Genomic DNA, 57671 nt, shown 5'->3' on the forward strand with positions numbered 1-57671 from the left:
TGTTTATGGATTGAATTCAAAGAATTATGATATCTGTTTGATTTTTACCCGTATAAAATTTATATCTTTAATTGTTAAAAAATTAACCGAAAAGAAATAAAATAGTATTTCGTTAGTAGTACATTTGATGTTAAATTGTAATAGTATAAAAACATGAAAAAGAAATTTATTGTATTGGGAGTTTTGTTTGCCACTTTTGGTTTTACTAGAATGAATGCGCAAATTAGTTTTGGAGATAAAGCCATTGGAGCTGTTCAAAAAGGAATCACAAGTTTTACTTTGAGTAATGCTGACGCTGCAAAATTGTCTAAAGAAGCGGTAGTTAAATTAGATGCAGAACACGAAATTGCAGGTCCAACGGATGGTTATACTTTGAGGTTGAATCGTGTTTTTGGAAAATATACTACCGGTGAAGGGTATACCTTAAATTATAAAGTATATAAAGTTAAAGAAGTAAATGCTTTTGCAACGGCAGACGGAAGTGTTCGTGTGTATTCCGGTTTAATGGATATTATGGATGATAATGAATTGCTTGCAGTAATTGGTCATGAAATTGGTCATGTTGCCAATAATGATTCAAGAGATGCAATGAGAGCAGCGTATCAAAAAGAAGCTTTGATTGATGGAGCTGCATCGCAATCAGCGACTATTACGTCAGTTACAGACAGTCAGCTGGGTAAAATCGGAAGCGCTATGATTGATAGTAAACATAGCAGAAAACAAGAAGCAGAAGCAGATTTGTTTTCGTACAATTTCATGAAGAAAAATGGATATAACGTGAATGCCGAAGAATCTGCATTCCGAATTCTGGCCAAAATGAGCGAAGGAGCTGAAGCTTCTTTTATCGATCAGATGATGAGTTCACATCCGGATTCTAAAAAGAGAGCGGATGATGCGAAAGCCAGAGCAGAAAAAGATGGTTTGTATAAAGCTTATGTACAACAGAAAATTGTAAACACAGCACCGTCTAAAAAAGCAACAACAACCAAAAAAACAACTAAAAAGAAGAAATAATTCTTGATTGTCGTAAAATAAAACCCGACAGGTTTCAAAAACCTGTCGGGTTTATTTTTTTATTAGATTAACCTAAAACGTGATGCGCTAATACTTTTTGAACTTCATATACGTTTACCGATTTGTTAAATTGTTTTACGATACTTGGTTGTAATTCGCTCGCCACCCAGATTTTTAATTCAGCGTCTAGGTCAAAAGTACCTGCTGTCTCGATACTGAATCTTGAAATGCTTTTGTAAGCAATTGATCTGTATTCGGTTTTGCTTCCTGTTATTCCTTGTTTGTCTACCAGAATTAATCTTTTGTTTGTAAAAATAAAAGTGTCTCTGATTAGTTTAAAACCCATTTCGATTTCCTCACGATCTGTTAGAAGCTGACCGTAATTTTTAACTAAATCCTCTTGACTAACGGTGCCTGCGTTACCAAGTAAAGCCGAAAATATTCCCATTTTTATTGTTTTTAATTTTTAATACAATTCTTTTATAAGCTGTAAATGTAGTTGATTTTGCTGATTTTATGAATTGGATTTTGACTTTGTGGAAATAGTTGTTATTGTGGAAGGAGGGGGGAGGTTTTTTTGTTTCAAGTTTCATGTTTCAAGTTTCATGTTTCAACTGAGACTGAGACTAGGACTGAGACTGAAACTGAGACTGAGACTCTGCATGAGAGTTTAACCGCGAAGTTCGCAAGGTTTTACGCAAGGGGCGCTTTTTTGCTTGTTAAATGTTGGGGCTGTTAAGTTTTTGAGCCGTAAGTAGGATGAAAAATGTGAACTGTAGAATGTGAACTGAGACTGAGACTGAAAACTGAGACTAAAAACTGAGACAGCACTTTAGGAGAAGGAACAAAAAAAACGGCTGCCTTTTTAAGACAGCCGTTTTTCTCGTTTGGTTATTCAGCTTCCGTTTTGATTGTTATTGGAAGGTTATATGCGGTGCGGACTGCTTTTCCGTTTAGGATTCCGGGAGTCCATTTTGTTTTTAGTGATTTTAGAACGCGAACAGCTTCTCTTCCCATTCCGTAACCAGGATCATTTTTTACCATGATATCTGTTAAAGAACCGTCTTTTTCAACTACAAAAGATACATAAACTCTTAACGTTCTTTCGGCGTCTAATTCCGGTCTTTGGAAATTGTTTCCAACGAACGTATAGAACTTAGCCATTCCTCCTGGGAATTCCGGCATTTTGTCTAATGCAGTTGCAAGCACTGGTTCATTAGTGTTGGGAACTGATGGAGTAACTCCTGTACCATTACCGGTTGACGGTAAAACGTTTGTAGTCGCAATTCCATTTCCTGTTGTATTTGTTACCACGGGAGCATTAACTGTATTTGGAGCTATTTCTTCAACAGCAGCCTGTGATGCCGCAACTACGACCGGATTTGTCAATTGAACTGCCTCTGTTACCTGTGTCGCGGCAGTTTGTTGTGTCGGAGGTGGTGGTGGAGGTGTTACTTCATGAGTCAGATCTACCTGTGTAACAACGAGCGGGTCGCTTATTGGTATATCAGTTGGTGTCGGGATTACATCTACTGTTTTAAATTTACTAATCAGCATAGAGGCAGTTCCTAACGAGGCTATAACCAATAATCCTCCGAATAAGGCTGTTATGGAGTTTTTAGCACTTTCTTGGCGCAATTGATACGCTCCGTATTCTTTGTTTTTGTTTTCGAAAACAAGATCGGTCCACTTGGTTTCATAGATGCTTAGTTTTGACATGTTTAATTGGATTTTAAGGTTAAGTAAAAATTACATCATAAGCAACGAAAATTTAATTTGGTTGTCATTAAAAACAAAAGAACTTTAGAGGGTTGATAATTCACTTTTTTAAGAAAAAATACATGGATATTTCATTCTTTACCGAAAGATAGTGAATTATCTTTTGCGTTCAATGATTTCTGCTAATAATTTTTTAGCGCGTAGTAATTTTACTTTTACGTTGCTTAAAGGCTCATCAATTTTGAGTGCAATCTCCTGATAACTCATTTCCTGAAAATAACGAAGCTGAATTACTTCCTGATAATGGGGTTTTAATTCTTTGATGCATTGTAGTAAGCGGGACAGGTTTTGCTCTTTAATTAAAGCATCTTCGGCAGACGGAGTGGTGTCAGCGATATTGTAAGCCTGTTGGTCCTCAGCATCAGTGATTTCTATAAAAAGATTGGTTTTCTTTTTGCGTAAAAGATCGATATAAACATTTTTTGCAATTGCAATTAACCAGGTGTTGAATTGAAATTCCGGATTGTAAGAAGCAATCTTGTCAAAAGCTTTTGAGAAGGTTTCAATAGTAATATCTTCGGCAGTGGTTTCGTTTTCTGTACGTTTTAGCATAAATCCGTACACTTCATTCCAATAAAAATCTAACAAAAAAGTAAAGGCGATCTGATCGCCTTTTTTTGCTTTTTCTATTTTAGAATTTATTTCCAATGTACGGGTTTTGAAAAGATATTAGTTATAAAGATATTAATTTGCGTGAATATAAGCATGATTTCTACAACAGGAAACCAGGCTCTAAGATCTTTTTCTTTCAATTTTGATGCCGAAAATCCAATTACAATCCACGCAATAGTGTAACGTGTCGCCAGCAAAGCCAATACAGCAATCCATTGAAATTGGAAAGCCAATAAAAGGATAACTAAGATAAAGAAAAATAATTGTGAGGTATAAAAAAGACCTAATTGAATTTTATCAAAAACTTTGTAATAATTTGCTGTAGCAACATGCCTTCTTTTTTGAGCAAACCATTCTCTATAAGTTTCTTTTGGTTTTGAGTAAGTGAAACTGTCAGGTGTGTAAGCGATGGCTGTGTTGTTTTTGTTTGCTGCCTGATTGACAAACAAATCATCATCACCGGAGCGAATTTGAATGTGTTCAATAAAACCATTTACATTAAAAAACTCTTCTTTTTTATAGGCAAGATTTCGCCCGACTCCCATATACGGAGCTCCGACTTTTGCCCACGATAAATACTGCATGGCAGTAAGAACAGTTTCGAAACGAATTACTTTATTTAACAGAGAACGTTCTATTTTATCATAACCTCCATATCCTAAAACAATAGTTCTGTTCATGGTAAATTGCGAGGTCATTGCTGTAATCCAGTCTTTAGATGCCGGATAACAATCAGCATCGGTAAACAGTAAGTATTCTTTTTTTGATGCTTTGATTCCTAAGGTCAGCGCATATTTTTTATTGCCCCAAAAGGCTTCATTGTTTTCTACTTTTACCAAACGAACGTTTGCGTATTGTTTCTCAAATTCTTCAAAAGCTTCGAGTGTTTCATCACTTGAGGCATCATCAATTAAAACAATTTCAAAATCCGGATAGTTTTGTTCCGCTAATAACGGAATGTATTTTTTTACATTTTCTTCTTCGTTTTTAGCACAAACAATTACGGAAACGGGAATATTTTTTGGCGTGATACTTTGTGGTTTACCAAAAGCGAATTTTCCAAAAATACCCAGATAATAAGAAAGTTGGATGACAACAATAGCAATAAAAAAGTAAAAAATGAATGTAAGCATCTGATTTTAATGTCTTTTGATTTTTGAATCTTGCGAGTGCAAATGTACTTATGAATTCCTAATTTTCAATGGTTAAAACCAATTTACTTTCGGCATTTTGACATTTCATTTGCAACAGCAATAGCCTGAGGGTTTTCGGTTTTTTTTAATTCCGAAATTATGTTTTTGTAATTGTGATCATCCCTGTTTTGAGATAGTTTTTTTGTCGCCTGAATTTCATCAATTTCTATTTCAAAACCAAAGATTCCTCTGGCTTCACGCATTGTTTTCGCAGATAAATCTTCCAGACGAATCGGATTCTCTGAGTTGGCTTCGTATTTATCTACTAATTTTTTAAGTCCTTCGAGTGTTACAGTTTCATCCGTGATTTTAATACGGCCATAAACATGTACGGCTATATAATTCCATGTGGGTACATTTTCATGATCGTACCAGGAAGGCGAAATATAACTGTGAGGTCCTGAAAATACAGCCAAAACCTGGTCGTTTTCTGCAAAACCTTCTGCCTGTGGATTTAATTTAGAAATATGCCCCTGTAAAACCTCTTTTCCGTCAGCGTTAATTTCGAGTTCTATCGGAATATGCGTGGCACATAATTTTCCGTTGGTCTGATTGATCAGAATACCAAAACTATTCTCTTTCAAAAAAGTTTTGATTGCTTCCGGATCTTCGTTTTTATAGAGCTGAGGTGTGTACATTTTAGTTGGTATTATTGAGTTAAAAAAACTACCGAAGTAAATAGTTTCAGGTTAGTTTATGTATTTCGTGTAATTTACGATAATTCATTTAATACAGTTTTAGAAAAACAAGCCCTTTTTTTGTTCTTGACGACCGTCCTTAAGTTGCCGTTATGCCGTCACCTTCTTTGGCTTTGTTCTCTAATATAAACGGTAAAACGTCGGTCTGACTTCCTTCTGTCATCAAAACAAATATAAGTGTTTTCTTATTGTTTATTCTTCGGTATTACTGTTTTTATTATTTTGGACTTAAGAACGTATTGAGCGAATCACTATCGTTGTTTTTAATTTTGAATTAGGGTTTCCTCAGAATTAAATAAACTTGGACTGATACTTATATATAAAATAAGGACTCCAATTAAAGTAAAAGCAGCTCCTTCAATTAAACATTGTATGGCAAAGTCATTAGAAAACAAGGTTCTGAAGGGATTGAAAAAATGAGAGATTACTTCTCTTCTGAAAAATTTCAATCTCAAAAGAACGTACATTACGATTGCAACCAAAATGGTGTTTAGTGCAGAAAGTTTGTTTTTCCAGTTCAGATAAGAAATGATTAAGATTCCAAATGACAAACCATAAAAGATCCATATGTAAACGTTGGGCCAGAAATTAAAACTCTCTTCTTTTGTTGGGAAAAATCGAGTCCAGTGTTCTAGTTTTTGATAGTGAAAATGATTCTTTGCGAAGAAAATCTCATCGGCTACCGTATAAAATCGGAGTTGCATAATACCATTAACGAAGAAAATCATTCCTATTAATTGAATTAAAACAATTCGTATGTTAAGTTTTTTCATGTAGAAATTAAATTCTTAGACTATTTTTTAAATTACATTTACTTCAGCTTCGATATGAATACCGAATGTTTTGAAAACGGTATCCTGTACCGCTTTGGAAACTGCTAAAATTTCCTGTCCTGTTGCATTTCCGTAATTCACCAAAACCAAGGCCTGATTTTTATGTACTCCCGCATCTCCAAAACGTTTTCCTTTAAAACCCGCTTGCTCAATCAACCAGCCCGCCGGAACTTTTACTTCTGTGTCCGAAACTTCATAAAATTTCATTTCAGGGAATTTTTGATGGATCTTTTCGAAGTCCGATTTTAATAGAATCGGATTTTTAAAGAAACTTCCGCTGTTACCTAATTCTTTAGGGTCCGGCAATTTACTTTGTCGGATCGCAATTACAGCATTGCTCACATCCTTCAGGGTAGGTGTAGTAATGTTGTTTTTAGCTAGTTCGGCCTGAATATCTCCGTACGAAGTATTGATTTTATGATTGCGTTTGGTTAGTTTATAAATCACAGCTGTGATGATATACTGATCTTTAATTTCATTTTTGAAAACACTTTCTCTGTAACCAAAATTACAATCAGCATTAGTGAAAGTTTTGATTTCCTGAGACTCAATGTTTATCGCCTCACAAGAAACAAAAGTATCTTTGATCTCCGTTCCGTAAGCGCCAATATTCTGAACAGGCGTAGTGCCAACATTTCCCGGAATCAGGGACATGTTTTCTAACCCGCCAAAATTATTTTCAATCGTCCAAAGAACAAAATCATGCCATGTTTCACCTGCCTGACTTTCAACCCAGACAAAATCATCATTTTCTTCAATGATTTTTTTTCCTTTTAAATCAATATGAATTACCAAAGCGTCAATATCCTGAGTCAGAAGCATATTACTGCCACCGCCCAAAATGAATTTCTTCTGGTTTTTATTTTCTTGTAAAACAGTTTTCAGTTCGGCAATAGAGTGAACGGCAACAAATTGTTTTGCTTTAGCTTCAATACCAAATGTATTGTGTTTTTTTAAAGAAAAATTGGATTGAATTTCCATAAATAAAAAAGGCTTTTTTAGAGAATTAATTCTGAGGCCAAAAGTAAGGATTATAATTTATTTGAACTGCCTTTTTATTTGTTATCGAATTCTGATTTTTTCTTTACTATTGGAGATAAAACAAGGCCAATTATAAAACCGCTCAAAAGACCTCCAATATGGGCTGCATTGTCAATACCGCCGGTTAATCCCATTAATAGATTATAAGCGATAAATATTAAAGTACTGGTCATAAAAACAGTACTAAATTCTTTTGGAAATACCTCTTTTAATAGTAAAGCAAGAAATACCCCATAAAGTCCGAAAATAGCACCGGAAGCACCCACACTAACAGTTGCGTCGAACCACCATATACTTGCTAAACTTGCAAGAAGACCAGTTAACAAATAGAGAAGTAAAAATTTGGTTTTCCCTAAAACAGGTTCTAATAAAGCGCCAATAAATAAAAGTCCAAACATGTTTGATGCTAGATGGATTATTCCACCATGAAGAAATGTAGCAGTTAGGAGTCTCCACCATTGCCCATTGATTGTAGAGGGTTTAAAGTTGGCTCCCCATAGCAATAAATCTTTTCCTTCGAACTGCATAAAACCAAGACCTGAAATAACCATCATAAGAAAAACTATAATATTAATGTTTACCAAGATTGGTGTTATATAATAGTCTTCTTTTGGAAGGAGAATATCAAAGGCTTCTTTTAGGCTTTTGTTTCTGGCTTTTCCTCTGTTTTTAAAATCGTAAACCGCTCCCGTTTTTAGTTTTGCAAATAGAAGGAAAATTAACGAGATGAAAAGTCCGCCGCTTAATAGGATAAAAAACCACTCTAATTTGTCGCCATTTCTTTTCTCAAAACGTTCCTTATGGGCTTTAAAAATAATTGGTTTTTTAAAATCGTATTGCGTGTTTTTGGTAACAGCATCGTCAAAATTGTCATGATCCTTAGTTTCGCCGATCGCCTCCAGATAAGTGAAATTACTAAAATCGGTATATTTAAATTCTTGGCTTACCGTTTGTGCAAATTCGTTGTGATAATATTTTTTATCATCAGATGAAAGACTGTTGCTTATACTGTGTGTATATTTCTGTCCCAGCCAATATTCACATTCCGTTTTTGAGGTGTCTTTGGCTGTTCTGAAAATGGGTAATGTAACATAAATTTCGATATTGAAAGTTGTATTGCCTTTTCCGCTAAGAGAGGTCGTGTTTAGAACGCCAATATTTCTTTTGTCTATGTAACATCTTTTTAAAGTATAATATTTCGTTTTTTCTAATTTCTGTATTTGGTAAATATCTTTAAGGTCGGTTACTTTTCCTGTGGCGGTTGTTAAATACTCTTGGGCTGTAATGGTAGGTATGATAATTATAAGTGCTGCTAAAAAACAAATAAAAGAAGGTATGTCGTCTTTTTTAAAACGGAGTAATTTTACTCTCGGGTATAAAAAAAAGTAAATCGAAAGGCAGACTAATCCGATCGGAAGCCAGAATTTTAAAATATCTTCCTTAATAGAAAATAATTCTAGTTGGATAAAAAGGAGCCAGTGTAAAAAAGTATAACCTAGTATAGAACTTATTGTAATTAGTAAAAATGGAAGGTAGATTAATTTAAATTTTTTTGTAAAATCTGTCATTTGGTGTTTCTGAATGGGCAATTTTTGTAATGGTTTTGGGGTAACAGTAAGTTTTTTTAACTGCAGTATTTGTAAAGGCGGTGAGGCTTAGTTTTAAACCTTGAGGCCTTTGCGAAAAAATCCTTGCGAGCCTTGCGGTTAAGTAACGCTACATATCTCGTAAGCCAAGTAATTCATGGTATTTATCTGCAATCATTTTCATGTTGCTATTGTAATTCGCATTTTCCTCAACAAATTTTCTGTTCTGCAGTACAGCCTGATTTCGGGATTCCGGATTTTCAAAAGACCAAATAAGTTCTTTTGCCAGTTTTTCAACATCGTCAATTGTTATTAGCTGTCCGTTTTTTCGATGTGTGATCCAACTCTGATTTCCGGGAATATCAGAAACTACAGGATAACAATGGCAGGCCATGGCTTCAAATAAAGAAGCAGAAACCCCTTCGGTTATTGGCATGCTGATGTAGATATTCGATTGTTGTAGTAATTTTGGAAGTTCCGTATTCGGGATCCTTCCTGTAAAAACCACCTTGTTTTCTATCTGTAAGATTGAAGCTAAATCTTTCAAATAAGTCAAACGCGTACCGTCACCAACGATAGTTAGTGTGAAATCAAACCCTTTTTGGTGTACAATCGAAAAAGCTTTTAAGATGGAATCGTGTCGGTATTCCGGTTGCAAAGAACGGGTTACAATGGCTTCAATTTTGGTGGAATTTGAAGTTGAAGGAGTAAAAAGAGACAAATCAATACCTTTTGGCAGCACCAAAACTTTGCTCATGTCAACACCAATTTCCTTCATTGAAATGGTCATGACGGGTCCCCAGGCATGAATTAGATGTGCTTTTTTGAAAGCATATTTCTGAATGATTTTTTTTAAAGGCAATAAAACAGAACCCTCAGGCCATAAATCGGTTCTTCCTTGTTGTGCAATGGCGATGGTTTTGGCGCCTGATAAAGCGGCTAAAAAACCGTAACTGGTCGTTCTTTCAGCAATAACCATATCCGGTTTTTCCTGACGAATGATTTTGCGAATGGAAAGAGGAGCAAACAGGTATTCTGCAATACGTTTGAAACGGTTCAGTTTCGTATTGTTTGGAGTTTTAAGCTCCCAGGTGCAAATCTCAAAATCACCAAATTCCTTCAGGCCTTTCATCCAGGTGATAGCGTCGGCACGATAAGATTCGCCAAGAAAAAGTATTTTTCTTTTCATTCAATGCGTTTTAGCCGCGAATTTCACGAATTTTCACGAATTAATTGGTGTTAATTCGTGGAATTCGTGGTAAAAAAAATATATAGGTTTAAAACTCATTGACATTTTTTGCCACAGATTAGAAAGATTAAAAGGATTTAAATCCGTTTCAAAAAATAATCTGTGTGAATCTGTGAAATCTGTGGCAAATAAAATTAAAATTCATCCGTATCTAAAGCACGGTTGATGAATTCGTTTAAAGGTTTTAACGCAATTAGTTTTTGACTCATTTTAGCAACGAAATCTTTTTGAGCCACTTCCTTTATGTCGTATTTTTGAGAAGCTGTAAAACTTTTCAATTTTAAGAATTCAATTGCAGGGTGGTCTTTCTCATAACCACGTGGCGGGTTTTTAAGCGAATTGCTTTCGTTGATATCAAAACTGCCAAACTCTTTTTTGAAGTTTTTGTCGGATAGAATTCCTTCTAAATCATCGTGAAAAAAGGCAATCTCTTTTCGTACTTTTTTCAGATCATCCGATTCAGGGGAATAAAATCCTCCGGCAATAAAACTGGCACCTTTTTCAATGTGAACGTAATATCCGGCACGGTTTAAGCCTTTGGTTCCGCCCGATATCCAAACACCCAAATGGGCTTTGTAAGGAGATTTGTCTTTAGAAAACCGAATGTCACGATTGATCCTGAAAGTGCAATTTTTGACTTCAAGTAACTCTAATGAAGGGTCAAGTGGTTTCATTACATCCAGAAAATCACTTACCAATTGGTGGTAATCTTTTTTGAAAACTTCGTATCTCTTTTTGTTGTCCTGAAACCAATCTCTGTTGTTGTTGGCTTTTAGATCGTCTAAAAATTGCAATGATTCTTTCGTTAGCATAGTCGGGAGTTTATTGCAGTTGTTTTTTTAAGTCCTGTTCGCTGATGAAACCTACGTTTCTCCATTTGACTTCTTTTTTCTCGTATAAAAACATAGTTGGAAGTTGGTCTATTTTCATTTCTGTAGTCAATGTTTTGTTTTTGTCCACATCAATTCGAATAATGGTTACCTGATCTCCCATTTCCTTTTGCATTTTCAATAAGTACGGTTCCATTTGTTTGCAGGGACCACACCATTCAGCATAAAAGTCTACTAAAACTTTTTTATCTGTATTCAGTAATTTATTAAAATCATCCTGAGTCATTCCGATTTGAGCGGTTGATGGTTTAGATAACCCTTCTGCGTTCCAGCTCATGATTCCGCCTTCTAATTCGTATACTGTCGTAAAACCTAATTCGTTTAGTTTTGCAGCCGCTTTTTTACTTCTTCCACCACTTAAACAATAAACAAAAACAGGTTTTGATTTGTCGTAAGTTGCCGCTTTTGTAGCGAAATCTTCGTCATTCCAGTTAACATTTATAGCATTGTCTATGTGTTCAGATGCAAATTCATCAGGGGTTCTAACGTCTAAGATTTGAGGGTTTTCGGTCGTTTTTATTTTTTCTGCAAATACTTTCGGGCTGATTTCCTCAAAAGAGTTTGTCTGTTTTTGGTTGCAAGATGTAATGGTAAATACGGTTAGTAGCAGTAATGTTGAAAAGAATTTCATGGGACTTGATTTTTAAAATAGTACCGCTAAAGTAATGATTTTTCATTTTTGTATTCTGAATGAAATCATAAATTAAAGATCTTGTAACTCTGATGTGTCGATTTTACGATTGTTTCAGTGCGTTCCGGATGCGTATCAGAAATAAAAAGTTGACCAAACGTTTCACTGTTGACCATCTCGATGATTTTTGCAACACGACTTTCATCTAGTTTGTCAAAAATATCATCAAAAAGCAAAAGCGGTTTTACACCACTCTGTTTTTTCAGAAATTCAAACTGAGCTAATTTTAAAGCAATCAAAAAGGACTTTTGCTGTCCCTGTGAACCGAATTTTTTGATCGGATAGGAGTCAATTTCAAATGACAAATCATCTTTATGCACACCGGCACTTGTGTAATGTAAAGCACGATCCTTATTGATGGTTTCCTGTAAAAGAGTCAATAAGTCTTTTTCAAACAAATGACTTTCATAAACCAGCTGTACCGTTTCTTCAGAGCCGGTTATCGATTGATGGTGTTTGTTGAATATAGGGATGAATTGTTCCAGGAAGTCTTTTCGTTTTTCAAAAATAGATTTTCCAAAAACATTTAATTGCTCATTATATATAGATAAGGTATCGTTGTCAAAAACGTGATTGAGCGCAAAATACTTTAACAGTGCATTCCGCTGTACAATTATTTTTTGATATTGTATAAGTTGCTGCAGGTAAGTGCTGTCTAATTGCGAGATCACACTGTCCATAAATTTACGACGTGTTTCACTTCCTTCCACAATTAAATCGCGATCGGCAGGTGAAATGATTACCAAAGGAATAAATCCGATGTGGTCGGAGAATTTATCGTAAGCCTTGCCGTTTCTTTTTAAGATTTTTTTCTGCCCTTTTTTTAAGCTACAAACAATTTGTTCCGTTCTGTCGTTTTTCTCTAATTCCGCATCAATTACAAAAAACTCTTCACCATGTTTGATGTTTTGCACGGCCAAGGGATTGAAATAACTTTTTCCGTACGCCAAATGATAAATAGCGTCGAGTACATTCGTTTTTCCAATTCCGTTTTTTCCAACAAAACAATTAATCTTAGTGTCGAAGTCAAAACTGACTTCGGAGAAATTTTTATAATTGAATAAAGAGATTTTGTTTAAATGCATTTTTAAGCTCTAAGGATAAAATTGGTTGTTCTGTAGCAGTACTTTTTCTTTCAGATTCGTTTTTTCTGCCTCCGATTTAAAAGAACGGGTTTGTTAAAACTTCTTTTTGGTCTTTTTAAATCAGTGTTAATTGGTAAAATCTGTAGCAAAAACAATAGTTTGAGCTGAGATAAGCCAGGTTTGGAAACCATAAAATTTGAGGGTGCAAATTATCGAAAAATATCGATATAAAAGACTTTTAGTACTTTTGAGGATGAATTATTTTGTTGCTGAAGTGGAAGGACTTAGGAGAATTGAAATTATTTTTTCTAAAATAGTGATAAAATTGATTTTTTTTACGTCGGTTTCAATAAAAATTTTATTTTTGCCGTTCACTAAATTAATTTTAAATGGCTACTTACAATAAAAGAGGATATAAAGCACCAAAAGAAAAGGAAGTTAAAGAAGTAAATGAGGAACAACAAGTAATCATTGACGAGAAAGACAGTACAACAGCTGGTGTTTTTTCTAAGTTAGATGAAACTGCTTCTAAAACTGAGGATTGGGTTGCTAAAAATCAAAAAATCATTATTGGTTTAGTTGCCGGTATTGCGGTTGCGACAATTGGATATTTGGCTTACCAAAAATTTATTGAAGCACCTAAGCAAGATGAGGCCGCAAACGAAATGTTTGTTGCTCAACAAAATTTTCAAAAAGCAACAGACGGCGTAGCTAGTGATTCTTTATACAAATTGGCATTAAACGGTTCTGAAGGGAAATTCGGATTTGTGAAAATTGCTGACGAATATTCTGGAACTGATGCTGGAAACCTAGCAAACTACTATGCAGGTATGGCTTATTTGAATACAGGTAAATTTGACGATGCTATTAAATATTTAGGGGACTTTAAATCAGAAGATTTGATTTTAAGTGCTTTGGCTAAAGGAGCAATCGGAGATGCGTACTCTCAAAAAAATCAACAAAAAGAAGCTTTAAGCTATTATGTAAAAGCGGCTGAATCTAATAAAAACGATTTTACAACACCTCGTTTCTTGCTAAAAGCCGGTAAAACTGCTTTGGCTTTAGGTCAAAAAGAAGATGCTTTAAAGTATTTTACAGACATCAAAGAAAACTTCGATGCAACTCCGGAAGCTGCTTCTGTTGATGTATTGATTGGATTAGCGCAATAAAAATATTAGAATGTAGATTTTAGATTGTAGATTTGTATTTCAGAATCTGAAATCTAAAGTAAAATCTAAAATCTTAAATATAAAGATGGCTACCGAAAATAAAAATTTATCAGAATACGATAAAAACACAATCCCAAATGCGAAAGACTTTCGATTTGGGATTGTTGTTTCTGAGTGGAATGAAACGATAACAGAAGGACTTTACAATGGTGCATTTGATGCCCTGGTGGATTGTGATGTTCCGGCTCGACAAATTATCCGTTGGAATGTTCCGGGAAGTTTTGAACTGATTTATGGCGCAAAAAAAATGCTTCAGACCCAAAATGTTGATGCCGTTATCGTAATTGGATGTGTAATCCAGGGAGAGACGAAACATTTTGATTTTGTGTGTGAAGGCGTAACACAAGGAATTAAAGACTTGAATGTTCAAACAGATATTCCGGTTATTTTTTGTGTTTTGACTGATAATACCATGCAACAATCTATTGACAGAAGTGGCGGAATTCACGGAAACAAAGGAACAGAAGCGGCAATTGCAGCTATAAAAATGGCCTATATCCGTCAACAAGCCTCTATGTCACATCCGTTCAATCAGCCTTTGTTATCTTCAGGTGCACTTCAAATTGAAGAAACACAAAAAAAGATAGAGAAAAAATAAAACACAATCGTTTTAAAAATACTAAAACCTATACTGTGTAAAAATAGTATAGGTTTTTTGTTTTTTTTATGAGTTTAGATGCTCTGAATCACCATCAAAATTCATTAAATTTGTACACCTTGGTTTTTAAAACCAGATAAAATTAACAATATCAATCTGAGATTTTGCAGTTGGCTGAAATCGAGGACAGAACCTTAAACCCAAATTTCTTAATGTCGAGTATTATTCAATTACTTCCTGATCACGTTGCTAATCAAATTGCTGCTGGAGAGGTGGTTCAAAGACCCGCTTCTGTTGTAAAAGAGCTATTAGAAAATGCTGTTGATGCAAAAGCAACCGACATTAAGCTAATTATTAAAGAGGCCGGAAAGGCGCTGGTTCAGGTTATTGATAATGGTATGGGAATGAGTGTAACCGATGCACGTTTGTGTTTTGAACGTCATGCAACTTCTAAAATCCGTCAGGCCGAAGATTTATTTTCGCTGCATACCAAAGGTTTTCGTGGAGAAGCATTGGCTTCTATTGCGGCAATTGCGCACATGGAAATGAAAACCAAACAAGATCAGGAAGAACTGGGAACGCATATTGTTATTGAAGGCAGTAAGTTTGTTTCTCAGGAAGTGGCTGTTCTGCCAAAAGGGACTTCATTTGCTGTTAAGAATTTATTTTTTAATATTCCTGCCCGACGTAATTTCTTGAAATCAGATACGGTTGAATTTCGCCATGTTATGGATGAGTTTCAGCGTGTAGCCTTGGCGCATCCTAATATTCATTTTACTTTTTATCATAACGGCAGCGAATTGTATAATTTGCCGGCTGCGGGATACCGTCAGCGAATTGTAGGGATGATGTCCGGTAAAACCAATGAAAAATTAGTTCCGGTAAACGAAGATACAGAGATTATAAATGTTCAGGGATTTGTTTGTAAACCTGAATTTGCTAAGAAAAACAGGGGAGAGCAGTTCTTTTTTGTAAACGATCGTTTTATAAAAAGTGGTTATTTGCACCACGCTGTAATGGCGGCTTACGACGGACTTTTGAAAGACGGCTCGCAACCCAGTTATTTCTTGTACCTGCAAGTTCCACCAAATACAATCGATATCAACATTCATCCGACCAAAACAGAAATCAAGTTTGACGATGAACAAGCGTTGTATGCTATTTTAAGAGCGTCAATCAAACATAGTTTAGGGCAATTTAATGTGGCTCCTGTGCTTGATTTTGATCGGGATTCTAATTTAGATACGCCTTATCATTATAAAGATTTGGAAGGAGAAACGCCAACCATTCAGGTAGATGGCACTTTTAATCCGTTTACAGACGACAAAACCAATCAGCATTACTCTAAATCCAGTTCAGGATCTGGTTCTTCCGGTAGTTCAGGTTCAGGATCGGGTTCGTACTCCTCTGGTTCAAGTTCTTATTCCGGATATTCTAAAAGAGTAGAGCCTACCGCAAGTTGGGAAAGTTTGTACGTTGGTTTAGAGACGGAAAGTATAGAAAGCTCTCCTTTTACTTTCGAAAATGAGGAAGTTACTTCGTCTTTGTTTAATGACGAAGATGTAGAGCAAGCCATTCAGAAGACTTATCAAATTCATAAAAAGTATATCGTTTCTCCTATAAAATCGGGAATGGTTATTGTCGATCAGCAACGCGCACATCAGCGTATTTTGTACGAGCAATTTTTGTTGAATATGACGGTAAATCAAGCTTCCAGTCAGCAATTGTTGTTTCCGCTGGATTTGTTTTATTCGTCAGCAGAAATGGAATTGATCGAAGAATTGAAACCTTCCTTAGAAACAACCGGTTTTGTTTTTGACGCAGCAAAGGCGGATCATATTGTGATTTCCGGTATTCCCGTGAATATTACAGAAAGTGAAGTTTCGCTTGTAATCGAACAATTGTTAAGTGATTTGCAAGACGGAATTCCGGCAAGTAGTTACAGTCAGAATGATACTATTGCCAAATCAATGGCTAAGAGTTTAGCGGTTAAAACCGGGTCTTATTTAACCGAAAAAGAACAGGATAATCTAGTTAACGGATTGTTTGCCTGTAAAGACCCCAATATTTCACCTTTTCAGAAACCTACCTTCATCACCATGCGTGTTGAGGATATAGATAAAAAGTTTGCCTTATGATGAACATGACTCCCGTAGTAAAACAGTTATTGATAATAAATATTATCTTTTTTATAGGATCGCAACTTGTCCCGATTTCTTATGACTATCTCGCGATGTTTTTTCCTGAAAATCCGGATTTTAGAGTTTGGCAGCCGATAACACATATGTTCATGCACGGAAACATTATGCACATTGCTTTTAATATGATTGCAATGGTGTCTTTTGGTTCGGCTTTGGAGCATTTTTGGGGTGCTAAGAAGTTTTTGTTCTTTTATATTTCCTGTGGTCTGGGATCTGCTTTATTGCATACAGCCGTAAATTATTATTCTTTTCAGGATACAATGAATGTTTTAATAGCAAATGGTTATCACAAAGAAGATATTATTAAGATTTTAAGTGAAGGGAAAATAGATACAAGATGGCAGGATTTAGTCTCCGTTTCACAATTTAATGGCTTTACCAGTGCTTATATTGGAACCGTTGTTGGAGCGTCAGGAGCTATTTATGGTTTATTAACGGCTTTTGCTTTTATGTTTCCTAATGCAGAACTGGCATTGATGTTTATTCCAATTCCGATTAAAGCAAAGTATTTTGTTCCGGGAATTTTGGCTGTCGACTTGTTTTTAGGATTTAAAGGAAGCTCATTGTTTGGAAGCGGAGGTACCGGAATAGCGCACTTTGCTCACATTGGTGGTGCAATAACCGGTTTTTTAATGATGTTGTATTGGAAAAAGAATCAATTTAATAAGAATCGTTGGAATTAATTTTTAATTTTAATATCAAAAAAATAGAAACTTAAAAAGGCTTTTATGAATATTCTGGATGATTTAAAATTACAGTATAAATTAGGAGGTATCGCCATGCGTGTTATTTATTGGAACATTGCTTGTTTTATGATCTCCTTGGTGTTCTTTTATCAATTTTCAGTCGGACAATTTGCCTTTCCGGGTTGGTTGGCTTTGTCATCAGACCCTCAGGTTTTTTTATTTAAGCCCTGGACCTTTTTAACGTATGCCTTTTTTCATGATGGATTTTTCCATTTGCTGTTTAATATGATGGTGCTTAATTTTGCCAGTAATTTGTTTTTGACCTTTTTTACGCAAAAGCAATACTTGGGATTGTACCTTTTAAGTGCTGTTTTTGCCGGAGTTGTTTTTGCCTTAAGTTATTATTTCTTAAATAGTGCCGCATCTATTGTCGGGGCTTCGGCAGCAATTATGGCGATTTTAGTGGCTACAACAACCTATCAGCCTTTAATGAATATCCGTTTGTTATTGATTGGAAATGTGAAACTTTGGCACATTACGGCAGTCATTTTAATTTTAGATTTAATGCAATTCCGCCTTGGGAATATGGGTGGACATATTTCGCACTTAGCAGGTGCTGTTTTTGGTTTTATTTTTATTAAATTGCTTCAAAATGGTACTGACTTGAGTATCGTGGTTTCCAAAACAATAGATTTTTTCTCTAATTTGTTCCGAAAATCGCCTACAACCCCTTTCAAGACGGTGCATAAGAATTATAAAAAACCTACAGAAAAACCGATTTCGAAAATTGTTACGAAAGACAAAACGCAACAACAAATTGACGAAATTTTGGATAAAATCAGCCAATCCGGCTACGATTGTCTGACCAAAGAAGAAAAAGAATTTTTATTTAAAGCAGGAAAATAATCCTTGTAATAAAGAAAGCATGCAAAACCTGTCGTGGTTTAATAAATTGATGTTCTTTTTGAATATAGTACTTACTGTAGTGACATTCAGCATCTATATTTTACCTTTTTTGGCGCCCAAGAGTTTTCCGCTTTTATCGGTTTTAACGCTCTTTATGCCGGCCTTTTTTGTGTTGAATGGGTTCTTCTTTGTCTACTGGGCAATTCAGTTTAAAAAACGTCTTATTTTATCCGGCTTGGTATTGCTGACGGGAATTACCTTTATCAGTAAATTTTATAAATTCTCTGCTAAAGACTATGTGAAAACAGAAAAGGATTTCTCTGTAATGAGTTATAATGTTCGTCTGTTTAATGTTTTTAAGTGGCTGGATCGTGATGATGTTCCTTCGAATATTAAAGCTTTTATTGATGAGAAAGATCCTGATATTCTCTGCATTCAGGAGTATTCTAATTCGGCTCACATTGACTTAAAGGTCTATCCGCACCGTTATATTTTTATTGACGGCAATCAGATCAAAACAGGGCAGGCTATATTTTCTAAATTTCCGATTCTGTATCAGGGGAATATTATATTTCCTAAATCGGACAATAATGTAATCTATGCCGATATAAAACGTGGTAAAGATGTGATTCGTGTCTACAATATGCACTTGCAGTCGATTAAGATTTCACCCGATGTTAATGATATTTCAAATAATATAGATAATGTAAACCAGGAGAAGTCTCAGTTGATTTATACCCGAATCAGCAAAGGATTCAGACAGCAACAAGAGCAGGCTGAGATTTTTAAGGAAAATATTAAACAATGTAAAAACCCGATTATTATTTGTGGCGACATGAATAACAGTCCTTTTTCGTATGTATACAGAAGTATAAGAGGAAAATTAAAAGATACTTTTGAGGAAGCAGGCGAGGGGTTTGGTGCGACCTATAAATTCCGCTATTATCCGGCGCGAATCGATTATATTTTTACTGACAGTAAAATAAAAGTAAAACAATTCGAAAGCTTCTCTGATTTCGAAAACTCCGATCATTATCCTATTATGACGAGGCTTTCAATGGAATAAGACTACTGTATCTTCTGAGTCTTCAAATAATCCACAGCAAATTTCCCTTCATTAAAAAGCAAATCCAATACACTTAAGTTGTTGATGAAACCATGTTTGTCGTCAAACACCTGAGGGTATTTTTCGAAGGTATTAGCGTCTTTTTTTCCGTTTGCTAAGTATCTGAAACTTTATTTTTTTTAGGAATTTTCTTAGTTTTTATTTTGCAAACTTACTTTAAATTCGTATATTTAAAAAATTAATAGTATTATTAGTATGTTTTTATAAGAGAATTAATTTCAATTTTTTTTCTTCCATGTATTATTGAACAATATTTAAAGTGATGCTTTGGTCAAATCTGAGGAATTGAATTGTAGTACATTAATTGTAAATGTTTCCTAGGTTCATTTTTAGGAAACATTTTTATTAAACCTATATAATGACTTTCAATGAATTTAAATTTTTCTATTGTGTTTTTCTTTGTACTGATAAATTGCTTCTCTCAGAATAGTAGTGCAGATATCGGCGGGAAAATTTTTTCTGATAAATCAGCTTTAATAGACGTTATAATTGAATTAAAAAGTAGTAAGCTTTCGAAATTTGCAATAAGTGATAAAAAGGGTTTATATAAATTTTCTAATATAACTGCTAAAGAGAATGATACTTTGTTTCTAATAGTAAGTAAACCGGGTTATAAAACCTATTATCATAAAATTGAGAATCTAAAAGGAGATAATAATATTTATCTTGATAGCGATGAACCAAAGGAACTGAATGAAGTAATAATTAAATCTGAATCACGAATAGTACACACTGCCCGAAAATCGATTTATAAGATTGATTCAAAAGATTTTTTAAAAAATGCGAAAGCTGGAGAGGTTTTAAGTACCGTCCCAAATGTCTATTTTAATAAAATTGAAGAGAAGGGAATTGTGGATGGAGTGCTAAGCGCTAAAATTTTTATTGATGGGATAGAAGCAATGTCAAACGAACTGCAAAATATTGCTGCAATTGATATTGATAAAGTTGAAGTGATATCAAATCCATCATCAACACTATATGGTTCGGAGTTTTTAGGGGCTATAATAAATGTTATCACTAAAAAAAGAACAGAAGAATTTATAAAAGGAAGCCTTGGAGGTACTGTCGGTGCAGTTAATGATTATTGGTCTGTGAACCCCGCTTTTACTTATAAAAAAGGAAGGTTTGCCTTGAGATCTAATTTTAGATTTTTGAATAACGATAATAACATCGATTTTAAAACTATTAGAAATGACGAAGAAGGTGTTTTTTTTCAGGATAATAGAAATAAATCAAAAGGAAATCAGGCGAATTTTAATACGCGAGCAGGTATTAAATTGTCAGAGAAATCAAATATTACTTTTACGAATGCATTTTCCGGATATAAGTTTAAAAGCATCGCGAACGGATTATCAGTGGCGAATGATGAAAAGGTTGAACTTTTTACGAAAAAAGGAAAAGAAATAAATAGTCAATGGAATTTGGCCTCAGTTTTCAGTCATTCTCTTAAAGAAAACACGACTTTTTTCGTAAAAGGGGCTTATTCAATCTATAAAAAAGTGGATGATAATATATTTGATTATGAGCATCAAGGCTTAAAATACTATGATGTTCGATCTAAGAATAAGGAGCTATCAATTGCATTGGATCTGGAAGCAGAGAATATGACTTTTTTTAAAAAAAATATGAGTTTTTATTCTGATCTGAAATTTATTAATAGAGACTATACTTTTTTTGACAGTACTTATTTTCTAAATCAAAAAGTTGTCGATGCTTCAGTAGAATTAGATACGGATTGGTCTGGTAAGATTTCGACAGAAATAGCTTTGACTTTTGAAAACACTAATAATAGTAATAATGTTTTAAACCAGAACTATAACTTAGTACTGCCAACATTTAATGGAATTTATCATTTTCAGAATACACTGGATGCTAAATTTAGTTATTCCAGAAAAGTTTTACGGCCGGATGCCAGTGACTTGAATAATAGTATTATAGTGATATATCCGGGATTAGCAAAACAGGGTAATGAGAATTTAGACCCGGAATTAAGAGATTATTATTCATTGACTTTTAGTAAATCAATAAAGTCAGATAGTTTTTCAATAAAATTTTATCACGAATCTATCAATAATGCAATAGCAGAGGTGTACAGAAAAGAGGGTGAATTATTGATTCAAACACTTGACAATGCTGCAAAGTATAATTCATCAGGCTTTAATGTGGGAGTGAAAACAAAATTGTTTAAAAAAATAATGACTAATATTAATTCAGGCTTTGATTATAATGTTTACGAAGACAATAGCGAAATGGCGGTAATCGAAAAAAATAGCGGCTTTACTTTTAGAGGAAATATAAATTTAAGTACGAAGTTTTTACAAGATAAAATTTCGGTTTCCTTTTCAGGGAGGCAAGATGGCCCTAATTATTCCTTATTGTCAAAGAGAATAACAGAACCCTATCTTGATTTTAATATTAGCACAAATCTATTAAAAGACAAGATAAACATTAGTTTATATGGTAGAAACTTGCTGGGTAAATCAGCTAGTGGATTTACCGATATAAGTAATAATGGTAATTTTTATCAAAAAGTAGAAACTACAAATAATTCAAGAAATTTGTTGCTGATTTTAACTTATAATTTTGGCAAGAAATTCAGCGACAAAATAGATTCTCAGGATATAAATAATAATGATGTGAGAAGGTAGCTTTTAGATCTTCTGAGTCTTCAAATAATCCACAGCAAATTTCCCTTCATTAAAAAGCAAATCCAATACACTTAGGTTGTTGATGAAACCATGTTTGTCGTCAAACACCTGAGGGTATTTTTCGAAGGTATTAGCGTCTTTTTTTCCGTTTGCTAAGTATCTGAAGTCGGTTATGTTTTCTGCTTCGTGAAAGTACTCTGTTGTTTTGCCGAATTCAATTTTCATTCGAAGACATTTGGTAACAATCTCGAATACTTCAAGGTTTAAATCCATTAAAAAAGTATGCTTTTTTTCAAAAACAGGAAGAATGTCATCTTCAAAAAATTCAAAAAAGGGAGAGCTTCTGTACGCTGCTTCCAGAGATTTAAAATGTTGTTTCTGCCAGTCAAATTCATTCTCTATCAAAACCTCTTTGGTTTTTTGATGTGCTGCTTTTGAATGTTTAACAGGGATGTTTAGTAACTGTATCCCGTTTGGACTGTAGATATAAGTACGGTTACGGTTGGTTTGTTTCTGGAAATTATCTTCCATCTCAAAAGTAATATTTTCAGATTGAGCCATAACTGCAAAGTGGCTGATGGACGGAAAATAGGTAGGAAGTAATAAGGAATTCATTGTTTTGTGTTTTTGTTTAAAAGTTTCAGGTTTCAAGTTTCAGGTTTCATGTTCTTAAACAAAACCTGAAACTTGAAACCTGAAACTAAAAAAACTTCTATTTATGCTTTGTTTTCTTTTCTTTTTCTCCAGAAAAAATCTCCAACAAAATAAGCTGCCAGTAGAATTAAGAAGTATTTAAAGTAAGATTGTGGTTGTCCTTCGCCATCTACGGTTGTGAAAACGCGATCCCAACGAACTTTATTAATCCCTTTTCCGTTGGTATCCCAGCTCATCCAGATGAAAACGGGTTTACCTACAATGTGATTTTCGGGAACGTAACCCCAATAACGGCTATCTTCAGAGTTGTGACGGTTGTCCCCCATCATCCAATAATAGTTTTGTTTGAAGGTATAAGTTGTAGCCGGTTTTCCATTAATTAAGAACTGGGAACCTTTTATTTCTAAGGTGTTTCCTTCGTAATTAGTGATGATTTCTTTATAAAAAGGCAACGATACATTGTTTAAAGCAACTGTTTTTCCTGCTTCCGGAATATAGATTGGACCAAAATTGTCTTGACTCCATTTGTCGATATGTGGAAAAATAGCATTGTCGTTTCCTCTGTCGATTTCTCTTTTTACTGCGGTAACTCCAGGTGTGTTTTTTATTCTTTCAGCGCTGGCTTCGGTCAAAGCGGCAAAATAAAGCGTATCTCTTTTCTCGCTTTTAAAACCGGCACGGTCTGTAATATCTAATTCTCTTAGTAATGATTCAAAGTCTATTGACGTTTTTCCATCCAACGCAACAGCATAAGAATATTGAGGTTTAGCTCTTTCCGGTAAAACTAATTTTTTTCCGTTGATGAAAACCAAACCGTCTTTTATTGACAGACTGTCTCCCGGAATACCAACACATCTTTTTACGTAATTCGATTTTTTGTCGATTGGTTTGATGACTCCTGGTCTTCCTTTCGGTTCGTAGAAATAATGTACGGTATCAGCAGGCCAGTTAAAAACGACAATGTCACATCGTTTGATTTTTTCTAAAGCCGGTAGTCTGAAATACGGCAATTGTGGCCATTTCAGATATGATTTTTGCTTTGTTAAAGGGATAGAATCATGAACCATTGGTAAAGCTACCGTTGTCATTGGGACTCTTGGACCATAATTTACTTTGCTTACAAATAGAAAGTCACCAATTAATAATGATTTTTCTAACGAAGAAGTTGGAATCGTGTAAGGTTGTACAATATAAGTATGAACCAGTGTCGCTACTATGATCGCAAAAAGCAAAGAGCTTACCGTGTCAGCTGCTTTATTTTCGGGAGTTAATTTTCTGTCTTTTGTGTATACTAACTTCTGAGTGTGGCTTACATAATAGATATAGAATCCTAAAGTAAATATTCCCAAAACCGTATCTAAAGTGGTTTTTTTACCAAATGTTCTTAAGGTTTCCACCCAAACAACCGGAAACATAATCAGGTTGATGATAGGAATAAAAAGCAATAAAGTCCACCAAGTTGGTCGGCCAATTATTTTCATTAAAACAATAGCATTGTATACCGGAATTGCAGCTTCCCAACTTTTTCTTCCGGCTGCCTGATACATTTTCCATGTTCCTAAAAAATGAATAACTTGTACGGCCAGGAAAAAAATAAACCAAAGATATAGTGTCATAATATTTTGTTTTAAGTTTAAGGTTTAAGAAAAATTAGGCCTTAAACGGTAAGTAGTTTATTTTAAATTTAATACGTCTTTCATACTGTAAATACCTTTTTTACCGGCTAGCCATTCCGCAGCTATAACGGCTCCAAGAGCAAAACCTTCACGGTTGTGGGCAGTATGTTTTAATTCGATGCTGTCAATAACTGAGTCATAAGTTACGGTGTGTGTGCCCGGAACCTCTCCAATTCTTTTTGCTTCAATAAAAATTTCATTTGCTTTTGCTTCCTCCATAGTCCAATTGGTATAGGTGCTGTTTTCAATAACCCCTTTGGCTAATGAAATGGCAGTTCCGCTTGGAGCATCCAGTTTATGAGTATGGTGAATTTCTTCCATCGTAACTTTATAAGAATCAAATTGAGCCATTATTTTGGCTAAGTATTCATTCAGTTCGAAAAAGACATTTACACCTAAACTAAAGTTAGAACTGGAGATAAAACCACCTTGTTTTTCGTTGCAAAGAGCTTCCATTTTATCGTAATGTTCTAACCATCCTGTTGTTCCTGATACTACCGGAACATTAGAGTGAAAACAATTTGTAATATTGTCAACGGCGGCAGCGGGAACGCTAAAATCGATCGCAACATCTGCTGTTGAAAGTCCGTCATAGGTATTGTTTTCATCTTTCTTTAAAACAATCTCATGACCTCTTTCTAAAGCAATTCGTTCGATTACTTTACCCATTTTTCCGTATCCTAAAAGAGCAATTTTCATTTGTGTATTTTTTGAATTTTAAATAGAGGTGAAGTCTATTAAAAGGTGTAATTAAAAGTTAGTCCTACATTTGGTCTGAACGTTACATCGTTGGGATAAATTTCGGGACGCATCGATAGTCTTTCATTCACATTAAATTGAATCAGAGCCGCATCGACATTAGCATCGATGATATTCAAAACATAAAAACCTACAATAAATAAGGCAGATAAGTCTCTGTTACGCTGATAGAATTTCTGTCCGGCGATAAGCCTGCTGTCATCCAGATATCTATAGTCGTCATCGGTTTTACCTTCCAGACGACTTTTGTAAGCGTCACGGTAATCGTGGTATTTTTTATTGTTGTCTATATAGAAATATAAACTGGTACCAATTGCTCCGTAAACCAATGGTATTTTCCAGTATTTTTTATTGTAAGCCTGACCCAGACCCGGTACTATTGCAGAATAGAATGCTGCTTTTGCAGGGGTTAGCGGATCAATTTCTTGTAACTTGGTTGTGTCTTTAACGACCAAAACCGTGTCTTCTTTTGCCTGAGCAAAAAGAGATACGGTTCCTGTGAGAAAGAACAATAATCCTATGGGGACAATTTTATTCACTATCCGTTTATTAATTTTATAATTCTGTTAAAGTCGGCCTCGGAACTAAAAGGAATTGTGATTTTTCCTTTTCCGTTATTGGCAACTTTTATGTCAACTTTCGCGCCAAAATAATCATTGAAAGTGCTTTTTTTAGTTTCTTCGACTTCAAAAGAAGATTCCGGTTTCGGTTTTCCTTCTGCCTGTGGCTTTAAACTTTCGTGGTAGTTTTTTACCAAACTCTCTGTTTCACGAACAGATAAATTTTGACTTACTATTTTTTGATAGATATCGGTCTGAATGTCTAAATCTTCAATGTTGATGATTGCTCTACCGTGTCCCATACTGATAAAACCATCACGAATACCGGTCTGGATAATCGGATCTAATTTTAAAAGACGTAAATAGTTGGCAATTGTAGAACGTTTTTTTCCCACACGTTCACTCATTTGTTCCTGAGTCAATTGAATTTCATCAATTAAACGCTGGTAAGAAAGAGCGATCTCAATAGGATCTAAGTCATGACGTTGAATGTTTTCAACCAAAGCCATAACCAATGATTCGTTGTCATTCGCAATACGAATATAAGCAGGAACCGTATTTAAACCCACTAAAGTCGAAGCGCGCAAACGACGCTCTCCGGAAATTAACTGGTATTTGTTGAAATCTAATTTTCGAACAGTAATAGGTTGAATTACGCCTAGTTCTTTAATAGAAGTGGCTAATTCGCGTAATGATTCTTCGTTAAAATTACTTCTTGGTTGAAATGGATTTATTTCGATAGCACTTATTTCAAGCTCTATTATATTTCCAACAACTTTGTCAGCATTTTTGTCTTCTACTGAGGTAATGTCGTTTTCCGGATCTTTTAATAAGGCTGATAATCCTCTTCCTAAGGCTTGTTTTTTAATTGCTTTTGTCATAAAAACTATTTACTGTTTTTCTTTATAATTTCTTGAGCCAGATTGATGTAATTAACTGCTCCTTTACTGGTAGCGTCATAATTAATGATGCTTTCTCCAAAACTTGGTGCTTCACTTAATTTTACATTACGCTGAATAACGGTATCAAAAACCATATCGTTAAAGTGTTTTTGCACCTCTTCTACAACCTGATTGGATAAACGCAATCTCGAGTCGTACATGGTTAATAATAATCCTTCAATGTCAAGATCCGGGTTGTGTATTTTTTGAATACTTTTTATAGTGTTCAGTAATTTTCCTAATCCTTCAAGTGCGAAATACTCACATTGAATCGGAATAACTACAGAATCAGCCGCTGTTAATGCATTTAAGGTTAGTAAACCTAATGAAGGTGCACAGTCGATAATGATATAATCGTATTCGTCTTTAACACTTTCTAATGCTTTTTTAAGCATATATTCTCTGTTTTCTTTATCAACCAATTCGATTTCGATGGCAACAAGGTCAATATGAGCAGGTATCACATCAACATTTGGAGCGGTACATTGAACTATAGTTTCTTTTGGGGTGTGACTATGTTCAAGTATTTGATAAGTACCAATTTCTACAGATTCTACATCAATCCCAAGGCCAGATGTAGCATTTGCCTGAGGATCAGCATCTATCAGTAATACTTTTTTTTCTAAAACACCTAATGAGGCTGCAAGATTTACAGATGTAGTAGTCTTTCCAACGCCTCCTTTTTGATTAGCAATCGCAATGATTTTGCCCATTTATTTTCTGAATTTTGAACCGTAAAAATACAATTATTTATGGTTTTTGAAAATCTATTTTGTTAACATTTAAGAAACTTCGATTAAGCGTTGTTTTGTGCGTGTTTGATTTGGGATTTTTTTTATTTTTAAGGGAAAAAAGCTGTAAAATTTAATTTTTTCAAATTCTTTAAAAAAAAGTTGAACAGGGTATAAATGAGATTTGATTTTCATTCCCAGTAGTTTATAAGATCGTTTTTAGTTTTTGCAGGCAGGACTTCAAAATAAATTGCTCTTATTTTTAAAATTGTTTTGGATAAGCCGAAAATAGTTCTATCTTTGCAGCCGCTTACGGGGTGTAGCGTAGCCCGGTTATCGCGCCTGCTTTGGGAGCAGGAGGCCGCAGGTTCGAATCCTGCCACCCCGACAAAAAAGCCGAACAGAAATGTTCGGCTTTTTTTTGTTCTATGCAAATTATAGTATTTTCTATTTATCCTTTTTTGTTTTGATCCTGATCTCCATCCTGAGGTACTGTGTTTTCTGAATTACTGGTGAACACATTAATACCAATAGAGATACCATAAAACAATTTTTTATTGTAAACCCATGCTGCGGCTTCCGGTGTTCCATCGCGATTGATCCAGTCAAAACCAGCGCCCAATCCAAAGGAGAAGTTTTTGTATGAAATCATAGCATTAATATTAGGTGTAATGGCAGGTTTTTCTATTGGAGTAGTGATTTCAAGATTTCGAACAGAATTTTTATCAATCGATATGCGGGTTATGGCTACACCGCCAAGTCCTGTGATCGCCCAGTTTTCTGTAAGGTCATACCGCAGTCCTGCAGCAAGTCCAAGGCTAAGGTCAGTGGACCATTTACTCGGGATGTCGTGTGTGCGAGGTCGAATTCTTGCCAGATAGCTTATAGTCCCATATGCAAAATGATATTTTGATTGTGGAACATATACCGCTGCAAATTTTTCAAGATCTGAAACGGGTACTTTAAAATAGGCATCCGGAAGATCATCTAATTTTTCTTTGTTTAAGGTTTTGGCTGCTTTTTCGGTAAGTTTGTACTCTTTTGCAGTGGTAGCTTTTGCAGGTTTAAGTTGCTCTTCTTTTATGCTTTTTCGGGATTCTTTTTCATTTGTAGTTTCTGTAACATTATAGGTCAGATAAGAATTTGCTCTATTTGTGTTATTATAGTATAAAAACTTTATTATAAAATGGGTGATAACATTTCTGGAGTTTTTAATTTCATTGTAAACTTGAAATCTTGCCCCTATAGGTGCTCGAAGTGGGATATTTTCATCGTCAGTAATTTCGGTTCCGGCACCATCTACTTTTATTATTTTGGGAGCATCAGTAAAAATATAAGTTGTTTTCATATAGCCAGGACTATCAGAGGTAAATCGCTTTACCTGAGTGTAGCCATTTAAAAAGAATAATAAAAAAATAGAAAGAAAAAGTAGTTTTGTTTTCATAGTACTTATTTTAAGTTGTTATCGATAAAAATACACAAAAGCGAAATGTACTCCTGCGAGCGATTCTAAAAACAGGTATAAATACTTGGTTATAAAGTATAGAAAAGTTAAAATGTTTAACACTCTTACAGCTTGCTATGTATGGGTTTGATTAGTATTTGATACTTTTATTCTTAAGTAATAAAGAAAAGACTACAGCAGTGTTGTCAGAATGTTTTTCTGTAGCCGTAGAACAGACTTTTTATTTTGGTTCTATTTGTAATGCTCTATTTCAGAATAACAAAAACTGATTATGTGGATTCCCATATCCCACAATAAAAACTTACTTTTGCACCATCAATTATTAATACAATCATAATTATGTCAAATCTTATTGAAAAAATTAAATGCCTTATTATAGGTTCTGGTCCTGCAGGTTATACCGCTGCTATTTACGCTGCCAGAGCTAACATGAATCCAGTTTTATATCAGGGAATGCAGCCGGGAGGCCAGTTGACTACAACAAATGAAGTAGAGAATTTTCCGGGTTATGTTGACGGTGTTACCGGTCCAGAAATGATGATTCAATTACAAGAACAAGCAAAACGTTTTGGTGCTGATATTCGCGATGGTTGGGCAACTAAAGTTGATTTTTCAGGAGACATTCATAAAGTTTGGATAAACGATACTATCGAATTACACTGTGAAACGGTAATTATTTCTACTGGTGCTTCGGCTAAATATTTAGGTTTACCATCAGAGCAACATTACTTGCAAATGGGTGGTGGTGTTTCTGCTTGCGCGGTTTGTGACGGATTTTTCTACCGCAATCAGGAAGTAGTTATTGTTGGAGCAGGAGATTCTGCTTGTGAAGAAGCACACTATTTGTCTAAACTTTGTAAAAAAGTAACCATGTTGGTGAGAAGCGAAAAATTCAGAGCTTCAAAAATCATGGAAGATCGTGTTCGTAAAACAGAGAATATTGAGATTTTAATGAATCACGATACGGTTGAAGTTATTGGAGACGAACAGGTAGTTTCTGCTATTAGAGCTAAAAACAAAACAACAGGAGAGATTTTTGATATTCCTGCAACAGGATTTTTCGTTGCAATTGGTCATAAACCAAACACCGATATTTTTAAAGACTATCTTACTTTAGACGAAACGGGATATATTATTAATACTCCGGGTACTTCTAATACCAATATAGCTGGTGTTTTTGTAGCCGGTGATGCTGCAGATCACGTGTACCGCCAGGCAATTACGGCTGCAGGTACCGGATGTATGGCTGCTTTGGATGCTGAAAGATATTTGGCTGGTAAAGAATAATCTTAGTTTACAGTCTCAGTTTGCAGTCTCAGTTTACAGTCTCAGAGGGCTGTTTACAATAAAGTAAAAAACCGTTTCATATTTTTGAAACGGTTTTTTTGTTTTTACTGTTACTATTTGAATAGCCCCTGCTTTAGCTGGGGATAAATAATTAAGAGGCGCACAGTTGGCTTTAGCCGAAAGAAGCACGATATATTTTGGCTGTAGCAATATTCCTCCAGCTAAAGCAGAATGTCATTAAGTTAAGGATTATCAAAAAAAGTCTCACGCAGATTTTAGCGGATTAAAATAAAAAAATCCGCAGAATCCGCAGAATCTGCGTGAAAAAAGCTCCTAACTTAATAACATTGAGCTAAAGCAGGAGGCTATTCAAAATGGTCCTTTTATAAATTTTTTAATTTACAGTATAACAATTCAGAAAATGAGATACAACTTGCTTCGTTTTAGGGATAAGAAAACTAGGAACTTGAATTAAATAGTAGCAGTCCCGAAAAGAGTAAACCGTAACTGAGACCGAAAACCGAAAACTGAGACCGCGACTGAGACTGAAAACTAAACACCCCCTACTTAATCTTCTTAATAAGCTTAGCTTCTTCAGAAAAACGAGTTAGTTGTATCGTTGGGTTTCCAAGAAGAGAAAGTTCTGCATGGTCACCAACGGCTATTGCAATGGTAGTTTCTGCCAGAATACTTGCTGTCGCATAGTTCTCAACTGTAACATTAGAATCTTTTAAAGTAAATTTTGTTCCCGTGAAAATAGAATTATTGTCTAAACGAATGGTTGCTTTTTCGGCAATACCTTCAATAGCAGCAACAGCTTTCTGATATAAATCACATTTGAATTTTATGGCAGATACCAGTGTTTTAATCGAAGCGCTTTTACTTAATTGTAAACTGGCGTCTTCTGATTTTAAGTTGAGTTCAGTTTTTGATTTGTCGTCGGCAATCAAAGTGAATTTTTTTGAATTGACATTCAGGAACAGTTTAGAATAATCTAGGCTATTAAACGTAATGTCGTCTAACTGAACTTCCTGAAGGGCGTAAATAGCGGCTTCATTTTTTGCAATTACATTTTTAAAAGAGTTTGTATAGGTAACGCGAACAATCAGTTTTTTAAAAATTGTAGTTTCTTTAGAAGTATACAAACGAAGTGTTCGGTCTCTAAGGTCCATTCCAATGATGTCGTGAAGATTGTCATCGGCTTCGATTTTGATCTCGTTTTTCTCTCCTTTTTCCAGGTAAACTTCCAAATTATCATCGGCTTCAATACCATCAAATTCTCCTACTTCTTTTACCGAAGTGGTTACGATTTTAGACCCTTTTATTTTCTCTCTCTTTTGTGCGAAAGTTACCGTTGTAAGTAATAATAATAGGAGTAAGGCGGTGTTCTTTTTCATTAATTCTATAATTTGATTTTAGACAAATATAAAAAAATCATCCACTTTTGGTGAATGATTTCTTCTATATTTAACACATTAGTAAGGTTTAACTCTTGCTAATGTTCCCTCCCGAACTCGCTGTTTTTTCAATAATTTTAGGAGTAGTGTCATAATTTATGTTTCCTCCGCTTGAAGCTTCCGCTTTTAGACTTACTATAGGATGTACATTTATGGTTCCTCCGCTCGAAACATCAGCATGAACTTCGTTTGCTAATAATTTCTGTGCATCAATAGTGGCTCCGCTGGATGCTGAAGTGGTGATTTTTAATGCTTTCCCTTTGATATTAATATTACTTCCGCTTCCTGAATTGCAATTAATATTGTCAGATTCTACATCAACCATCATGTTAGCAGCACTAGAGCTTTCCAGACTTATATCTACTGCACGAATGGTGTTTTTGCTTTGTACATTAGAAGCGCTTGAAGCTTCCAATTTATCAATAACCGGCATTTTTACCGTCACTGTTTTCATTGTAACATTTCGGAAAGAACTAAATTTACAGCTAATTCTCAATGTTCCGTTTTCTACTTTAGTAATGATGTTGTCCTGTAAATTGTCATCGGCTTCAACAACAACTTCCGTAGAGTCAGATTGTACGATAACCAGATCAATGGCATTGCTTACGGATACGTTTTTGAAATCTCCGTTAACGATTCTTTTTTCCTTAGTAACTTTTCCGCTTCCTTCAATACTGTTGATGTTACCGCAAGAGGCAAACAACAATGCAGTGATAGTAGCAACTACAAATTTCGTAATATGAATGATTATTTTTATCATGGCTTAGTTAATTTTGATTATTACTCCGTTTTTGTCTGTGGTTAATTTTCCGGTAGTTTTTTTACCGTTTAAAACTTCTTTTCCATTAATTTTAATCGATACTTCTTTTACAGTATCTGTAACAATATTGTTTTCTTCGTCTGCATCCTCATCAAAGTCATTTTCATCCGCTGGACAATTAAGACATTTAACTTTTGAACCTTCTACTTTATAGCTATAGTCACCGCTAAAGTGTAAATTGAAGAAATCATTTTCAGAATCATCGTAATCTTGTACAGAAGTGTCCGGTTTAAACAGCTGTCCTTCCGGCAAGTACAAATATACATCAACTTCTTGTCCTCTGAATTTATTTTTAACCCCTGTTAAGAAATAATTGTCTAAAACTAATTGATTTCCATTTAGTTGAATTTTATAGTCAATTTTTTCGGCTCTTTGTTTGGCAGCTGTAAAAGAATTTCCTCTGGCGGTTTTTTCTATTTGTAAATAAGCAGTTGCATTATCGGTACGCAAAACATGTAAACGTACATCATTTGAGTAGATTAAGGCATTGTTTGCAGAATCCTGTACAAATTCGAAATCTCTGTGATGATTCAGGCCTTTAGCATAATAATCATTGTATCTGAATTTTACAAAAAGGGTATCCTGAGGGTTAATGTTGATTGTTTTTTTCTCCACTACTTTATTGTCGTATGAAAGTTCAGTAGCTTGTTTTATTCCAACACTTATTGCAATAGCTACCGCAATAATCCAAACGGCCAACAACGTATATTTAGTAATGTTTCCAATTGATTTCAGGTTTGGTGACAATAGTTTGAAACCTAAAAGTGTCAAAAAGAAAAACGGAATTCCAACAGCAAAGAACATTAGTAAACCAAACACCCAGATCGGATAGTCGGTAAAATTTCCTGCGTCAACAAAATTCTGCCATGGGAACTCAATAAAAATGTTTGATCCCAAAGTAAAAACGCCAATCAACAATAAAATTAAAGTTGATATTCCTGACATGATCAAAATAATTCCTAAGAACTTAGCAAAGACTTTAAAAACCGTCATGATAAAGTCTCCAAATGAACTACTTATTCTCTCAGCTCCCGACTTTACCTGGTTTCCCATTTGATCATAATCTGCATTTTTAAATTTGTCAGATAAAGATTCAATTTCTTCACGAACCTTTTTTTCAATGTTGCTAATGGTTACCGGTTCCCCTGTCATTTCCAGTTTTTCAGATGTTGTAACGGCTTCCGGAGTTACAACCCAAAGAACGAAATAAGCTAAAATTCCTGTTCCAAAACCTGCGAAGACAAATATTAAGAATAGAATTTTTATCCAAACTGCTTCAATTCCAAAATAATGACCTAAACCTGTAGCCACACCACCAAGCATACCTTTCTCTTTGTCACGGTATAATTTTTTGTGTTTTCTGGTACCGGATCCATTAAAGGACTGGTTTGATTTTTCTTCGTCTTCAATGATATAATCTTCCGGCTGACCCATAACTGCAATCACCTCATCAACGTCTTTCAATGCCACAACATGTTTCTCGCTTTTTTGTTTTTCTGTTAGTAATTCAGAAACACGCATTTCGATGTCTTTAATAATTTCATCCTGTCCGGAAGAATTATTCAGGGATCGTTTTATAGCGTCAAAATAGCGCGTTAGTTTTACATATGCATCTTCATCGATGTGAAAAAACATACCTCCTAAGTTAATATTTACTGTTTTGTTCATGACTATTGTTTTTGATTGGTGATTAGTTTTACGGCGTCAGACAATTCTGTCCAGGTACCGCTAAGTTCGTTTAAAAATGTTTGTCCTATTTCAGTTAATCCATAATATTTTCGTGGTGGTCCTGAAGTTGATTCTTCCCAACGATAATTAAGTAAGCCGTCGTTTTTCAATCTAGTTAAAAGTGGATAAACAGTTCCTTCAACAACTAGTAATTTGGCGTTTTTTAAAGTGTCTAATATTTCTGATGTATATGCGTCTTTTTCTTTTAATACTGATAAGATGCAAAACTCAAGAACACCTTTGCGCATCTGTGCTTTTGTGTTTTCAATGTTCATAATTTCATTTTGTTTTTTTTAGATTGAACAATTCGTTTTTTGATTGATGATGATTGATTGATGATTGATTGATGATTGATCTCGAATTTATTCTGTTAGAATTAGCTCGTATTGTCGTATAACTTTTAATCTTTTACAATTACTTTATAAAAGGAATTGTGAGTGGGTATTTGTAATATTCTCCGTTTGATGTTTTTATAGAAGCATAAATGATTAAAAAGAACTCTACTACTTTTAACATTCCAAAAAGTAAAACCGCCGTTGCTCCAACGCTTAATAATCCGATATGCCCGTCAAAGTTGAAATTTCTGATTACATAGTTGTCATTGTAAAGAAAAGCTTCGATCGGAATATTTTGCAATACTACACTGATGAAAATCGGAATTGCAATTAAAGCCAGAATCAAAGTGTAAAGCAATAAACTCAATTGAAAATTCAATACCTGTTTTCCGTGGTGGTTTACAAATTCTGATTTGTCTTTGTAACCCGTCCAGATCAGGATTGGAAAAATATAATTCCCAAATGGAATAATATATTGACTTAATGCACTAAGATGTGTGAACGTTGCAGTGTTCTTTTCTGATGTTGTTTCCATGATGAGTAGTGTTGATGTTTCCATGATTAAAAGTATATAGTAATTTCTTATGCAAATATATATCCAAAAGACAGTATCTTGTTTTGCATAGTACCAAATGTTAACAAAATTTTAACATGTATAAGGTTTTGAACAGGCATTAAGAAAGCTGAAAATCAGCGTTAATACCAGTGTTTACGGCTATTGTAGGAAAGTAAGAAGAATTTATTGTGCGTGCATAGTTTTTTTGTATTTTTACATAAAAAAATAAATAATATGGCAGTTTCAGTTTCCAAACTCAACAAATTTGTATTATTCAAGTTACCCTCAGCGTTCATTTGTGGCGTTCGGGTAAAAGCAATCGACAAAGACAGTTGTATCGTAAGTGTAAAGCACCGTTGGATTAATCAGAATCCGTTTAGTTCGATGTATTTTGCGGTTCAGGCAATGGCGGCTGAGCTAACAACAGGCGCTTTGGTGATTTCTCAAATTCAGGAAAGCGGAAGAAAGATTTCTATGTTAGTAGCCAACAACAAAGGGAACTTCACTAAAAAGGCAACAGGCCGAATTACATTTGCCTGTAACGACGGGCATTTAATAGCTGAAGCAATTCAGCAAACTATAGCAACCGGAGAAGGACAAACTTTCTGGATGAAATCTATAGGTACCAACGAAGAAGGCGTTCAAGTCTCAGAAATGGATTTTGAGTGGAGTGTTAGGTTAAAGTAGGTTTTTTTTTGAGTGGAGGTTCAAAGGTACAGAGGCACAAAGGTGAGGAGGTTTTTGAATAGCTTTTCCTGGAAGTAAAATATATAAAAAACGAAGCCGTTTCATGAATTATGAAACGGCTTTTCTTTTTGAAATTAACAAAGATTACTTCTTTTTAGAGCAACATTTTTTACTGTCTTTTTTAGACATGTCACAAGTTTTTGCGTCAGATTTAGATTTTTCTTTGCTTGTTGTTTTTGCTGCTGTTTCTTTTTTAGCTGCCGGTTTAGTTTCCTGAGCTGATATACCAACTGAAAATAAAGCAACGGTCAATACTGTAATTACTTTTGTCATTTTTTGTGTTTTTGAAAGTTGATGATTCTGTTTTTGAACGAATCAAATATAAAAGGATTTTCGGTTCGTAAGAATAAGTGTATTGTTAATGTTTTTGTAAATGTGAATTGTCAGATGTTAAAATGTAAAATGTGAACAGTCTTGAATCTGTTTTTTTATTCTTGTTCCTCAGAGTCATACGACCTTTTTATGAAAAATTGAATTAACATTGTTATGAATAAAACGATTATAAAAAAGAAGTTTAAAACTAATAATCCAACAAAAGGCATCCCACAATGAGATCGTCCCTCTAAATTAGAACTAAGGATTTCAGAGGATAAGAAATAAAATACAATTTGTGAAATAAAACTAATCAAACACACTTGAGATAAATTTAATTTTATGCTTTCTGCGATAGCTTTTCTTCCAAATAGTATTTGAAAAATTAATGGTGAAGTGACTAATAAAAAGAGGATAATTCCGGACATAAAATTTGATTTGGGTTAATTGTTTATGTGCTTTGTCAAAATTAATGCCAATTCAAACCGAATGTATAAATAAAATTGTTGCTTTCTTTTTTTTGATTTAAAAGCCTTAACCCTTAATGTTCTAAGCAAACTTATTAACTTACATGGTTAAAAAAACTACTATTAATAATTCAAATTAACACCAAATCCAACACCCATATCACTGTCATAATGTGTTGTGATCCCTAAGTTTCTGGTTGCAATGTATTTTAAACCGGCCATATATTCCTTATCTGTATTCCACATTAAATTCATTCGCAAACGTCTGGATAACGGAATGTCTTTTCGTTCTAATTGGAAACGAACATTTCCATCCGTATACACTTCAACTTGCGCTTTTACCAACATGGGTAGGGTGTATTCTAAACCGGCACTAAAAACAGAACGATTGTCTTTTGTGTTTTTTTGTCCGAAAAGGTTTTGTTCTTGTTCGTCCATTCCCATTTTTCTGTAGCGCCAGTCAAAACCAATGAAAGGCATCAACATTTGATTTTTACCGATGTAGCGCCCAATATGGGTTTCGGTTTCGTAACCGTGACGGTCGTTGTAACCCAATCTCCATTCGGTTCCAATGCTCCAGCGGGTGTTGCTGAACATGGCTTCCCCATCATTTCCGTTGGTAGCAAAGTCATTTTCTGCCATAAAATGAAACATTCTATCGTCCATTTTTAGCATTTTGTAGGCCATTTTCGGGTCTTTAATCAGCTGGTTCGGTGCTGAATTTTCATAACTGAAAATACGTCCCATCCCTGCCATCATATGGTATAAAATATGACAGTGAAAAAACCAATCGCCATCTGCATTCGCCTGAAATTCGATTGTATCGGTTTCCATTGGCATGATGTCAATTACGTTTTTTAGGGGCGAATAGTCACCATGTTCATTCAGGATTCTAAAATCATGCCCGTGTAAATGCATCGGATGGCGCATCATTGATCCGTTGTACAATACAATTCGAACGGTTTCTCCTTTTTTAATTAAGATTTTGTCGGTTTCAGAAATCACTTTATTGTCCAGACTCCATACATAGCGGTTCATATTTCCGGACAATTCAAAACGTAATTCTTTTACGGGTGCGTCTTTTGGAAGCGTTGTTTTAGTCGGTGATTTTAGCATTCCGTAATTCAACGTAACAATATCGGCAGTTTCGGTGCTGTCCGTTGCCATTTGCATTCCTTCGCTATTATGTTGTGAATGATCCATTGGCTTTGCTGTTTCCTCTTCGCCTGTAATTTCAGGATACATGACGGCATTCATATCCATTTTATTCAATGTCATGTTCATGCCCATGTCGTTCATGTCGCCATTCATTTTCATCATATCGTTCATCATTTTCATCCCTTCAAAATATTTTAATTTCGAAAGAGGAACGATCGGTTGTTTAATTCCATTACCTAAATATAAAGAAGCTGCGCCTGTTCTGTCTTCGGCTGTAGCCAAAAAAGCAAAGGATTTATTGTCTTCGGGAATGGTAACTACAATATCATAAGTTTCAGAAACGGCAATAATCAGACGATCGACTTCTACGGGTTCAACATCGTTACCATCGCTGGCCACGACTGTTATTTTTCCACCTCCGTAAGTCAGCCAGAAATAGCTGGAGGCTCCTCCGTTTGCAATTCGAAGCCTGACTTTTTCTCCGGGTTTGAATTGTGAAAGTTGGTCTTCATTTTTTCCATTGATTAAAAACTTCTCATAATACACATCACTTACGTCCATGGCATTCATTCGTTTCCATTCATTCGTCACCTTGGTCGAAAAATGGCCTTGTTTGATGGCTTCGGCATAACTCTGTGTGGTTCCTTTTTTTATAGCAAACCAATCGTTGGCGTTGTGCAGCATTCGTTGTACATTTTCGGGTTTCAAATCGGTCCATTCACTCAAAATAACCGGAACCGTTGGTAAATCGTCAATACCTTTTCTAAAAGTTGGATCGTCTTTCTTTTTATTGATGATAAAAAGGCCGTACAACCCCACTTGCTCCTGAAGTCCGGAATGACTGTGGTACCAATACGTCCCGTTTTGTATAATTGGGAAACTGTACTTGTGCGTTGTTTTTGGTGCAATCGGCATTTGAGTTAAATACGGAACACCGTCTTCTTTATTGGGTAAAAATAAACCGTGCCAATGCAATGAAGTATTTTCTTTTAATTCGTTGTGCACATAAATTTCGGCAGTATCTCCTTCTGTAAAAGTTAGTGTTGGCATTGGAATCTGACCATTTACGGCAAAAGCGTGTTTTTCCTTTCCGGAAAAGTTGACGATTGTATCGCGTACGTACAAATCATAGCGTACGATTTTCTGGGCTTTCATCGTGATAACAACAAAAAAGGCTAAAATAATATAGTAAGCTTTCATAAGAGTTTAAAGTTTTAAATTTCGCAATCGCAATGCATTGACGATTACAGATACGGAACTCAGACTCATTGCTAAGGCCGCCAACATAGGCGAAAGCAGAATTCCAAAAAACGGATATAAAATTCCTGCTGCAATTGGCACCCCTAAAACATTGTATATAAAGGCAAAAAACAAGTTTTGTTTGATGTTTGACATTACACCGTGGCTGAGGTTTTTGGCCTTAACAATTCCGTTAAGATCTCCTTTTACCAAGGTTATTTTGGCACTTTCTATAGCAACATCGGTTCCGGTTCCCATGGCAATTCCGATATTGGATTGTGCTAAAGCCGGAGCATCGTTGATTCCGTCTCCCGCCATGGCCACAATTTTTCCTTCGGCTTGCAAACGTTGAATTTCTTTTAGTTTGTCTTCCGGTAAACAATCGGCTTTAAAGGAAGTCAAATGCAAATGATCTGCTACTGCTTTTGCGGTATTGTGATTGTCACCGGTTAACATAATCACTTCAACACCTTGATCAATTAAGGCTTTGATTGCTTTGGCACTGTTTTCTTTGATGGCATCTGTAATGGTTACATAACCCAAAACAGTTTGGTCAATTGCGATATACGAAACCGTTTTGCCTAAGTTTTGTTCTGCGATGATCTTGTTTTCAATAGCTTCAGAAATAGAAGCCTTAACCTGAAGCATCAGTTTTTTATTTCCTAAGGCTACTTTTTTAGCATTAACTGTTCCCAAAACTCCTTTTCCGGCAATAGTTTCAAAATCCGGAACTTCTACTGTGGTACTGTTTTTAGCTTTTGCGAAATTTACAACGGCTTGTGCCAAAGGGTGTTCACTGTATTGATTTAGTGAAGCGATACTTTGCAATAATGAATCGACATCATTATCGACAGCATAAATTTTTTCAACTGACGGTTTTCCTTCTGTGATGGTTCCGGTTTTATCCGTAATCAGAACATCGATTTTGTTCATGTTCTCTAACGCTTCCGCATTTTTAATTAAAATACCCAATTGAGCTCCTTTACCCACACCCACCATAACCGACATCGGAGTGGCTAGTCCTAAAGCACAGGGACAGGCAATAATTAAAACGGCAATTGCATTGATTAATCCGTACACATAGGCGGGTTCCGGACCAAATTTCGCCCAGGCGATAAACGTTAGAATCGAAATCAATACAACAGTAGGTACAAAATATTTAGCGACTTTATCGGCTAATTTCTGAATCGGTGCTCTCGAACGGCTGGCATCATTTACCATTTGAATGATTTGTGAAAGCATGGTTTCTGAACCTACTTTTTCGGCAATCATAACAAATGATTTGGTTCCGTTTATGGTTCCTGAAATGACAGCATCGCTGACTTTTTTATCCACAGGAATTGGCTCTCCGGTGATCATCGATTCGTCGATATTGCTTTCACCTGAAGTGATTTTTCCGTCTACCGGAATTTTCTCTCCCGGTTTTACACGTAATAGATCTCCTTTTTTGATGTTGTGAATAGAGATTACTTTATCTGTTCCATTTTCTACCAATGTGGCCTCGGTTGGTGCCAATTTTAATAATTCTTTGATCGCGCCGTTGGTCTGTCCGTGTGCTTTTGCTTCCAACAATTGTCCGAGTAGAACTAAAGTTATAATAACGGTTGCGGCTTCAAAATACAAATGAATCGTTCCGTGATGTGATTTGAATTCTGCGGGAAAAATATCCGGAAAAAACATTCCGGCAATACTGAACAAAAAAGCAACGCTGGTTCCGATTCCGATCAGAGTAAACATGTTCAGATTCCAAGTAAGAATTGATTTCCAGGCACGAACGAAAAACATCCAGCCGGCATAAAAAAGCACCGGAATCGAAAAAAAGAATTGAACCCAATTCCAATTTTCAATAGACATTAATTTGTAAAGCGGATTGTTCGGAATCATTTCCGACATCGAAATAATAAAGATGGGTAGCGTAAATAATACGGCAATCTTCATTTTTTTTAGTAAATCTAAATAGGTTTTGTTTTCATCATTTTCTGAAGCTTGCATCGGAACCAAATCCATTCCACAAATAGGACAGTCACCGGGTTCATCCGAAATAATTTCCGGATGCATCGGGCAGGTAAACTGCGTATGGGTGATGGCAATCTGTGGTACTAAGTCCATACCACAGACCGGGCAATCTCCTGCCTTGTTGTAAGTTTTGTCTCCTTCGCAATGCATTGGACAATAAAAGACTCCTGTAGCGTTATGCGGGATAACAGTCGTTTTTTTTTGTTCGTGATTTTTATGCTCATGCCCGTTTTTAGAAGAACAGCAAGATTTAACGGTTGGTTCTTCAATGTCTTTCGACGATTTCATTTCAATGGTATATTTTCCGGCTGCAGTTAAAACTTCTTGAAATTTTTCTGTCGCAACATGTTTGTCCATTGTGATCGTTGCCGTTTGTGGATTTAAAGTCACGACGGCTTGTACGCCTTCAATCGTGTTTAAAGTGTTTTCAACCTTGGTGCGGCAACCATTACAGGACATTCCTGAAATTATATATTGATGTGTCATTGCTTTGTTCTTTTAATATTACAATGCAAATTTCCGAAGTAACGGTTACTTCTTGTTGTATAATTTTGAGTATGATTTGTAAGATTTACAAAATTTTATTTAACCGCAAAGTGCGCAAGGTTTTTTTTTGATATGCTGGGCTTTGTAAAAACGCAAAGTTCGCAAAGCTTGGTCTGGAAAACTTTGTGCGTTCAAAATAAATAAACAGGATATTTTAAACCATATAAGTAATGTAAGAAAATGTAAGTTTTAATTTGAATGAACTTATATTACTTATATGGTTTAGAGTCTTTGTGTAAACCTTTGTGTTCTTTATGGTTATATTGATGCTTACAAATTCTCAATCTGAATACGTTTCTTGTCTTTCAGCTGCTTAAAATAGGTAGGTGTGAAACCTGTAATTTTTTTAAACTGATTGCTTAAATGTGCCACATTACTATAATTGAGTAAATCGGCGATTTCGCTTAACGAAAGTTCATTGTAAATCAGTAGTTCTTTTACTTTTTCTATTTTTTGGCTGATGAAATACTTTTCGATAGTGGTATTTTCTATTTCCGAGAATAAATTACTGAGCGTGCTGTAATCCTGGTTGAGGTTTTCGATCAGATAATCCGATAAGTTGATTTTGAGTTCATTGTTTTTATGATGCACCAGATCGATAATAAGGGTTTTGATCTTTTCGATCGTTTTGCTTTTTTTGTCATCAATCAAATCAAAACCTAAGGCGTTTAGCTTATGGAGTAAAGCTTCTTTTTGATTTTCTGTGATCGCGTCTTTTAATTCAACTTCACCTAATTCTACAGAAATAGTTGGAAGCCCGAGTTTTTCAAACTCAGACTTCACAACCATTTTACATCTGCTGCATACCATGTTTTTGATATAGAGCTTCATCTTTATTTGATCGTTTCTACCACATTTCCGCAAGTCAGCATCGATGAACCGTAGTATGGATTCTTAACGGCTTTTTCTTTACTCAACCAATTAGCATCTGCCATAGGGCAATATTGGTAATAAACAGGCTGAGATGCACCGGATGCTTTAATCAGTTCGTAAGTGTTTTTAGACAACGATTTGAAAGTCTCACGTTGTTTTTTAAGATCCTGATTAGATGAAATTGCTTTAGCATCAGAGGTCATTTTTTTCATGACTTTCATCCAGACATTGTGCTCGTTGTTTTTTAGTTTGTCCATTTTTACAGCGCCAATTGAAGCTAATAAAGTGGTTGCTTTCGCTGAAGATGTTTTTGCATCACTTTTGATAAGGGCATCTTTCAAAGCAAAATAATTGTCAAAAACAGCTTGAAGCGAATTGGAGTCCTGAACGTCTGCTGTCGTTATTTGAGTTTTTACTTCGTTTGCTGTTATGGTGTTTACAGACAAAGCTATTGTGATTGCTGCTAAAACAGCGTTTATTGTGTTTTTCATTTTGATATATTTTTAATAAGGATTTTAATTCCTTTAAATTAGTTTTTTTCTTTGAGAATTTGTGGGGTTGTGCGAAAGTTTAACTGCAAAGTTCGCGGGGGTTTGCGTGTAGGGGTGTGTTTCTTGCTCGCAAAGTCGCAAAGACGCTAAGTTTTTTGTTTCAAGTTTCAGGTTGAGACTGTGACTGTGACCGAGACTGTAAACTGAGACTGTTTTTCACCGACAAAACCCACTTATGGCTGTCACGAATACAATTACTTTATTTTAGGAGGCAACCAAATAGAGGTGAAACCATCAGAAATATTGGCTTCGTTGTAATAGGAGATCGTTTTTTTTGTTGAAAAATTGAAACTACTGGTTTGAAGTTCAAAATCATTCGAAGCAGGGATGCTGAATTGTAAGGATGAGGTTGTGCAATTGGTGTGACTGCATTTACCGTCACAATTGTGTTGCTCTTTTTCTGCGGGATTGGTGTTTTTGCAGCAGTCTTTTGTGCACTTGTCTTTTTCTTTTTTATCTGAAGAAATTTCTTTTTTTGGAGTATTTTTTTCTGTTTTATTTCCACATGCAAAACCATGACTTGGAATCAGGAAGAAACCAATGGTCAGAAAAAGGAATAATATGCAGGTTTTTTTACTCAAGAAAATCTTATTTGCAATACAAATTTAGGTAAAAATAGTTATCGGAGGATTCTTTTAAGATTTCAATAACTAAAGTCTTTTATAATTTGTAGGGTTCATGTTTTTTCTTTTTCTGAAATAATGTGACAAATGACTTTCATCAGTAAATCCAAATTCATGAGCGACTTGTTTGATTGACAGTTGGTTGTTTTGAAAACGTTTTTCGATCAAAGTGGTTCGTAAATTGTGAATGTAATCCCGATAGCTAATGGAAAAAGTTCTTTTGAAATAAGAACTAAAATAGGTCTGCGCGATATTAAAATGAGCCGCAATTACTTTGATCTGAACCAATTTTGGCTGATAAATATTTTGATGAATATAAGAAGTGATTTGCTCGTTGTCGATGGCATTTCCTTTAACAACCAGATTCATTCCACGTAGGGTTTCTTTTATCAAACCAAAGATGGAAAGGATTTGGTAGAACACGATCGGAGAATTAGATACATCGGTTTCGCAGTTGTAAGCGGCAATGTTTTCGATAGTATTTCGCAGTATTGTTTTACACGGATCGTCTAATTTCAGAACTATTTCTTTTAATGTTTTATCACGCATGAAACTTTCCGGAGTGTGGATTAAGAATTCATCGCAGGTCAGGTTTTGTTTCGAATTGAAATAATGATCCGTAAACTTGATATAAAAAAACCGAGTGCTTTTTTTAATATCAAAATAATGTTCGTCATCGGGCGAAATAACAAATAAATCACCTGATTTATACGGTAATAAATTGTTGTTTAAATGATGAATACCACTTCCTTTTTTGATAAAAATGATTTCATAATAACTATGAGAGTGGGGTGGCAGATGAAATTTTTCATCTTCAAATTCATCTATTACAAGTGTTTTGAATTGATTTAATCTTGGCATAACGTATATATACAAGTTTATGTCGTAAATATACAATTATTTTTATCAGTAACGGCTTTAAATTTGCAGTATAGAAAATCTATTCCTTTCTTGTAAAAACAAAATGAAAAAAAGTCTTATTGCGCTGTCATTAGGTGGTTTAACGATCGGTATTACAGAGTTTGTAATGATGGGGTTGTTGCCTGATATTGCTTCAGATATGAATGTTTCCATTCCTGTGGCCGGATATTTGATTTCGGCTTACGCACTTGGAGTTGTTATTGGAGCACCCTTATTAGTAATCCTTGGAAGAAATTATGCTCCCAAGAAAATGCTTTTAATTTTAGCTGTGATGCTGACCGTTTTTAACGCTCTTTCGATCATTGCACCGGATTACGAATTTTTATTCGCTTCTAGATTTTTATCCGGATTGCCCCATGGTGCTTTCTTTGGAGTAGGAGCGGTAGTAGCAAGTCGTTTGGCGGATAAAGGCAAAGAAGCTCAGGCTATTGCCATTATGTTTTCAGGTTTGACATTGGCTAATCTGATCGGAGTGCCAATTGGAACCTATATTGGACACCATTTTATCTGGCGTCATACTTTTATACTTATTGCAATTGTCGGTTTGCTCACTTTTTTGTTTCTCTATTTATGGATGCCAAATCTGGAGAAAAATCAAAATGTAAATATGAGGACACAATTAAAATTTTTCCAACAGATCGATGCTTGGTTAATAATCGGAATTACGGCAGTTGGTTTTGGCGGATTGTTTGCCTGGATTAGTTATATCGCACCTTTATTGACCAACGTATCTAAATTTGCTGCGGAAGATGTTTCGTATATCTTGATTTTGGCAGGTTTGGGAATGGTTGTTGGGAATTTCTTAGGCGGTAAACTGGCCGATAAATTTTCACCGGCACCAACTACCTTAGCGTTATTGTTTGTAATGTCGGTCGATTTGATTTTGGTTTACTTTTTCTCTTTCAATCAATATGCTTCTTTATTCTTTACTTTCTTAACGGGAGCAATTTCTTTTTCTGTTATTGCACCTATTCAAATGTTGATGATTCGTACTGCGAAAGATGCAGAAATGATTGCTTCGGCTTCTTTGCAGGGAAGTTTTAACATCGGAAATGCACTGGGTGCTTTCCTTGGTGGATTACCTCTGGCGGCGGGTTACAGCTATGCTTCACCCAATCTTATCGGGGTTGGAATGTCTGTTGTTGGAATGCTTATCACTTTTGTTCTGATTCAGAGAAGAAGTACCGCTGTGGAAGTACAGGAAGTTAAAGTAGCGTAATTTTTTAAAGAAAAAATGACTTGAGGAGCGTATAAAAGTGTTTGTCTTTGTTCCGGGAAAATGGTACAGGTTTTAAGAAAGTGCGTTTTGAACTTTGACAAAGAGTTGCTAACTTGGCATACGAAAAAAAGCCACAGATTAAAGGATTAAAATGATTAAAAAATCTGTGCGAATCTTTTTAATCTGTGGCAAAAAAATAATTCGTGGCACTATTTAAAAAAACAAATTGCTTGCTTTGATGTAGAATTTTATTCATAAAAAAAGGCTGACAATATACTCGTCAGCCTTTTTTGTATTCGAAAGAAAATGATTTTTACCAGCCTTTTACAGCTCCGCCTTTAAATTCTTTTTCGGCCGCTTTTTCAACCTCAACCGATTGGAATGCTTTTAAGAATTTAAGAACTTTTGGATCATTTTTATTGTCTTCTCTTGAAACTACCAGATTTACATAAGGTGAATCTTTATCTTCCACAAACAAAGCATCTCTTGATGGAACAAGTCCGGCTTGTGAGGAGAATGTATTATTGATAATAGCAATCGTTACATTTTGATCGTCTAAGGTTCTGGGAATTTGTGGTGCTTCTAATTCTAAGATTTTTAAGTTCTTTGGATTTTCAGCAATGTCAATTACTTTTGGTAAAAGGCCAACATTATCTTTCAATTTTATAAGCCCATTTTTTTGAAGTAATAATAACGAACGCCCACCATTTGTCGGATCATTTGGAATTACGATTGTACTTCCCGGTTTTAATTCAGCAAGTGTTTTTATTTTTCTGGAATAAGCGGCGATTGGATAAATAAAAGTTTTACCGATTATTGCCAATTTGTACCCTCTTTGTTTTGCTTGTGCATCAAGATAAGGTTTGTGCTGAAAAGCATTGGCGTCAATGTCGCCTTGATTTAAAGCTTCGTTTGGTACTACATAATCATTAAAAGAAATGAGTTCAACTTCTAAACCGTATTTGTCTTTTGCTACTTTTTGAGCGGCTTGAGCAACAGCAAATTCCGGCCCCGTAGCAACACCGATTTTTATGTGATTAGGGTCGTTTTTCTTTTCTTTTCCACAGTTAGAAAGCGTTAAAGCTAAGAGTAGAATTCCTGTAAGTATCGAAAATTTATTTCTGGTATTCATATTTTTATTTTTTAAATTAAAAAGGAGTTTATCTGTGATCGAAATATTTTGAAAGTCTGTCTCCGGTAAATTGTATGATAAATACAAGGGCCACAAGCAAAACTAAAACGGTATTCATAATGGTTGCATCATAACCGATATAACCATATTGGTAGCCAATTTGTCCCAGTCCGCCTGCACCAACGGCTCCGCCCATTGCAGAATAGCCAACAAGGGTGATCAGGGTAATGGAGGCCGCATTTATAAGAGACGGAAGTGCTTCCGGCAGTAACACTTTATATACAATTTGTAGTGGTGTGGCGCCTAAAGCTCTTGCCGCTTCGATTAATCCTGAAGGCAGGCTCAGTAAACTGTTTTCGACCAATCTTGCAATAAAGGGAGCAGCTCCAATACTTAAAGGAACTAAGGCAGCACTAACTCCAATTGAAGTTCCAACCAAAGCTCTTGTAAAAGGAATCATCCAGACAATTAAAATAATAAACGGAATCGATCGGAAGATGTTTACGAGTATCGAAAGAATTCGGTTGAATACAACGTGTTCTAAAATCTGACCTTTTCGGGTTAGAAAGAGTAATATTCCCGAAGGAAGACCCAATAAAAAACCGAAGAATCCGGCTAAAAATGTCATTACAATAGTTTCTAATGTACCTTGTAATAGTAGTGTTATAATAGATTCAGACATAGCCTAATAGTTCTGTTTTTACGTGTTTGTCATTAAAAAATTGAATGGCTTCTTTTTGCTGAGTTTCATTACCAGATAATTCAACGATAAGAATTCCGAAATTGGTTTCGCCGGCATAAGCGGTTTGTGCGGTAATAATATTGGCATTCACACCAAACTGAATTGCAGCCTGAGTTAGTATGGGTTCGTTTACCGATTTCCCGTTCAGTTCCAATCGCAATAAAGGAAATAAGCCCTCTTTGTAAACCGATTGTAAACGGTCCTGATACAGTTCGGGAATTTCAATATGTAAAGAGGAAGCTATAAACTCGCGTGTCAATTCGTTTTTTGGATTGGCAAATATCTCTCCCACCGTGCCTTGTTCAATTAATTTTCCATTACTGATTACGGCAACCTCATCACAAATTGCTTTTACAACTTCCATTTGATGGGTGATTAGTAAAATGGTAATGTTCAGACGTTTGTTGATGTCTTTTAATAAATTTAAAATCGATCTGGTCGTTCCAGGGTCCAATGCGCTTGTTGCCTCATCACATAAAAGGACTTTAGGATTATTGGCTAAAGTTCTTGCAATGGCTACACGTTGTTTTTGTCCGCCAGAAAGACTCGCCGGATAATCATTGATTTTTTCGGACAGTCCAACAAGGTCTAATAATTCCAGTACACGTTCTTTGATAGTGCTTTTGGAAGCTCCGGCTAATTCTAATGGAAAAGCCACATTCTCAAAAACGGTACGGGAGGATAAAAGATTAAAATGCTGAAAAATCATTCCGATTTGTCTTCTTTCTTGCGCCAACTGAGAATTACTTAATTGTAATAATGATTTTCCGTCTACAATTACGTCTCCTGAAGTTGGTTTTTCCAGTAAGTTGATACAACGGATCAGGGTGCTTTTTCCTGCTCCGGAGGTACCGATAACTCCAAAAACTTTACCCGCAGGTACGTGAAGTGATACATCCTGAAGAGCAATAATTTCTCTTCCTGTTTTATAAAACTTTTTAGTAATATTCTTTAATTCTATCATATTCTGGTATTTCTAGTCGATTTGAAGAGTAGAAAGAAAAACACAATCTCTCTAAATTTCGCTGCAAATGTAAGTCACATTTTTTTTATAACAAAATCTATCGGCTAAGTAGAATATTAATTAGATGTTAATTATTGCATTTAAAAGCTGCTTATTGTTTAATAATGCGTTGAATTAGAGGGGTGATTTTAGGAATGTTTTATTTTTTTAGTTCTCGGTCTCAGTCTCAGTCTCAGTCTCAGTTTACATTTTACAACTTCATAGTAATAAACTAATAATACAATCTAAAATCAAGGAGTTTGCAAAGATTATAATGTTTCTGGTACAATTCTTCAACTACTTCGGTAAGATCATCATTGTCCTGATACAAACTAAAAAAGGCCTTGTCGATAGTGCTGTAACTGGCAATTTTGTTGTAAGAAGATCCATAACCCGAAATAGCACGTGCTCCGGTTATATCCAGAAAGTATTGGGCTTCTTCGGCGGTTAAGTCTAAGATTTTTCTGTTGGCGAAGTGGATTACTTTCCCTTTCATTTTTCCTTCAAAGAGTTCGGCTATTTCTTCCAGACTATAGTAATAATCGTGTAGGCAAATATTGTTGGGCTCTCCGGGCATTACTAAATATATGATTTCATAATCTTTAAAATTATGATCTTCATAAAGTAATATGTTCAGACTTTCTTCTAATCCTTCAATGGTGTCGCAGGCTCTGTAAATACTGGCTATACCTTGGTCAATTGCAATTTCTTCTAGATTTTTGACAACCTCAGTTGCACCAATGGTTTCTACATCAGGAACGCCTTCCAGACAGAAAATAAATTTTTCATAATCCATACCATTATATTTTCCGGGTTTCTATAAGCAACATAGGGGTCGCCTTTGTTCTTCCTGACAAATATATTTTTTATTGTATAAAAAGTAGTAAGTGAATGGGATTTTTAACGATTTTTTTTTAGTGTTTAGCTCTCGGTCTCGGTCTCGGTCTCAGTCTCGGTCTCAGTCTCAGTCTCAGTCTCAGTCTCGGTTTGCGAGTTCGGATTTGAGACTGAGACTGTGACTGAAAACTGCGACTGCAAACTAAAAAAAAGACACCAAGTTTTTTTGGAATAAAATTTGTGTTAGTCGAGGAGCGATTTAGATGACTATCAAAAAACTATACCAAACTAATTAAATAAAAAACCACGTATGAGAATTTTTAAATGGACGAAGGAACAAATTGTAATTGTATTGTGTCTTGTATTTCAAATTGGACTTTCGCAGAATAGGACGCTGGTTGTTGTCGACAAAACAACAGGTTTTCCTGTAGATAATGCCGCTATTTTTTCTATAGAGGAAAACGAAGGAACATTTACAAATTCAGAAGGTAAAGCGGCTATTGTATTGAAAAATGGTACTTTTAAGATCTCAAAATTAGGTTTTGATGATGTTATTTTAGAAAAAGGAAGGGAGCTGCAATCAGATACTATTTTTATGATTGCCCAAGCAGTTCAGCTTGACGAGATCGTTATAAAATCTTTTAATTTAAATAAAGCAATACAATATGTTTTAGATAATTATGCTCGTTTTTACGTTCATACTCCATTTGAAAAAGAGTGCAGTTTTAAAGAAACAGTATCGGTAGATAACCAACTAAAAAGATTAATTCTGAGCAAGATCAATTGGTGGGACAAAACGTATGAATTTCAAAAGAGGAGTAAAATAAAACTGCGTTTGGGCGCGATTGATTATAATAAAAATATTCCGCTGGATATTTTTACAGATGTTCCGCGTGTCAATGAGAATAACAGTGGTTATATAAATCCCGGTTCTTTAATTAGTGCAATTTATTTGAATTCCTGTCTTTCGAATTTCGTTAAGTTTAATAAAGACGTAATTGGGGTAGTCGAAGAATCTCCTTCGGATCAGATTATAGTATCTTTTGAGTCGGATTGGGAAACGACTAAAGAAGTTTCTAAAAGAGTAAGAGGTAAAGTTATTTTTGATAAAAAATCTAAGGCCGTTTTAGAATTTAGAAACACGGTCGAATACCAAAACAATTTAACTAAGGGAATTGTAAAAGAGAGTAAAAAGGAATCTATAACAGAAAACAAAACAGCATCGTGGAGGTTAACTTTTCATAAAATAGAAAATGATGTACTGGCATTAAAATCTTTTGAAGCCAGCGCGGAAGCATTAATCACCTATGACAATAAAATGCATCCGGTAGTTTTTGAAAATTCCATCTATGTTTTTAAAGAAACGGCAGTTGATAAAGTAAATAATGATGGTTTAATTAATCTTTCGAAACCCATTTATCAAAGTTTGCCTGTAGCAACAATTGCGAGTACAAACACGATACTTTTGAATAAGATTGAAAGTGATTTTATTAATGGCAAATAGTAAAATGTGGTTTGTAAATTACAAACTGAGACCGTAGACTGAGACTGCACAGCGAGACTAAAGACTAACCACTAACTTCTGCACAGGCTTTTTATGTCCGCAGGCGGCACAGAAGGTAGCTTTTGAAGTTCGATAAGGTTTGTTGCAATTTTCGCAGGGAGAACCATATAGTACAATTCTGTGATGCATGATGACATTGGGGTCCTTTTCTTCATAACCGGAGAGTTCTTTGTAATAATCGAGTAGTCCTTTAAAGCGTTCCTGTCTTGTCATAGTACACTTGCCGGTTTGAAAACCGTGACGATACATTTTTGTTGCTATAAGATGTTCTTCTTCATTCAACATCGGGACTTCTTTTTTGCAACGCCAACACCAAAGATTTTTCATTGTATTATTTTTTATTAATCTAACTTTTGCAATGTTTTGTTGTGATATTCTGCTTTTTGTTTTTTTATCGGTAGCAGTTTTTTACATCCGATTACAAAAATCGTTTTTATTGTAAATAAAAAAACACGTATAAATACCTGTTTTTAGAGAAAAAGAATACTTTATCGAAAAGAAGTTTGTATAGGTTGTAGGTAAAGATAATCAGTGGTTTACAGTTGTTGCTTTGTTTTTAGAATTTTTACTTCTATGTAAATCAATCCAAAGATTATTAAAATTTCACCAATAAAGTAGCTTATTCCTAAAGTAGTAAGCCGGTCCAGAAAAAAGAATACCAGTCCAAGTGTTGTAAGACAGTAGATGGAATTGGCCAGAATAATTGGTTTTAATAATTTTTGAATATTGGGTTTGGATATTGTAAAGGAAAAGAACGAATAGAAGGCAAAAAGAAATGCTGTTAATGACAGCACAGTGAGAATCGCTCTTGGCATACCAAAATAAATGTCAAAGGGACTGAGAATAAACAATAATAGAACAGCGGTCAAAAGAGCTCCCAAACCATCTAGGAGAAAAATAGTTTTGGGTTTAGATTGTATTTTTTCGATTTGCTTCGAGAACAGATTCATTTTTTATTGGATTGAAATGTGTTATTTAATTTAACTTCTTAAGATCTTCTCCATCGTTTTTCCCTTTGCCAGTTCATCGACCATTTTATCCAGATAGCGAATCTTTTGCATAAGTTTATCTTCAATTTCTTCCACACGATAACCACAGATTACCCCTGTGATTTTTGAAACGTTTGCATTCATTTGTGGTGCTTCTGCGAAAAAGGTTTCAAAATCAGTTTTGTTGTCTATTAATTGTTGTAATTCTTCAGGACTATATCCGGTTAGCCAGTAAATTATAGTATCTACTTCCTGCTTAGTGCGGCCTTTTTTCTCCGCTTTATTGATGTAATGCGGATAGACACTTGCAAATGAGGTTGTGAATATTCTATGTTTTTCCATGGGATTCAATTTTCAGTTTTTCTATACTAACTAATCGTATGGCTCCCAAAGCTGAATTTTGTTGCCCTCCATGTCAATAATATGAACAAATTTTCCGTACTCGTACGTTTCTATGGTGTCAACAATAGTCACGCCTTCTTTTTTTAATTCTTCGACTAATGCCTCCAAATCGGCGACTCTGTAATTGATCATAAAGTCTTTTGCGGAAGGCTCAAAATATTTTGTGGTTTCGGGAAACGGACTCCATTGGGTAGAACCATTTTTGGTGGAGTCGGAAGCTTCTTTCCATTCAAAAGTGGCTCCATATTCGTTTGTGTCCAAACCAAGGTGTGCTTTATACCATTCTTTCATTTTGTCAGGATTATTGCATTTAAAAAATATGCCTCCAATACCGGTTACTTTTTTCATTTTTGTTGTTTTTATGGCTAAGTTAAAATAGCTTTTTTTACGCTTTTGTGTTTAGAATTAATCGGATGATCTTCCACTGTCACAGGTGATTTTACTTTTCTATTATTTCTTGAATAGCGATTCTGTTTCCTTCGCTGTCCTGGAATTCGGCAACGATAAATCCGTAATTTTCATTTATCGTTTTAGGATACAATATGGTTCCGTTTTGTGCCAGTACTTTTTGTAAGGTTTGGTCGATATTAGCTGTTCTGAAATAAATTATAACACCCTCTTTTGAAGGTTTGTAAACGTCTCCTTTTGCTAATGCTCCCGAAATTCCGCTACGAGCATCTTCAAATGGGAATAAGGTCATTTCGTAATGATCGATTATTTCTCTTTCAAAACTAAAACCAAATACATTTCTATAGAAATTTTCGGCCCGATTCAGATCGTTCACGGGAATTTCAAAATAGATTACTGGATTTGTTTTGGCCATAGTGGTTTTGTTTAAATGGTTTTACGCAGATTTAGTAAGTCAAACTCCTTAATATTACAGAAAGAATCCATTAAATCTACGTGAAAATTGCTTACCGCTTTGATGCCGAATAAGTAAAACTAAAGATAATACTATTTAGATAAATTTTGATTTAGAATTACTGCCGTTTTTTTTATTTAAAGAAATCGCAGGGATTATTTTACGACTTGATAAGAAAGACAGGAGGTCAGTCAAACCTGTTCTTTCTCATTGCTCCTGAAGCTAAGCGGACTCATTCCGGTTTGTTTTCTGAAGAATTTTCCAAAATTAGAAGTGTCAGAAAAGTTAAGTTGGAAGGCAATCTCTGCGATGTTGAGGTCGGTGTGTTTGATCATCAGTTTGGCCTCTTTGATAATTCTGTCATTGATCAGCGTAAGCACAGTTAAACCGGTTATGATTTTAACAGATTTAGACAGGTGGCTGACGCTCACCGTGAGAAGATCGGCATATTCTTCTACTGTTCTTTTAGTGAGATAATGCAAGTTTATCAATTGTATAAACTTTTTGGTGAGTACTTGTTGTGCGTTGGGTAGTTTTACCACTTTTTGTTGCTCAATAATCTCAAATTCTTTTAACTGATAAAGCAGTGCGAAGAACTTATGTACGGCTATATTGTAAATAGAGTGAGAAGCTTCATAGGCCAGAAATACCTCTTCGAAACGGGGTGCTATGTTTGCGTAATGACTTTGAGTGAGTTGAAATAAATTGGTATTTAAGGTATCAAAGAAAGGAAATTCCTGCACGAAATCGGGTTTAAAAAAATGAAAACTATCCTCTTTAAAGTAGATTAAATAGCCCTCGGTATTTTTGTCTCTGAAAAAACTATAAACCTGCCTTGGAGACTGAAAAACCAAAAAGGATTCCTTTATATTCTCTTCAATATTATTGTAACCCACCTGCGTGTTTCCATTAGAAATTAAAAGTGCTACAAAATAGAAACCTCTGCGAAAAGGTGATCGGTAAATATCTCCTTTGTGTTCTGCCAATCTCATACAATAAAACAGAGGATTCGAGGTACGGTGTTCAACACCGGTTGATTCTAAAAAAGAATTGATACTATCGTAAAAGGGAATGTTTTCTTTTTCTTCAGGCATATTGGTTTAAGGTGTTAGTCTAACAGAATAAAGGATTATAACTAATTTACTAAATGTATTTGGACGTATTGCAGGCTAACGATTTAGGACGCGCTAACGTAAAGTCTAATATCGAAAATCAAATCGAATTGTGCAATATTCAAACGCTCCTTTGTAAGAATAAATTGAAAATGCCGGAATTGACCATTATTATCCTTTTTTGAACCATTTAAAGCTTTAAAGATCAGGTACCTTTGATTCTTATCAGGAAATGATTATTAATCATGCTATCAAAAAACTTAAAACAAATGAAAATGTTTCTATTAAAAATTCTGGTAGTACTAGTTATTCTAATAGCTGTACTATGTATAATTGCCGCTTTTGCCCCAAAAAAGTATGTCATCACAAGAGAGATTACGATTAATAAACCTGCTGAAAATGTATACGAGTATCTGAGGTTTCTTAATCATCATAGGGAGTTTAATCAATGGTTAAAGTATGATCCGAATACTAAAATTGAATTAAAAGGAAAGGCAGATGGACAGGAGGGAGCGATTCTCTCTTTTGAAAGTGAGCATGAAAAATGTGGAAAGGGCGAGTTTGAAAATGTCCGACTTATTAAAAACAAGCAAATAGATTTTAAAATCAGATTTATGGCGCCTTATGTTTTTACTGCCGACGGAACTTTGTTCGTTAATGCGGTCAACGAGAATCAAACAAATCTGGTGTGGAAGTACCAAGGAGGGAAGGACTGGCCAATGAATATTATTTTGTTATTTGTAAACATGGATAAAATCATTGGTGCCGATATCGAGAGTACCATGAGAAATATAAAAACGAACACTGAAAAACTATAAACTATGTCATTTGCAACCTATCTAAAAAACATCGAAGAGAAAACAGGTAAAACACCTCAGGATTTTCAACTTCTTGCCGAACAAAAAGGCTATACGGTAAATGGGGCGATGGGGCCAACTATTAAAGCCACCAATATCATCAACTGGTTAAAATCCGATTATGATCTCGGACACGGACATGCCACTGCCATGTATGCTTATATCAACGGGAAACGAGAATGATCGTAATGATACTATGGTTCTCAGTACTTATTGTTAATACAGTTTCGGGTCATTAGTCCCGATTGTTTTATTACTTTTAAAACAAAGCTGACAGGTTTCAAAAACCTGTCAGCTTTGACTTTTTTAGTATTTAATTCTCTTTATAAAATTAGATTTGATACAAGTTTTTTTTTGCTTTACGGGGATATCTCATTTAAAATGATAAGATTGCAAAAAAAATACATCGATAATTGAATTATTTTTCCTGTTCTAAATTATCAACATCAGAAATCTGATCCAGTATATTGGTTTGGTTGGGTGAGACGTAATTTTTCGTTTCATTAGCATTTTCTTTCTTAAAAAGAATATCTAATGCGTTGTACAATTTTAATAAAACATCTTTGTCTTCTTTTGCAATATCTAGAGCAGTATTAAAATTAAAAACATAATTGTTCGAATTGCGTACTTCTACTTTTATCGTTTTTGATGTGATTTTAAATTTTACTATATCCATTGTTTGTAAATTACTTAGTTTGCAAAACGTTGTTTTCAAGGGAGTTATTGTCCCTTTTTTTTGAAATAAAACACCAATAAAAAACCCCTAATCAATGGATGATTAGGGGGTTGTTTTTGTAGCGAGGACGGGAGTTGAACCCGTGACCTCAGGGTTATGAATCTTGCATCGATTCTAAACCCCTTTATTTGCTGATCCCTATACACTGTTTTGTTGCGGCAAAGATATAAATCGTATGCGGTTTTGTATTCTCAGATTGTTTTTTTTTTTTTTAATTTTTTACGGGCACTTCGTAATCGGTTAAATAAAAATTAGAGACTATATGAGATTTCTTTTGTGTTATTTTTTTTGTTTAATCTAAATTTAATAGGATTGTAATTTTCAATTTTTGGTTGTTTAAGCTTTGGGCTAAAAAAAAGTACTTCTTGGCCAACTCTTGATTGATATGCAGAGTGATTAAATGAATATTCTTTTAAATCGAAAGGCTTATATAATTCTTGAATGTTAGGATTATTGTCATATGACACTACCCAATTGATATTTTTAATTTGGGCTATACGATCACTTACACTTTTGTGGTTATTGTATTGGTAATGATTCATATATAAAGATTCGGCTTTTAAATAATATGGAGGGTCAAAATAGAAAATCACATTTTCATTTATAGATTCTTGTTCAATTTTATCAATTAGTTTTATAGCATCCTTTTTATAAAGTCTAATATTTCTTTTGTGCTTTGCAATTGCTAAAATTCTTTTTTTTAATTCTTCTTTGTTAAAACGACAGTCTATTTTATATTCTCCTTGCTGATCTAATCCTCCCATCACTCCGCCGCGAATAATTCCTGAACGGTTGGTTCTATTTAGAAAAAAAGTTGAAAAACCTAAATCTAATAGGTTAGCTGTTTCTTTAAGGTTTTGAATCTCTTTTTGACTGTGCCAAGTATCTATAGTTAGCTCTACATCATCAATGCGTTTACAAAACTCTTTAGTTTTATTTAATATTGAATGCCAAAAAGCATATATTGAGCGGTCTTTATCGTTAATCGTGATATTGTTTACATATCCTTCCATTAACAGAAAAAGAGCAACTGAAGCACCACCTGAGTATGGTTCAACATAGTGTCCGTTTATATTGTTATCGATACATATTTTGGCCAAGAACGCAGCAAGTTTATTTTTACCACCGGGATAGCGTAATGGAGAATAAAACATTTAGAATAGTTTTTTTGAATGACAAATAAAATGAAAAATAATTAACTTAAATAATTATTCGGAAGCCTCTTCTAGGTCTAGATTGTTTAAATCTGATTCTAAAGCTTTAAAAAATTTTAATAATGTTTTCCAGGCTCTAATGTTATGTCCTTTATCTATAACAAAATCAATATTATGAACCGCTAAATCAAGCCCATCTTTGACGCTTGTTAAATAATTTTTTTGATTCCTAAACTCGCTTTTAGATAATAAATCGGTTAGTTTATGATTTATTGTATATTCTAACATAGTCCCTAGACTACTATTATCAAATTCTTCTTTTACTTTGAAACCTAATAATCCTGATACCACATCTTTGTTTAAATCAATTTGCATATCATGGTTATTTTTTAAGTAGGATTCTAAATTTTCTATTCTTTTTGAGTTGTATGCTTCTTTTTTAGTTCTTACTGCTTGTCCAACATTATCGAAGAGTTGTTTTCGTGTTAGATATAAAAACAATAATTGTTCTAAATATGTTCTTAAAAGTATCGCAAAAGAGTAAGCTTTTCCTTTTGATAATGTTTTTAGTTCAA

General features: G+C 34.8%; 57 protein-coding genes, 1 tRNA gene and 1 pseudogene (1 of these 59 only partly in view). 15 read left to right on the forward strand and 44 right to left on the reverse strand.

Annotation, left to right across the window (positions count from 1 at the left end):
• Window positions 1–153 precede the first annotated feature (153 nt).
• Entirely contained in the window at window positions 154–1014 is an 861-nt protein-coding gene (locus tag ACHRV5_RS14375) for a M48 family metalloprotease (RefSeq protein ID WP_047774093.1), read from the forward strand.
• Window positions 1015–1081: 67 nt separating this feature from the next.
• Here the strand turns inward: ACHRV5_RS14375 and ACHRV5_RS14380 are convergent, their stop codons facing one another.
• From ACHRV5_RS14380 to recF, 12 genes are all read right to left on the reverse strand, one after another.
• Complete coding sequence (locus tag ACHRV5_RS14380) at window positions 1082–1462, reverse strand: PH domain-containing protein (protein WP_047774091.1); 381 nt, start codon at window positions 1460–1462, stop codon at window positions 1082–1084.
• 443 nt (window positions 1463–1905) lie between these two features.
• A complete protein-coding gene (locus ACHRV5_RS14385) occupies window positions 1906–2733 on the reverse strand; it encodes an energy transducer TonB (protein WP_395427229.1) in 828 nt (275 codons plus the stop codon).
• A 156-nt stretch (window positions 2734–2889) separates the two neighbouring features.
• Window positions 2890–3441 carry an RNA polymerase sigma factor gene (locus ACHRV5_RS14390; RefSeq protein WP_047774088.1) on the reverse strand — a complete coding sequence of 184 codons (552 nt, stop codon included), beginning with the start codon at window positions 3439–3441 and terminating at the stop codon, window positions 2890–2892.
• Window positions 3432–4538, reverse strand: a complete 1107-nt coding sequence (locus tag ACHRV5_RS14395; protein ID WP_395427230.1) for a glycosyltransferase — start codon at window positions 4536–4538, stop codon at window positions 3432–3434. Before ACHRV5_RS14395 ends, ACHRV5_RS14390 begins: the two co-directional genes overlap by 10 nt.
• Before the next feature lie 83 nt (window positions 4539–4621).
• Entirely contained in the window at window positions 4622–5236 is a 615-nt protein-coding gene (locus tag ACHRV5_RS14400; protein ID WP_047774083.1) for an FMN-binding negative transcriptional regulator, read from the reverse strand.
• Between the two features lie 323 nt (window positions 5237–5559).
• A complete protein-coding gene (locus ACHRV5_RS14405) occupies window positions 5560–6069 on the reverse strand; it encodes a hypothetical protein (RefSeq protein ID WP_395427231.1) in 510 nt (169 codons plus the stop codon).
• Between the two features lie 27 nt (window positions 6070–6096).
• Window positions 6097–7110, reverse strand: a complete 1014-nt coding sequence (gene murB, locus ACHRV5_RS14410; protein ID WP_395427232.1) for a UDP-N-acetylmuramate dehydrogenase — start codon at window positions 7108–7110, stop codon at window positions 6097–6099.
• 74 nt (window positions 7111–7184) lie between these two features.
• On the reverse strand, window positions 7185–8738 hold the full coding sequence (locus ACHRV5_RS14415; protein WP_395427233.1) for a rhomboid family intramembrane serine protease: 1554 nt from the start codon (window positions 8736–8738) through the stop codon (window positions 7185–7187).
• Between the two features lie 148 nt (window positions 8739–8886).
• A complete protein-coding gene (locus tag ACHRV5_RS14420) occupies window positions 8887–9945 on the reverse strand; it encodes a glycosyltransferase family 4 protein (protein WP_395427234.1) in 1059 nt (352 codons plus the stop codon).
• Between the two features lie 194 nt (window positions 9946–10139).
• Entirely contained in the window at window positions 10140–10817 is a 678-nt protein-coding gene (locus ACHRV5_RS14425; RefSeq protein WP_395427235.1) for a DUF2461 domain-containing protein, read from the reverse strand.
• 10 nt (window positions 10818–10827) lie between these two features.
• A complete protein-coding gene (locus ACHRV5_RS14430; protein ID WP_047774071.1) occupies window positions 10828–11526 on the reverse strand; it encodes a thioredoxin domain-containing protein in 699 nt (232 codons plus the stop codon).
• Between the two features lie 65 nt (window positions 11527–11591).
• Window positions 11592–12671 carry a DNA replication/repair protein RecF gene (gene recF, locus ACHRV5_RS14435; RefSeq protein WP_047774069.1) on the reverse strand — a complete coding sequence of 360 codons (1080 nt, stop codon included), beginning with the start codon at window positions 12669–12671 and terminating at the stop codon, window positions 11592–11594.
• Between the two features lie 389 nt (window positions 12672–13060).
• On the opposite strand from recF, the gene ACHRV5_RS14440 reads away from it, so the two are divergent.
• From ACHRV5_RS14440 to ACHRV5_RS14465, 6 genes are all read left to right on the forward strand, one after another.
• Window positions 13061–13840, forward strand: coding sequence for a tetratricopeptide repeat protein (locus ACHRV5_RS14440; protein WP_047774067.1), 780 nt, complete (start codon window positions 13061–13063; stop codon window positions 13838–13840).
• Between the two features lie 85 nt (window positions 13841–13925).
• Complete coding sequence (gene ribH / locus ACHRV5_RS14445; RefSeq protein WP_047774065.1) at window positions 13926–14498, forward strand: 6,7-dimethyl-8-ribityllumazine synthase; 573 nt, start codon at window positions 13926–13928, stop codon at window positions 14496–14498.
• Between the two features lie 212 nt (window positions 14499–14710).
• On the forward strand, window positions 14711–16636 hold the full coding sequence (mutL, locus tag ACHRV5_RS14450) for a DNA mismatch repair endonuclease MutL (RefSeq protein WP_395427236.1): 1926 nt from the start codon (window positions 14711–14713) through the stop codon (window positions 16634–16636).
• Complete coding sequence (locus ACHRV5_RS14455) at window positions 16633–17382, forward strand: rhomboid family intramembrane serine protease (protein ID WP_395427237.1); 750 nt, start codon at window positions 16633–16635, stop codon at window positions 17380–17382. Before mutL ends, ACHRV5_RS14455 begins: the two co-directional genes overlap by 4 nt.
• 45 nt (window positions 17383–17427) lie before the next feature.
• On the forward strand, window positions 17428–18291 hold the full coding sequence (locus ACHRV5_RS14460) for a rhomboid family intramembrane serine protease (protein ID WP_047774061.1): 864 nt from the start codon (window positions 17428–17430) through the stop codon (window positions 18289–18291).
• A 49-nt stretch (window positions 18292–18340) separates the two neighbouring features.
• Window positions 18341–19357, forward strand: coding sequence for an endonuclease/exonuclease/phosphatase family protein (locus ACHRV5_RS14465; protein ID WP_395427350.1), 1017 nt, complete (start codon window positions 18341–18343; stop codon window positions 19355–19357).
• Between the two features lie 2 nt (window positions 19358–19359).
• On the opposite strand, the pseudogene ACHRV5_RS14470 reads toward ACHRV5_RS14465, so the two are convergent.
• Window positions 19360–19524, reverse strand: a pseudogene (locus ACHRV5_RS14470) (WbqC family protein); the annotation flags it as partial.
• A 261-nt stretch (window positions 19525–19785) separates the two neighbouring features.
• On the opposite strand from ACHRV5_RS14470, the gene ACHRV5_RS14475 reads away from it, so the two are divergent.
• A complete protein-coding gene (locus ACHRV5_RS14475) occupies window positions 19786–22065 on the forward strand; it encodes an outer membrane beta-barrel protein (protein ID WP_395427238.1) in 2280 nt (759 codons plus the stop codon).
• 3 nt (window positions 22066–22068) lie between these two features.
• On the opposite strand, the gene ACHRV5_RS14480 is transcribed toward ACHRV5_RS14475, so the two are convergent.
• The 6 genes from ACHRV5_RS14480 to ACHRV5_RS14505 form a co-directional block, all read right to left on the reverse strand.
• Complete coding sequence (locus ACHRV5_RS14480; RefSeq protein ID WP_047774457.1) at window positions 22069–22680, reverse strand: WbqC family protein; 612 nt, start codon at window positions 22678–22680, stop codon at window positions 22069–22071.
• Between the two features lie 101 nt (window positions 22681–22781).
• Window positions 22782–24335 (reverse strand): signal peptidase I, encoded by a 1554-nt coding sequence (gene lepB, locus ACHRV5_RS14485; RefSeq protein ID WP_230003150.1) that lies wholly within the window; start codon window positions 24333–24335, stop codon window positions 22782–22784.
• Window positions 24336–24392: 57 nt separating this feature from the next.
• Window positions 24393–25094: a 4-hydroxy-tetrahydrodipicolinate reductase gene (dapB, locus tag ACHRV5_RS14490; protein ID WP_047774053.1), complete on the reverse strand. Its 702-nt coding sequence runs from the start codon at window positions 25092–25094 to the stop codon at window positions 24393–24395.
• A gap of 38 nt (window positions 25095–25132) precedes the next feature.
• Window positions 25133–25693, reverse strand: a complete 561-nt coding sequence (locus ACHRV5_RS14495; RefSeq protein ID WP_047774051.1) for a DUF5683 domain-containing protein — start codon at window positions 25691–25693, stop codon at window positions 25133–25135.
• Window positions 25693–26595 (reverse strand): ParB/RepB/Spo0J family partition protein, encoded by a 903-nt coding sequence (locus tag ACHRV5_RS14500; protein WP_047774049.1) that lies wholly within the window; start codon window positions 26593–26595, stop codon window positions 25693–25695. Before ACHRV5_RS14500 ends, ACHRV5_RS14495 begins: the two co-directional genes overlap by 1 nt.
• A 5-nt stretch (window positions 26596–26600) precedes the next feature.
• Window positions 26601–27368 carry a ParA family protein gene (locus ACHRV5_RS14505; RefSeq protein WP_047774047.1) on the reverse strand — a complete coding sequence of 256 codons (768 nt, stop codon included), beginning with the start codon at window positions 27366–27368 and terminating at the stop codon, window positions 26601–26603.
• 331 nt (window positions 27369–27699) lie between these two features.
• Between ACHRV5_RS14505 and ACHRV5_RS14510 the strand changes: the two genes are divergently transcribed.
• Window positions 27700–27774: transfer RNA gene (locus tag ACHRV5_RS14510), tRNA-Pro, on the forward strand.
• Window positions 27775–27837: 63 nt separating this feature from the next.
• Here the strand turns inward: ACHRV5_RS14510 and ACHRV5_RS14515 are convergent.
• Window positions 27838–28830: a hypothetical protein gene (locus ACHRV5_RS14515; protein WP_395427239.1), complete on the reverse strand. Its 993-nt coding sequence runs from the start codon at window positions 28828–28830 to the stop codon at window positions 27838–27840.
• 360 nt (window positions 28831–29190) lie between these two features.
• Between ACHRV5_RS14515 and trxB the strand changes: the two genes are divergently transcribed.
• A complete protein-coding gene (gene trxB / locus ACHRV5_RS14520; protein WP_047774043.1) occupies window positions 29191–30138 on the forward strand; it encodes a thioredoxin-disulfide reductase in 948 nt (315 codons plus the stop codon).
• A 563-nt stretch (window positions 30139–30701) separates the two neighbouring features.
• Here the strand turns inward: trxB and ACHRV5_RS14525 are convergent.
• From ACHRV5_RS14525 to ACHRV5_RS14545, 5 genes are all read right to left on the reverse strand, one after another.
• Window positions 30702–31535, reverse strand: coding sequence for a GIN domain-containing protein (locus ACHRV5_RS14525; RefSeq protein ID WP_395427240.1), 834 nt, complete (start codon window positions 31533–31535; stop codon window positions 30702–30704).
• A gap of 88 nt (window positions 31536–31623) precedes the next feature.
• The gene (locus ACHRV5_RS14530; protein WP_395427241.1) at window positions 31624–32355 is read right to left on the reverse strand and encodes a head GIN domain-containing protein; all 732 of its coding nucleotides are present in this window, start codon (window positions 32353–32355) and stop codon (window positions 31624–31626) included.
• Window positions 32356–32358: 3 nt separating this feature from the next.
• Window positions 32359–34083, reverse strand: a complete 1725-nt coding sequence (locus tag ACHRV5_RS14535; protein WP_395427242.1) for a PspC domain-containing protein — start codon at window positions 34081–34083, stop codon at window positions 32359–32361.
• A 2-nt stretch (window positions 34084–34085) separates the two neighbouring features.
• The gene (locus ACHRV5_RS14540) at window positions 34086–34418 is read right to left on the reverse strand and encodes a PadR family transcriptional regulator (RefSeq protein ID WP_047774036.1); all 333 of its coding nucleotides are present in this window, start codon (window positions 34416–34418) and stop codon (window positions 34086–34088) included.
• 139 nt (window positions 34419–34557) lie between these two features.
• Complete coding sequence (locus ACHRV5_RS14545) at window positions 34558–35013, reverse strand: DUF4870 domain-containing protein (protein ID WP_047774455.1); 456 nt, start codon at window positions 35011–35013, stop codon at window positions 34558–34560.
• 255 nt (window positions 35014–35268) lie between these two features.
• Here ACHRV5_RS14545 and ACHRV5_RS14550 point away from each other — a divergent pair, with 255 nt between their 5' ends.
• Entirely contained in the window at window positions 35269–35721 is a 453-nt protein-coding gene (locus ACHRV5_RS14550) for a DUF4442 domain-containing protein (RefSeq protein WP_047774035.1), read from the forward strand.
• Between the two features lie 144 nt (window positions 35722–35865).
• On the opposite strand, the gene ACHRV5_RS14555 is transcribed toward ACHRV5_RS14550, so the two are convergent.
• The 7 genes from ACHRV5_RS14555 to ACHRV5_RS14585 all read right to left on the reverse strand — a co-directional run bounded on the left by ACHRV5_RS14555 (window position 35866) and on the right by ACHRV5_RS14585 (window position 44427).
• Window positions 35866–36054: a hypothetical protein gene (locus ACHRV5_RS14555; protein ID WP_131701513.1), complete on the reverse strand. Its 189-nt coding sequence runs from the start codon at window positions 36052–36054 to the stop codon at window positions 35866–35868.
• A 629-nt stretch (window positions 36055–36683) separates the two neighbouring features.
• Window positions 36684–38918 carry a multicopper oxidase domain-containing protein gene (locus tag ACHRV5_RS14560; protein ID WP_395427243.1) on the reverse strand — a complete coding sequence of 745 codons (2235 nt, stop codon included), beginning with the start codon at window positions 38916–38918 and terminating at the stop codon, window positions 36684–36686.
• A gap of 6 nt (window positions 38919–38924) precedes the next feature.
• Window positions 38925–41459, reverse strand: a complete 2535-nt coding sequence (locus ACHRV5_RS14565; RefSeq protein WP_395427244.1) for a heavy metal translocating P-type ATPase — start codon at window positions 41457–41459, stop codon at window positions 38925–38927.
• Between the two features lie 330 nt (window positions 41460–41789).
• The gene (locus ACHRV5_RS14570; RefSeq protein WP_395427245.1) at window positions 41790–42350 is read right to left on the reverse strand and encodes a helix-turn-helix domain-containing protein; all 561 of its coding nucleotides are present in this window, start codon (window positions 42348–42350) and stop codon (window positions 41790–41792) included.
• Window positions 42351–42352: 2 nt separating this feature from the next.
• Window positions 42353–42883 (reverse strand): DUF3347 domain-containing protein, encoded by a 531-nt coding sequence (locus ACHRV5_RS14575; protein WP_395427246.1) that lies wholly within the window; start codon window positions 42881–42883, stop codon window positions 42353–42355.
• 254 nt (window positions 42884–43137) lie between these two features.
• The gene (locus tag ACHRV5_RS14580; RefSeq protein ID WP_395427247.1) at window positions 43138–43524 is read right to left on the reverse strand and encodes a hypothetical protein; all 387 of its coding nucleotides are present in this window, start codon (window positions 43522–43524) and stop codon (window positions 43138–43140) included.
• A 69-nt stretch (window positions 43525–43593) separates the two neighbouring features.
• Window positions 43594–44427, reverse strand: a complete 834-nt coding sequence (locus ACHRV5_RS14585; protein WP_047774024.1) for an AraC family transcriptional regulator — start codon at window positions 44425–44427, stop codon at window positions 43594–43596.
• Between the two features lie 103 nt (window positions 44428–44530).
• Between ACHRV5_RS14585 and ACHRV5_RS14590 the strand changes: the two genes are divergently transcribed.
• Window positions 44531–45706, forward strand: a complete 1176-nt coding sequence (locus ACHRV5_RS14590) for an MFS transporter (RefSeq protein ID WP_047774022.1) — start codon at window positions 44531–44533, stop codon at window positions 45704–45706.
• A gap of 313 nt (window positions 45707–46019) precedes the next feature.
• Here the strand turns inward: ACHRV5_RS14590 and metQ are convergent, their stop codons facing one another.
• From metQ to ACHRV5_RS14610, 4 genes are all read right to left on the reverse strand, one after another.
• The gene (metQ, locus tag ACHRV5_RS14595) at window positions 46020–46838 is read right to left on the reverse strand and encodes a methionine ABC transporter substrate-binding lipoprotein MetQ (RefSeq protein WP_047774021.1); all 819 of its coding nucleotides are present in this window, start codon (window positions 46836–46838) and stop codon (window positions 46020–46022) included.
• 28 nt (window positions 46839–46866) lie between these two features.
• A complete protein-coding gene (gene metI / locus ACHRV5_RS14600) occupies window positions 46867–47520 on the reverse strand; it encodes a methionine ABC transporter permease MetI (protein WP_047774019.1) in 654 nt (217 codons plus the stop codon).
• Complete coding sequence (gene metN / locus ACHRV5_RS14605; protein WP_230003133.1) at window positions 47513–48544, reverse strand: methionine ABC transporter ATP-binding protein MetN; 1032 nt, start codon at window positions 48542–48544, stop codon at window positions 47513–47515. The genes metI and metN overlap by 8 nt, the downstream gene beginning before the upstream one ends.
• Before the next feature lie 271 nt (window positions 48545–48815).
• Window positions 48816–49379, reverse strand: coding sequence for a DUF6642 family protein (locus tag ACHRV5_RS14610; protein ID WP_395427248.1), 564 nt, complete (start codon window positions 49377–49379; stop codon window positions 48816–48818).
• A gap of 351 nt (window positions 49380–49730) precedes the next feature.
• On the opposite strand from ACHRV5_RS14610, the gene ACHRV5_RS14615 reads away from it, so the two are divergent.
• Window positions 49731–50924 carry a hypothetical protein gene (locus tag ACHRV5_RS14615; protein WP_395427249.1) on the forward strand — a complete coding sequence of 398 codons (1194 nt, stop codon included), beginning with the start codon at window positions 49731–49733 and terminating at the stop codon, window positions 50922–50924.
• Window positions 50925–50981: 57 nt separating this feature from the next.
• Here the strand turns inward: ACHRV5_RS14615 and ACHRV5_RS14620 are convergent, their stop codons facing one another.
• From ACHRV5_RS14620 to ACHRV5_RS14640, 5 genes are all read right to left on the reverse strand, one after another.
• Window positions 50982–51311, reverse strand: coding sequence for a hypothetical protein (locus tag ACHRV5_RS14620; protein WP_395427250.1), 330 nt, complete (start codon window positions 51309–51311; stop codon window positions 50982–50984).
• Window positions 51312–51964: 653 nt separating this feature from the next.
• On the reverse strand, window positions 51965–52315 hold the full coding sequence (locus ACHRV5_RS14625; protein ID WP_395427251.1) for a DUF2200 domain-containing protein: 351 nt from the start codon (window positions 52313–52315) through the stop codon (window positions 51965–51967).
• Window positions 52316–52345: 30 nt separating this feature from the next.
• Window positions 52346–52723, reverse strand: coding sequence for a VOC family protein (locus ACHRV5_RS14630; protein WP_395427252.1), 378 nt, complete (start codon window positions 52721–52723; stop codon window positions 52346–52348).
• 91 nt (window positions 52724–52814) lie between these two features.
• On the reverse strand, window positions 52815–53198 hold the full coding sequence (locus tag ACHRV5_RS14635; RefSeq protein ID WP_395427253.1) for a VOC family protein: 384 nt from the start codon (window positions 53196–53198) through the stop codon (window positions 52815–52817).
• 230 nt (window positions 53199–53428) lie between these two features.
• Window positions 53429–54331, reverse strand: coding sequence for a helix-turn-helix domain-containing protein (locus tag ACHRV5_RS14640; protein ID WP_395427254.1), 903 nt, complete (start codon window positions 54329–54331; stop codon window positions 53429–53431).
• A gap of 293 nt (window positions 54332–54624) precedes the next feature.
• Between ACHRV5_RS14640 and ACHRV5_RS14645 the strand changes: the two genes are divergently transcribed.
• Window positions 54625–55167, forward strand: a complete 543-nt coding sequence (locus ACHRV5_RS14645) for an SRPBCC family protein (protein ID WP_395427255.1) — start codon at window positions 54625–54627, stop codon at window positions 55165–55167.
• Window positions 55168–55170: 3 nt separating this feature from the next.
• Complete coding sequence (locus ACHRV5_RS14650; RefSeq protein WP_395427256.1) at window positions 55171–55389, forward strand: DUF4287 domain-containing protein; 219 nt, start codon at window positions 55171–55173, stop codon at window positions 55387–55389.
• 235 nt (window positions 55390–55624) lie between these two features.
• On the opposite strand, the gene ACHRV5_RS14655 is transcribed toward ACHRV5_RS14650, so the two are convergent.
• From ACHRV5_RS14655 to ACHRV5_RS14665, 3 genes are all read right to left on the reverse strand, one after another.
• Window positions 55625–55882 (reverse strand): hypothetical protein, encoded by a 258-nt coding sequence (locus tag ACHRV5_RS14655; RefSeq protein WP_047773996.1) that lies wholly within the window; start codon window positions 55880–55882, stop codon window positions 55625–55627.
• Between the two features lie 311 nt (window positions 55883–56193).
• Window positions 56194–57096 carry a DNA adenine methylase gene (locus ACHRV5_RS14660; protein WP_395427257.1) on the reverse strand — a complete coding sequence of 301 codons (903 nt, stop codon included), beginning with the start codon at window positions 57094–57096 and terminating at the stop codon, window positions 56194–56196.
• Window positions 57097–57150: 54 nt separating this feature from the next.
• Window positions 57151–57671, reverse strand: the end of a protein-coding gene (locus ACHRV5_RS14665; RefSeq protein WP_395427258.1) for a hypothetical protein. Its footprint extends 1057 nt past the window's final position; only the last 521 of its 1578 coding nucleotides appear in the window; its start codon lies off the right edge, out of view — the gene reads right to left on this strand; the stop codon is at window positions 57151–57153.

The organism is Flavobacterium sp. FlaQc-52, assembly GCF_044007495.1.
GTDB classification, from domain to species: domain Bacteria; phylum Bacteroidota; class Bacteroidia; order Flavobacteriales; family Flavobacteriaceae; genus Flavobacterium; species Flavobacterium cupriresistens.

Bases quoted from the DNA above. Each gene is read 5' to 3' on its own strand.
- ACHRV5_RS14575 (WP_395427246.1), bottom strand. From the start codon at position 42,883: ATGAAAAACACAATAAACGCTGTTTTAGCAGCAATCACAATAGCTTTG.
- mutL (WP_395427236.1), top strand. From the start codon at position 14,711: ATGTCGAGTATTATTCAATTACTTCCTGATCACGTTGCTAATCAAATT.
- trxB (WP_047774043.1), top strand. From the start codon at position 29,191: ATGTCAAATCTTATTGAAAAAATTAAATGCCTTATTATAGGTTCTGGT.
- ACHRV5_RS14550 (WP_047774035.1), top strand. From the start codon at position 35,269: ATGGCAGTTTCAGTTTCCAAACTCAACAAATTTGTATTATTCAAGTTA.
- lepB (WP_230003150.1), bottom strand. From the start codon at position 24,335: ATGACACTATATCTTTGGTTTATTTTTTTCCTGGCCGTACAAGTTATT.
- ribH (WP_047774065.1), top strand. From the start codon at position 13,926: ATGGCTACCGAAAATAAAAATTTATCAGAATACGATAAAAACACAATC.
- ACHRV5_RS14655 (WP_047773996.1), bottom strand. From the start codon at position 55,882: ATGGATATAGTAAAATTTAAAATCACATCAAAAACGATAAAAGTAGAA.
- ACHRV5_RS14585 (WP_047774024.1), bottom strand. From the start codon at position 44,427: ATGCCAAGATTAAATCAATTCAAAACACTTGTAATAGATGAATTTGAA.
- ACHRV5_RS14415 (WP_395427233.1), bottom strand. From the start codon at position 8,738: ATGACAGATTTTACAAAAAAATTTAAATTAATCTACCTTCCATTTTTA.
- ACHRV5_RS14615 (WP_395427249.1), top strand. From the start codon at position 49,731: ATGAGAATTTTTAAATGGACGAAGGAACAAATTGTAATTGTATTGTGT.
- ACHRV5_RS14400 (WP_047774083.1), bottom strand. From the start codon at position 5,236: ATGTACACACCTCAGCTCTATAAAAACGAAGATCCGGAAGCAATCAAA.
- ACHRV5_RS14375 (WP_047774093.1), top strand. From the start codon at position 154: ATGAAAAAGAAATTTATTGTATTGGGAGTTTTGTTTGCCACTTTTGGT.
- ACHRV5_RS14460 (WP_047774061.1), top strand. From the start codon at position 17,428: ATGAATATTCTGGATGATTTAAAATTACAGTATAAATTAGGAGGTATC.
- ACHRV5_RS14515 (WP_395427239.1), bottom strand. From the start codon at position 28,830: ATGAAAACAAAACTACTTTTTCTTTCTATTTTTTTATTATTCTTTTTA.
- ACHRV5_RS14505 (WP_047774047.1), bottom strand. From the start codon at position 27,368: ATGGGCAAAATCATTGCGATTGCTAATCAAAAAGGAGGCGTTGGAAAG.
- ACHRV5_RS14560 (WP_395427243.1), bottom strand. From the start codon at position 38,918: ATGAAAGCTTACTATATTATTTTAGCCTTTTTTGTTGTTATCACGATG.
- ACHRV5_RS14540 (WP_047774036.1), bottom strand. From the start codon at position 34,418: ATGAACATTGAAAACACAAAAGCACAGATGCGCAAAGGTGTTCTTGAG.
- murB (WP_395427232.1), bottom strand. From the start codon at position 7,110: ATGGAAATTCAATCCAATTTTTCTTTAAAAAAACACAATACATTTGGT.
- ACHRV5_RS14635 (WP_395427253.1), bottom strand. From the start codon at position 53,198: ATGGCCAAAACAAATCCAGTAATCTATTTTGAAATTCCCGTGAACGAT.
- ACHRV5_RS14395 (WP_395427230.1), bottom strand. From the start codon at position 4,538: ATGCTTACATTCATTTTTTACTTTTTTATTGCTATTGTTGTCATCCAA.
- ACHRV5_RS14620 (WP_395427250.1), bottom strand. From the start codon at position 51,311: ATGAAAAATCTTTGGTGTTGGCGTTGCAAAAAAGAAGTCCCGATGTTG.
- ACHRV5_RS14420 (WP_395427234.1), bottom strand. From the start codon at position 9,945: ATGAAAAGAAAAATACTTTTTCTTGGCGAATCTTATCGTGCCGACGCT.
- metI (WP_047774019.1), bottom strand. From the start codon at position 47,520: ATGTCTGAATCTATTATAACACTACTATTACAAGGTACATTAGAAACT.
- ACHRV5_RS14545 (WP_047774455.1), bottom strand. From the start codon at position 35,013: ATGGAAACAACATCAGAAAAGAACACTGCAACGTTCACACATCTTAGT.
- ACHRV5_RS14565 (WP_395427244.1), bottom strand. From the start codon at position 41,459: ATGACACATCAATATATAATTTCAGGAATGTCCTGTAATGGTTGCCGC.
- ACHRV5_RS14555 (WP_131701513.1), bottom strand. From the start codon at position 36,054: ATGACAAAAGTAATTACAGTATTGACCGTTGCTTTATTTTCAGTTGGT.
- ACHRV5_RS14440 (WP_047774067.1), top strand. From the start codon at position 13,061: ATGGCTACTTACAATAAAAGAGGATATAAAGCACCAAAAGAAAAGGAA.
- ACHRV5_RS14500 (WP_047774049.1), bottom strand. From the start codon at position 26,595: ATGACAAAAGCAATTAAAAAACAAGCCTTAGGAAGAGGATTATCAGCC.
- ACHRV5_RS14630 (WP_395427252.1), bottom strand. From the start codon at position 52,723: ATGAAAAAAGTAACCGGTATTGGAGGCATATTTTTTAAATGCAATAAT.
- ACHRV5_RS14610 (WP_395427248.1), bottom strand. From the start codon at position 49,379: ATGGATTATGAAAAATTTATTTTCTGTCTGGAAGGCGTTCCTGATGTA.
- ACHRV5_RS14475 (WP_395427238.1), top strand. From the start codon at position 19,786: ATGAATTTAAATTTTTCTATTGTGTTTTTCTTTGTACTGATAAATTGC.
- metN (WP_230003133.1), bottom strand. From the start codon at position 48,544: ATGATAGAATTAAAGAATATTACTAAAAAGTTTTATAAAACAGGAAGA.
- ACHRV5_RS14380 (WP_047774091.1), bottom strand. From the start codon at position 1,462: ATGGGAATATTTTCGGCTTTACTTGGTAACGCAGGCACCGTTAGTCAA.
- ACHRV5_RS14535 (WP_395427242.1), bottom strand. From the start codon at position 34,083: ATGAACAAAACAGTAAATATTAACTTAGGAGGTATGTTTTTTCACATC.
- ACHRV5_RS14570 (WP_395427245.1), bottom strand. From the start codon at position 42,350: ATGAAGCTCTATATCAAAAACATGGTATGCAGCAGATGTAAAATGGTT.
- ACHRV5_RS14385 (WP_395427229.1), bottom strand. From the start codon at position 2,733: ATGTCAAAACTAAGCATCTATGAAACCAAGTGGACCGATCTTGTTTTC.
- ACHRV5_RS14650 (WP_395427256.1), top strand. From the start codon at position 55,171: ATGTCATTTGCAACCTATCTAAAAAACATCGAAGAGAAAACAGGTAAA.
- recF (WP_047774069.1), bottom strand. From the start codon at position 12,671: ATGCATTTAAACAAAATCTCTTTATTCAATTATAAAAATTTCTCCGAA.
- ACHRV5_RS14455 (WP_395427237.1), top strand. From the start codon at position 16,633: ATGATGAACATGACTCCCGTAGTAAAACAGTTATTGATAATAAATATT.
- ACHRV5_RS14480 (WP_047774457.1), bottom strand. From the start codon at position 22,680: ATGAATTCCTTATTACTTCCTACCTATTTTCCGTCCATCAGCCACTTT.
- metQ (WP_047774021.1), bottom strand. From the start codon at position 46,838: ATGAATACCAGAAATAAATTTTCGATACTTACAGGAATTCTACTCTTA.
- ACHRV5_RS14590 (WP_047774022.1), top strand. From the start codon at position 44,531: ATGAAAAAAAGTCTTATTGCGCTGTCATTAGGTGGTTTAACGATCGGT.
- ACHRV5_RS14405 (WP_395427231.1), bottom strand. From the start codon at position 6,069: ATGAAAAAACTTAACATACGAATTGTTTTAATTCAATTAATAGGAATG.
- ACHRV5_RS14465 (WP_395427350.1), top strand. From the start codon at position 18,341: ATGTTCTTTTTGAATATAGTACTTACTGTAGTGACATTCAGCATCTAT.
- ACHRV5_RS14625 (WP_395427251.1), bottom strand. From the start codon at position 52,315: ATGGAAAAACATAGAATATTCACAACCTCATTTGCAAGTGTCTATCCG.
- dapB (WP_047774053.1), bottom strand. From the start codon at position 25,094: ATGAAAATTGCTCTTTTAGGATACGGAAAAATGGGTAAAGTAATCGAA.
- ACHRV5_RS14525 (WP_395427240.1), bottom strand. From the start codon at position 31,535: ATGAAAAAGAACACCGCCTTACTCCTATTATTATTACTTACAACGGTA.
- ACHRV5_RS14425 (WP_395427235.1), bottom strand. From the start codon at position 10,817: ATGCTAACGAAAGAATCATTGCAATTTTTAGACGATCTAAAAGCCAAC.
- ACHRV5_RS14530 (WP_395427241.1), bottom strand. From the start codon at position 32,355: ATGATAAAAATAATCATTCATATTACGAAATTTGTAGTTGCTACTATC.
- ACHRV5_RS14640 (WP_395427254.1), bottom strand. From the start codon at position 54,331: ATGCCTGAAGAAAAAGAAAACATTCCCTTTTACGATAGTATCAATTCT.
- ACHRV5_RS14645 (WP_395427255.1), top strand. From the start codon at position 54,625: ATGTTTCTATTAAAAATTCTGGTAGTACTAGTTATTCTAATAGCTGTA.
- ACHRV5_RS14430 (WP_047774071.1), bottom strand. From the start codon at position 11,526: ATGAAATTCTTTTCAACATTACTGCTACTAACCGTATTTACCATTACA.
- ACHRV5_RS14660 (WP_395427257.1), bottom strand. From the start codon at position 57,096: ATGTTTTATTCTCCATTACGCTATCCCGGTGGTAAAAATAAACTTGCT.